Genomic DNA, 57,671 nt, shown 5'->3' on the forward strand with positions numbered 1-57,671 from the left:
ATCGACAATACCAGCATCGACAGCTTCTTTTGTTCGTTCAATTGTAACATATTTCGTAACGGCAAGGAGGGTTATATCCTCGGTTTTTCGGCCGGATTTGGCCGCTGCCGAGCTGATATCCTCCCTGATCCGTTCCAGATTTTGTTGTACAGTATTCATACTTGCTCCTCTTTCATCCCGATAAAACCGATCATCCTGCCGGTTTTTCCTTGATCTTCACGATGCGAATAAAACGCTGGGGAATCGTATGTACAGTAGGGTGCTATCAGTATATTCCCATATTCGATACCTGCTTGCTGCAAATAAAGCCGGTTGAGTTCCTGCAAATCGAGCTGGTATCGCTCCTGAGCGTGTGACTTTAGCACCTTATTGTGGAACTGCACAGGTATCTGCTGCACGATGCGATCATCGACTTCGTACCGTTGTTTGGAAATACACGGTCCGATCATCGCTTGCAGATTACCCTTGTCAGCTCCTTGTGCACAAAGCGCTCGCACCATTTTCCCTGCCATATCGGCGACGGTTCCGCGCCAGCCAGCATGCGCCATTCCAATCCATCCGCTAGTAGCGTCGAAAAAATAAAGCGGCACGCAGTCAGCAAAAAATGCCGAAAGGAGTATTCCCTTTTCCTTGGTGATCAGACCATCCACTGCCGGCAGACTGTCAGCCAAATCCCTGCTGCCCCTGCCAGCTTCCTGTTTTGTGACGACTGCTATTTCCGTACCATGGACTTGTTCCCCCAAGACCCATTGATCCAATGGAAACTGAATCGCCTCTGCAAGCAGCTCACGGTTTTGGATGACATCCTTTGGTTCATCGCCGACATGCAGTCCCATATTCAAACTATCAAAAGGTGCTTTGCTGACACCGTTGTATTTTGTTGTTATCCCGCTGACGATGCTGTCAGGAGCTGACCATCCGCCAAGCTCCATATACAGCTTATCCAGACTGGAAGCTGTTTCCTTCATATGGTACCCACTCCTCTGATTGCTTTTATAGTACCATATTTCCGTCTGTTTCTGTACAAGATTACTTACTTGCTTCCTCCGTTACCGATGCTTGTTCCGGACTTTTGATCAAAATGACATCCGTCCCGATTGTAATGATCTGATTCCACGGGACGACCAACTCTTCTTCCTTGCCGAATAGCCCCATCATTCTCCCCCGCAGTGTCACGATAATCGCCGATATGTGGCCGTTATGTTCATTGATTTCCAAATCGGATACATTCCCTACCTTTTTGCCGTTTTCCATTAAAATTATATCTTTCATCTGCAATTCGGTTAGCGTCATGATTACTTAACCCCTTTGCTGCTTTTTTCTAGTCTATGCGGCCAAGCCCGACAATTAGCATTCAAACATAAAAAAAGACACCTGAGCCAGGTGTCTTTCATTCGAACATTTGCTTATTCATCTCTTCGATTGCAGCTTTCTCCAGCCGTGATACTTGTGCTTGCGATATACCGATTTCATCTGCAACTTCCATTTGGGTCTTTCCTTGGAAGAAGCGCTTATTCAGTATCATTTTCTCCCGCTCGTTCAAACGGTGCATGCCTTCTTTTATCGATAGGTTATCCAGCCAAGATGCATCGTTCTCCGATTCGCTGCGCAGCTGGTCCAATACAAAGATCGGATCGCCCCCGTCGTTATAAATCGGCTCGAATAAAGATACTGGATCCTGGATGGCATCCATGGCAAATGTGATGTCGGATGGTTGTACGCCGAGTTCAGCAGCAATCTCTGCTGTTGTCGGATCTTTCGATGTTTTTGCGATCAGCTGCTCCCTTACTTGCAAAGCTTTGTATGCCGTATCACGCAAGGAACGGGATACACGAATCGGATTATTGTCTCTTAAGTAGCGGCGGATTTCCCCAATGATCATCGGCACTGCGTATGTAGAAAAACGCACATTATGCTTCAAATCGAAATTATCAATGGATTTCATTAGTCCGATACAGCCTACTTGAAAAAGATCGTCGACATATTCCCCTCGGTTATTGAATCGCTGGATCACGCTGAGCACGAGGCGGAGATTCCCATTGACGAGTTCTTCCCGGGCTGAAATGTCGTCTTCTTGCTGCATGCGGATGAATAGCTTTTTCATTTCCTCATTTTTGAGTACTGGCAGTTTTGAAGTATCTACCCCACATATTTCAACTTTCTGTCTCGACATGTTCCTTGACCTCCCGATTGAAGATGCGATGCAAGCACAGTATCTCCCCTCGGGAATTTTTTTATGCAAAGACAAAAAGTGCCTGACATTGTCCGAGAAGGACAAATACAGGCACCAGTAAGGTTTATAGCATTTTATTAAATTCTTTTTGCAGTCTGCGGATGATTTTCTTTTCCAGACGGGAAATATAGGATTGGGAAATGCCAAGCATATCGGCAACATCCTTTTGGGTTTTCTCTTCTTGCCCGACAAGCCCGAAACGGAGTTCCATGATTTGCTTTTCCCTGTCATTCAGCTGTTCCAATGCTTTTTTTAACAAGTTTTTGTCTACATTTTTCTCGATATCCTTCGTGATGATATCATCATCAGTTCCCAAAACATCGGACAACAACAGCTCATTGCCGTCCCAATCAATATTCAGCGGTTCATCGAAGGATATCTCCGATTTCAGCTTGCTGTTCCTGCGCAGGTACATGAGAATCTCATTTTCGATACAGCGGGAAGCATACGTCGCCAGCTTGATTTTCTTTTCAGGATTGAAAGTGTTCACTGCCTTTATCAAACCAATTGTTCCGATACTGATCAAATCTTCAATGTTGATACCGGTATTTTCAAACTTCCTTGCTATATAGACGACCAATCGCAGATTCCGTTCGATCAGCATTGCCCTAGCCGATTTGTCGCCAGTTGGCAGGAGCTGAAGCAATTTGAACTCTTCTTCTTTTGACAAAGGTGGAGGTAAAGTCTCGCTGCCGCCAATGTAATAGATTTCTTTCCGCTTGATACCTAATTTGACAAGTATCTTATACCACCATATTTTCAGCTTCCATGCTCTTTTTCCCATGTTTTTCTCCCTTCTTCTTAGCCCGCTTGCGTGCTGGCATCATGTACAAGTGACGGATGGAGCAGACAGTGATACCGAAGATCCGTTGTCAGATTTCCGAATTGAATACCGATCCATACTCGATCTGTTTCGATTATCGTTTGATCCAATTCAATCAACATACTATCCGGCTTCAAAACAAGCATAAGTGCTCCTTCTCCATTAACACCTTGATACGGAACGACAGAAAATTCATAAGGCCAATCCTTCGGCAGCAGATCCAAATCCAAATTATTATTTGCTTGGGCCAACAGTTGCCAGTCTTCTTCCGTGAACCAGTTTCTCAAAAATTGATGATCACAGATTACGACTGGTCGCTTCGTCAATGGATCAGACAGGTGATTCCCACTGTCGATGAATCCGTCTGTTTTATGTGAAATGCCATTGATGCTCACTTGAACGGTGTGCAGCTGATCATATCGGAACTGCTCAAAGCGCTGCTTGTCCATTCTGCTTTTTGTAAAATACAATGCGATCGGGAACATGATGGCTACGAACAACCAGCTGACGTGATCACCATATCCTGTACTTACCGTCAAGAAGGAGGCAGGTGTAAATGCAGCTTGAGTCTGCAGCATATAATGAATGGCGAACAGGCTCCCTCCTGCTGCAAAGGTAACGAAATAAAAAAGCAGCAGCAGTTTCAAGAAGCGAGTGATCGACCGAAAGCCGAATGCTGTCCAGATGATGAGTACCGAAAAAAGTAATTTACCCACCGGATGGGTGAGATAGCTTTCTGGAAAGAAGACAGTCACCGGAACGATTAGCGATGCAACGATGGCGCCTGCAAAAATACGAAACTTAGGTACTTGTATTTTGGCAATCACAAGCGTACAAAGCAGCAGCAGCCAGTCCAAAAACAAGTTGAGTGTCCAGACGGCATCCAGATAGATTGTCACGTCAGCTCTTCCTTTCTCCTTTAATAGATGAAGCTAGTATAACGGAGTGCTGATTCAAATACTGTCAGTTTATGCATGCTAAGCCGCACTATTTTTATGTATTTTCCGCCTAATTTGTCTAACATTTTTCAGCATAAAAAAAAGGATAGCATCATAGGATGCTATCCTTTAAGAATTATTTTCTGCGGTTGCGATTACGAAGGAATGTCGGGATATCCAACGTATCTTCTTCCTGCTTGCGCGGCTGTGGAGATGGTGTTTCCCGGCGCAATTCCTCACGCTCTCTTCTTCTTTCCGTTTGTGCAGGCTGCTGCGTACTTTGTGTTTCTTTCTGGGCCGGTCGTGCTTTCGGACGCGGTGCATTCATCGCTTGTTGAATCTGCGCTTCATCGAAACCTGTCGCAATGACAGTCACAACGATTTCGTCTTTCAAATCTTCATTGATAACTGAACCGAAGATCACGTTCACTTCCTGGTCGGCTGCACTCGTTACGATGTCGGCAGCTTCCTGTACCTCATACAGGCTCAAGTTCGCACCACCTGAAATATTCATCAAGACACCATGCGCCCCATCGATCGATGTTTCAAGCAATGGAGAGCTGATGGCTTTCTTGGCTGCTTCGGTTGCTCGGTTCTCGCCCGTTGCAATACCGATACCCATAAGGGCAGACCCTTTATCAGCCATGATTGTCTTCACGTCGGCAAAGTCGACATTGATCAGACCAGGTACGGCAATCAATTCGGAAATGCCTTGTACACCTTGACGAAGGACATTATCCGCTTCACGGAAAGCTTCAAGCATCGGTGTATTTTTATCGACGATTTCAAGCAAGCGGTCATTCGGGATGACGATTAGTGTATCGACGCTGCCTTTGAGCGCGTCTGTACCTGCTAATGCCTGAGTCTGACGCTTTCGCCCTTCGAACGAGAAAGGCCGTGTCACAATTCCGACTGTCAGAGCACCAAGCTCCTTGGCCACTTGTGCGATAACTGGAGCAGCACCTGTACCGGTTCCGCCTCCCATACCTGCTGTGACAAATACCATATCGGCACCTTGCAGCGCTTCCTGGATCTGTTCTTTGCTTTCCTCAGCGGCTTTGCGACCCACTTCTGGATTGGCACCTGCACCAAGTCCGCGTGTCAATTTTGCACCAATTTGCATCTTGACATCCGCTTTTGATAGATTTAATGCTTGTGAATCGGTGTTCACCGCAATGAATTCGACGCCTTGGACGCCATGTTCGATCATCCGGTTGACGGCGTTGCTTCCGCCCCCGCCGACGCCGATGACTTTTATCGTCGCTAATGTTTCCATATTTGTGTCAAACTCTAACATCTTAACGTCCTCCTATTTACAAACCGTCTCCCTTAAAATCCCTAGTTGACGTGTCTGTCTTAATCGAAAAAGTACTTGAACAGGTTGGCAATACCTGATTCCTTCTTTTTTTCTTCGCCTTTTTTCTTTTCTGATTTAGCAGGTTTCGCCGGTCTTCTATCCGGTTCATCGAATTCTCCCTCTGTTACAGCAGAGAAGATTTCCTTACCTTGTATTCTCGCATTCCGATAGGCAAATTGCAAGATTCCGACGGCGCTGGTGAACTGCGGTTCCCTGACTCCAAGATAATCTGGGATCGCAAGTCTCACATTCGCTTGGAAACAATCCTGCGCGAGCTCCAGCATACCAGGCATCATGGATGCCCCGCCAGTCAAGACGTATCCCCCAGGAAGTTCAGGGAAGCCCATACGCTTGATCTCACTGTCTGCGTATGCAAAGATTTCCTCTACACGAGCTTCTACAATGTCAGCGACATCCAGCTGGGAAAAAGTCTGCTTTTTATTGCTCCCAATGATGGAAGCTTCGAATGTTTCTTCCTCTCTCGCATCATCATAAAAGGCATGTCCATACCCAATCTTGATTTCTTCTGCTTGTTCCGAGGAAGTCTTTAGTCCAATCGATATATCCTTGCTGATATTGTCACCGCCAAGCGGGACGACACTCGTCGCCATCAACTGGCCATCACCAAACACAGAGACAGTCGTATTGCCTCCACCAATGTCGATCAAGCCTACACCAAGGTTCTTTTCATCTTCCGAAAGTGCGACAGCCCCTGCAGCCAAAGGCTGCAGACATATATCCATCACTTCTAGGTTGGCTCTCTCGACGCATTTCAATAGATTATGTAAGACTGTACGGGAACACGTAATGATGGTTCCTTCCATTTCTAATCGTACACCGATCATGCCGCGCGGGTCGTTGATTCCATCCAGGCCATCCACAATGAATTGCTTCGGAATGACATCGACGATTTCCCTCTCAGGCGGAATGGATACTACTTGTGCTGCATCGATGACACGTGCAACATCTTCATCGTCTATTTCCCTTGTTTCACTGGAAACAGCAACTACCCCATGACAGGATTGCAGCTGAATTTGATTGCCATTCACACCGACGACCACGCGCTCGATTTGCATGCCCACCATCCGCTCGGCTTGCTCGACAGCATTCCGGATTGATTGGACGGTCTGATCGATATCAACGATGGCGCCTTTTTTCAAACCATTTGATTTTGCCGTACCGACACCGATTATGTTAAGGGAGTCTTGGAAAACTTCCCCGATAATCACTTTAATTTTTGATGTTCCTACATCTAAGCTGACTAAAATTTCACTGTTGTTCACGTAAGGCACCTCCTAATCCTAGAGACATGTCGCCCAGCATTGTTTTTTTACATTTTCATTTTCATTAACTATTCTTATGCAGACACGCATAATTATAACAAATTTCACGGGGGAATTTGCCGAAAAAGCGACATTCTTACAGAAATTAGCCGAATATACACTTATCCGATTCGACTATACCGCATATAGCTCGTTTATTCTACATAAATTGATAAAATGCCGTGATTTTCTGCTTATTGTCCTTCTTCTGACTCTTTGTCTTCTTCTTTCTTTTCGGAAGGCTCGAAATAAGTGCCGACTCCCATGTGGAGTATACCATCGACTTCTGGATCAAGCTGTGCTGCAATGCTTGGATAGGCCTCCATGTTTGTGGCAAATGTACGGATCGTTCCTTGGACTTCCATTCCGTCATTCATGAATAACTGGATGACGTATGGATTGTCTTCGGTAGGCTTATAGTGTATCTCTGAAATGAGTCTCGTAATCGACGCAGGCAGCTGGTCAAGTTCCTCCGCCATTTCATCCAGATATTTATCATCCGAAAAACCATAGAGTATCGGGGCATCGGACTTTGGCTGGTCCCATTTCTTTTCTGAAATACTTCCATTCGTAAGCAGCGCACGATAACTGCCGTCCAGCTGCAGATAACCTACTCTCCCGAGCTCTGACACTTTGATCGTAACAGTGGCAGGAAAACCTCTGCTTATAGACACTTTCTCGACTTCCTCATTCTCTTCTATCCGCTTGATTGCTTCATCCTTGTCAATCCGCCACATATTATCCGAAGTCGTCAAGCCGCTGCTTTGGATAATCGTCTCTTTCGGAAGAAAATCATTTCCTTTTACTTCCAAACGATGAATGTTGCTAAGCGGTGATTGCAAGTAGACAATGATGGAGATAAGTACAAAGAAGATAGACAAGTAGAATATCAGCCGCCTATTCGCCTTCTTTTTCCTTGCTTGTTTTAATTTCGGAATACGGTCCTCGATGGAAACAATTTTCTTTTTTTCGCTCATTTCCTCTTCTTCCTATGCTGTACAGTCAAAAACTGCTTGTATTGTAATTATAAAATTATAACACATTCGTATAATGGAAAAAGTCTGTAACCCAACAATTTGTAAACAAATCTCCTTCAAAAAAGGTGTCTTTACCTAATTACATAAAAAGTTGCCAATCTCCTTCTTCAATGGTCAAGAAATAAAACTTCATCCATCTACTATCGTTTGATTCTGTTTCTATCAATTATGATTTTCTCTTCTGCCTTTCTCCCCTATTCTATCATGACATTCGTTTCTGCGAGCTCCGTTTTGTCGGTCAAACCTTGTTTTTTTCTCGTGGTAAATATAGCCACAGCTACTATTGAGCCGCGCTCTTTCATCGCGTATATGCCTGAACATGACAAATTTCAACAAAAAAGAAACCTCGAATCAGGAGGTTTCTTCCCACAAATCATCCGATAATCCTACAATCTGCTTTGCCAGAATGTCACGGGCTAAATTGTTAGAAGGTCCCATTACAATACCCGCTCTGGCATCACGGTAAAACCTTTCGAGCTTACCAATTTTATAACCGTAACCACCAGTGATGTCCATTGCGATTTGTGCAATCTCATTCACCGTTTCCGAAGCATGAATCTTGAATGACAGTAAATCCTGCTGAGTGGCAGGATGAAGCTTATCCAAACCGCGATTGAGCTGCTGATCAATTTCATCACGAAGCTGATTCAGCCAAGCAGTAAGGCCTTTATGTTGAATCACGGCTTTGGCAAGCAGAGCACGAATTACCTGGTAATCCCCCAAGCTTTTACCGATATCCCGGTGATGATTACGCCTGCAGTACGTTGTGATTTCTTTCACTATTCCTCCAGCCAGTCCTGTCCAAACAGAACCCAACCCGAGCAAATAAGCAATACTCCCTTCTACAATGGACCTGCCAGCCCCTTCGCCCCCGAGCAAACTTTCCTCCGGCACCTGCACGCTTTGCAATGTCAGTGACGAGCTATGATTTCCTTTTACACCGAGGGCATCCCAGCTTCCCCAGCTTAAACCCGGATCGGATCCTTCAATGATGAAGTAACTCAAATCATCAGCTGATACTTTATCTGGAGTCCCGGTTTGGATAATATAAAAATCAGCATAACCACTGCTTGTCGTAAACGATTTTTCCAGATTCAGCTCATATCCATTTGGTGTTCGTTTCGCTTGGCTTGTATTAATCCAGTACCTGCCACCGGAGGCCCTTTCGCTTGTGGAGGTTGTGCCAAACCAGCCATCTTGCACAGGTTTCAGCCACTTCTCGTGCTGTTCCTCTGTGCCGAATCGGTAAATGGCATCGGCTGCTTCTACGTGCATGGTGTACACAAGACCAGTGGATGGACAATGTGCCGCAATTTTTTCCACTATAACGGAAAATGCTTTGTAGCCTGCAGCAAGCCCCCCAAGTTCTTCCGGCAGTAAAATACCATTCAGCCCTTTCTCTGCAAGCGCCTGCATATTCGCTTTCGGAAAAATACGCTCCCTATCGGTTTGATCTGCAGAAGGAGCAATTGTTTGTTCCATTACTTCATCAATCAGGGAATGGATGGACGCTAGTTTTGTTTCCTGTTTATTATCCATGCCGTTACACCGTTTGCTTTCCTTGTTCCTGAACTACTTTCGCTAGCTGTCGTGCTGGGTGGTGTTCGGGTAGCCTGCTGCTTCCGCTTAAATTCTCACGCAGCGTATTACCTTCATAGTTCTTTCTGATTCTGCCCCGTTCCTGTAAAATCGGTACTACTTGATCAGCTAGATCTATAAATGTTCCAGGAGTCACTGCGTAGGCTATATTGAACCCATCTACGCCGGTTTGTTCCACCCAGTCCTCCATTGCATCCGCAACTTGTTCCGGTGTTCCGGCAACTACCGGACCCATTCCGCCAACACCAACGAATTCGGCCACTTCACGGACAGTCCATTTTTTATTCGGATCAATTTTCGTGAATATCTCCACTGCCGAGTGAATCGCTTCATTTTCGACAAAACGAAGCTCCTCGTCCGGATCATATGCAGAAAAATCGATGCCGGTCCAGCCTCCGAGCAATACAAGGCCCCCTTCATAGCTTGCATGCCTTCGATAATCAGCCAGTTTCTCCTGTGCTGCTTCCTCTGTCTTTGCTACAATCGGTGTAAAGAGGCTCATCACTTTTATTTCCTCTGGATCACGCCCTTGACGTTTCGTCTCTTCGCGAAGTTTATCAACATAGCTCTTTGTCACGGTGATCGTTGGCGTACTGATAAAGACACATTCCGCATGCTTAGCTGCAAATGCCCGTCCTTTCGTTGATGAACCCGCTTGGAATAACACCGGCGTCCGCTGCGGCGATGGCTCAGACAAATGGGCTCCAGGCACACTGTAATACGTACCCTCGTGATGAATATCATGTACCTTATCAGGATCAGTGTACACTTTTCGTTCCGTATCACGAACGACGGCATCCTCTTCCCAGCTGCCTTCCCATAGCTTATAGCATACCTCCACGTATTCTTCTGCAATGTTATAGCGCTCATCATGCTTGATTTGCGTATCCAAACCTAGATTTTTGGCTGCACTTTCCAAATAGGAGGTGACAATATTCCAGCCGACCCGGCCTTTTGTTAAATGGTCCAGTGTGGATACCCGGCGTGCAAAGCTGTACGGATGCTCATAGGTGACAGATGCCGTGATGCCAAACCCTAAATGCTTTGTGACTTGCGCCATCGCCGGTACGACAAGCAGCGGGTCATTGACCGGCACCTGGGCTGCCTGACGGACTGCTCCATCACGTGAGTTATGATAGACATCGTATGTGCCCAGTACATCAGCCAAAAATAATGCATCAAACTGACCGCGTTCCAATATTTGGGCCAGTTCCGTCCAATAATCCAAGTCCTTATAGCGATGGGCCTGATCCTCAGGGTGTGTCCACAGCCCAGGTGATTGGTGCCCAACGCAATTCATATCAAATGCATTCAAGTAGATCCGTTTGTTTGTCATTTGGTAATCCTCCTTTGGTTATCTGACAGCAAGCTCTTTTGCAGCATGTATTTGCGCTCTTGCAGCAGGGGCTAGAAATGGCGTCAACAGAAAACTAAGCGCATAAAGAATTGCAAATCCCCACACAACACCGATAATGCCCACATAATTGTTCAGTACCCCGACAAGCACTGGCCCAAGGAATTGACTGGCTCCCGCTCCTAAATTAAGTACGGAAATCGCTGCTCCGCGATTGGCAGGAGCAAGTGTCGGCAGGATGGCAGACAGCGGGACAAAGGCTGCAATCGCTGCACCAAAAAGAATAGCGTTCCCTATAAGCAGCGGGATGTTTGCTCCGAAGGCTACCGGAATATAGTAGTAAAGTAACGAACAGACAGCAGCTCCCACACAGCCGAACCAGCGGACTACCTTGACCCAGCCGATCCGATCGCCGAGCATGCCGAATAAGACTCCGGTCGCCATATTGCTGACTGACTGAATAGCCCAAAGCTGCAGCCATTGACTCGTTGAAATATCTAAGAAACTAGTGAAAAAGCCCGGCATGACAACAACAAAACCATACCATCCAGCTGTATTGATTGTCCGAAGCAGACCGCCGGCAGCAACACGCGGACTTTCCCAAAGGATCGTGATCCCCTTTAGTGCTTCAGCCCATTTATTTTCTTTAACCTGATCCTGAATCCTAAACCCTTGTCGATCTTTATCATCCACCAATACAACTCCCAGAATTCCACCAAGGATGATCCAGATAAGTGAGCTCCACAGCGTTGCCATCTCCCCAATGAATGGAAGCAGGATACTTGGATAATAGGAGCCGAGAAACCCTATACCACCAGCGAACATAAAGAAAAACCAGCCCATTGCCGTTGCCAGCTTTTGCTTCTCGGTGCGATAAGCAATCCATACGATGAAAGCAAAGGCAAACAGCGGATAGCCAAAACCACGCAGACCGTACATGACCACCATCATCGAAAAGCTTTCTAAGTAAAGACCCAGATACAGAAACCCGATTTCGAAAACCACCCACGTAACCAGCCCAATCAGCATTGTCTTGCGCGGACCGATGACTTCCCCAAGTACACCGGCAAGCCAGGAAGCGAATGTAAGTACAATTCCATAAGCACTGAACATGATTGCCGACTGATTGGTCGTAAAGCCAATGTCAACTACGTACTTAGACAGAAAAGCCTGTTCGATGCCATCACCTGTCATGAAAATAAGGATTGCAAGCAACCCGCCGATTACTTGAATCGGTATACCAAACAATGTTTTCTTTGCCCCCATCGCCCTTCCCACCTCACTTCACAGTGCTGGCGGCAAGGTTACGGCGGATCACATCAACAAGCTGATTTGTCTGCGTTTTGATTCTGTCAGCTGTTTCCTCATCTGCAATCGGCTGCTCTGGGTTGTCTTTGTTGATATGGTGATCACATAAATATACTCCTTGCAGCGGCTCCCCTTTTAAATTGGCGATAAGCGGCTTAAACGCATAATCTATCGCAAGAAGATGTGCCGGGCTGCCGCCTGTCATGAGTGGAAGTACCGGTATGGTTTTAAACGCATCCTGTGGAAGTAAATCGAGTAAAGCCTTCAATATGCCGCTGTACGATGCTTTATACACAGGTGAAGCGATGATCAATCCTTTCGCGTTCTGAACAGACCGGCCTGCCTCCACGATTTGCGGACTATCAAACCTTGCATAAAGCAGATCTTCCGGAGCAAAATCGGTCACCCGGATCTCCTTGACTGTATAGCCTTGCTCTTTGGCAAGATTCCCCGCGTAAGTTGCTGCCAGCTGCGATCGTGAGTGTTTGGACGGACTTCCTGATAGAATGATAATGTCTGTCATTTTGTCATTTCTCCTTTTTTTGTAGTAGAGTGACTAAACGAAAAAAAGCTCTCTTTTCCGAAGAAAAGAGAGCTTGATAGTATCGTCCGCACTCTTATCTCCCAAGATTTTAATCTTGCTGGATTTAGCACCTTTCTGACATTGTCAGAGGTTGCTGAAGCTTCATCGGGCCAGTCCCTCGGCTTCTCTTGATAAGAACTGTATGAAATTGTTTTTAATGATACGCGCACAACCCTAAAAAGTCAATGGTAATTGTGCGAATTTTTTAATTTATTGCTTTTTTCATTTGTGCGGTGCTGATAGGATAGACTGTCCTCTAGACCATCCTATTTTTCGTGTTGCCCATCGTAACTTTTAAAGTTTACTATACCTGCTGACATTCAAAAGTATTCCGACGGAACTCAACGTAAGTGTAAGCGACGATCCCCCATAGCTCAAAAACGGCAGCGTAATACCAGTGACCGGAATCAAGCCAATTACTACACTGATATTGATCATGCATTGAATTGCAATCATTCCAGTGATACCCAATGCCAGCAAGCTGCTGAAACCATCAGGGGCCCGAAGTGCAACTTGGATGCCTCGCCACAAAAACAGCAGGAAAAGCAGCATGACACCAACACCGCCTATGAAGCCGAGCTCCTCTGCTAAAATAGCAAAAATGAAATCCGTCTGCGGCTCCGGCAGGTAGAAAAACTTCTGCAGGCTATTCCCTAGTCCAAGCCCCATTAGCCCTCCTGGACCAATTGCATATAGAGATTGGATGATTTGAAAGCCTTCGCCCAAGGGGTCTTCCCACGGATCCAAAAAAGCGGTAATGCGCTGGATACGGTATGGAGCTGACAAAATCAGTGCTGCAAAAGCTGCTAAACCTATAGCACCCAAACCGACAAAGTGCGAGATCCTGGCTCCGCTGACCAGAATCATCACCATACATGTCAGCACAAGCACGACACCAGTTCCAAGATCCGGCTGTAGCATGATCATTCCGAATGCCGTAAATACGAGCAAAAGTGATGGCAGGAAGCCTTCTTTCAAGGAGGTTATATATTTCTGTTTAGCCGACAGATAGACTGCCAAATAGATGATCAAACCCAGCTTGGTGAATTCTGAAGGCTGGATACTGAACGCTCCTACCCCGATCCAGCTCCGCGCACCGCCGCGAACCATTCCGATACCGGGGATCAGGACGGCGATAAGTAAAATGAAACAAATCAGGAGAAGTACCTTTGCATATCTCCGCCAAATTTCATAATGCACCCTTGAAATGACCAGCATCGCTCCAAGTCCCACACCGGCAAACAGCAGCTGCCGTTTGGCAAAAAAGAAACTATCATCGAATTTATATTCCGCCCATATTGCAGAAGCACTGTATACCATGATGATACCGATTGTCAGCAAGCCCCCGATGGAAGAGAGCAATAGCCAGTCCGTCTTCGGAAGATTTGATTTGCGCAAAGAAAAACCCCATTTCCTTGGATTGGAATTGGGGGTCCGCATGCAGCGAAGCGGCTGAGCAGGACAAGCCCCTACTCTAATGTATGCACCGCTTCTACAAACATGTCTCCTCTTTCTTCGAATGTCCGATACTGGTCCCAGCTTGCACATGCCGGAGACAGCAGAATGACATCGCCGCTTTCGGAAATGCGATAGGCGATGGAAGCTGCCTCTTTGACATCCTTGGCATGCTCGATAAGCTCGATACCAGCCATATAGGCAGTTTCGCGCAGTTTTTCAGCTGTTTCTCCGAACACTATCAACGCCTTTACATGTTCCATAGATGGAACGAGTGTTTCAAAGGTATTGCCGCGATCCAAGCCACCTGCAAGCAGGATGGTCGGCTGATCGAATGAAGATAATGCTTTGGATGTTGCCAGGATATTGGTGGCCTTGGAATCATTATAAAAGGCTCGGCCATTGATATGTTTGATATACTGCAGACGATGTTCCACGCCTGAGAATGTCTTCAATACATGCTGGATGCCTTCATTGGTCGCCCCTGCCAGCTTGGCAGCTGCAACAGCAGCGAGTATGTTTTCCAGCTGATGGCCGCCGACAAGCAGTATGTCCTTTATGGCCGCTACCGGCTCATCTTTGAAATACACATGTGTTTCATCATACCATGCCCCGTTGTCCAGCTTTCGTGCACCGGAAAAAGGAACAAGCGTCGCTTGTGCCTCGTTGACTATCTCACGCAGCCGTTCATCTTCTGCATTATAGACAAGATAATCGCTCTTATCCTGATTACGGAAAATATTCGCTTTTGCCTGCTCATAGTTTTCAAGGGAATGGTGATAATCCAAGTGTGCTTCGAAGATATTCAGCATCACACTGATGTGCGGCCTAAACTGATCTATGCCTTGGAGCTGAAATGATGAAAGTTCCAGAACGAGCCGGTCTTCTTCCGTTGTCTTGTTGGCAACCTCAGAGGCGGCCGTTCCAATGTTACCTGCGACATACGTACTCACCTGACTTTCCTTGAGCATCTCATAAGCAAGTGTCGTCGTCGTCGTTTTTCCATTTGAACCGGTAATGCCGATCAATGTGCCTTTATGGAGCAACCCGGCCAGTTCCACCTCTGTCAGCACGGGGATATCCCTCTCCATGGCTGTTTGCACGATCACATTTTCATAGCGGATGCCTGGATTTTTGATTAAGACATCCATACCATCCAGAAGCTCCACTTCTTGTGGTCCAAGCTTCACTTCGGCACCTTTTTGCTCCAATATTTGGATCAGCTCTTCCTGGTTGGATGCACTCAAATCACTTACACGTACATTACGCCCGTGGGCGAGCAATGTACTGGCAGCAGCAAATCCGCTTTTGGCTAATCCGAGTACAAGCACATGCTGATATGGGAATTTGGTTTCGAAATCAGGCATCATAATCCCACCTTCATGTAAACGCCGATGACAGCGAATAATAGTCCCACAGCCCAGAATGTCGTGACGACACGCCATTCAGACCAGCCGGACAACTCATAATGGTGGTGAAGCGGACTCATCTTGAACACCCGTTTCCCAGTCGTCTTGAATGATATGACCTGAATCATGACGGAAAGTGTCTCAATAACGAAAACACCGCCGATGACAATCAGCAATACTTCCATCTTGGTAAGGATGGCTACCGCTGCAATTGCGCCGCCAAGTCCCAATGATCCCGTATCACCCATGAATACCTTCGCTGGATGCGCGTTGAATACAAGGAATCCAAGCAAAGCACCGACTACTGCCAAAGAAAATACAGTAATTTGTGTCTGTTGGACATCATAGTACGCCACGACAGCAAAAGCTCCAAAGGCAATCGCCGCGGTACCTGCCAGTAGACCATCCAGGCCATCAGTCAAATTAACGGCATTGGATGCGCCGACCAACATGATAAGGATCAAGAAGAAATAACCCCAGCCTAGATCCCACTGAATCGATGTTCCCGGAATTTGTATGTACGTACCGAAATCATTGTATCGAAGCAGTGCATAAAAAATAATCGCAATGATGATCTGACCGATCATCTTTTGCTTGGATGTCAATCCAAGGTTCCGTTTCATTGCTACTTTGATGAAATCATCCAGGAATCCGAGTAAGCCATATCCGACCAAGACGAATAATAGCAGCCACGTTTCCAGGCTCATTTGAATATTTCCGATTGCATGCATAATCCATGTAGACACGACAATGCTGATCATGATCATCACGCCGCCCATCGTCGGTGTACCCGACTTCTTCATATGGGATTTAGGTCCTTCCTCACGAATACTCTGACCGAATTTCAACCTGCGAAGAAATGGTATGATTATTGGAGAAATAAGGACGGTGACGATGAATGCTACCGCAATTGTCACAAGTAATAGTGCCACGTTCATTGATGTTTTCCTCCTTTAAAAAAGCACCCGTCCAGTAAATGTTGGCGCCAGTGGCGCCACTATTCTGATTACCAGCTATTAATTCTCTTCCATAACAGCGATTGTGTCAAGTATGGATTCCATCTTCAGCCCTCTTGATGCTTTCAGCAGCACAATCGTATCTTCCTGTAGTAACGGCACCAATGCCTCTGTCAAGGAATCCTTGTCGTGGAAGTGAATTGCCGTAATTGGTTCATCTTTCAATGCATCGGTGATTTCAACTGCATCCTCACCAACTGTAAATACATAGGAAGTATCCGTCGAGATTGCGTTGGCAATTTCCCGATGATAGCGTTTTGATTCTGACCCTATTTCATAAATATCCCCAAGTACGAGGATACGTCTTGCAAACGGCAGCTCCTGCACTGTCCGGATAGCTGCATTCATTGAAGTCGGGGAAGCGTTGTAAGCATCATTGATGATCTTGCTGCCATTCAACCCAGCAAGCATTTCCATTCGCATTCCCGTCATTGACGGAGCATGCAATGCATGTTGAATATGATCCCGACTTACCCCAAGCTGTTTGCCTAGAACAATTGCATAGCCCGCATTCCGTACATTATGCGCCCCGAGCAAGGAAAATGTATACTTTTCTCCGTTCACTGAAAAAACAGTCGCTGCATCAAGTGTCTGTTCGACGTGCAAGCGCTCCTTATTTTGTGCCTCGAAGCCGCAAGTGATAGTCGTCTCTTTACCATGATGATCGGACAAAAGGGCTTCATCCCCATCAATGATCAAAATGCCATCCGCAGCCAAACCAGCCGTGATCTCACTTTTCGCCTTGGCAATGCCTTCCCTTGAACCAAGGAATTCAATATGGGATTCACCGATATTCGTTATAATTGCATAATCCGGCTGTGCAATATGGGATAATAATTCGATCTCACCGAAATTGCTCATTCCCATTTCCAAAACGAGCACTTCACAAGAAGGCTGCATCGATAATACAGTAAGCGGCAAACCGATATGATTGTTCAAATTGCCTTTGGTCGCAAGCACTTCGTATTTTTCTTTCAAAACACTTGTCACCAAATCTTTTGTAGTCGTTTTACCGTTCGAACCGGTAATGCCGACAACAATCGGGGCGACTGCCACCCGGTGCGCTTTTGCAAGTTGTTGCAGTGCTTCCAGCGTATCATCGACAAGAAATAGGACAATCGCAGCAGCAGCTTCGGGTACAGGGACTGATTTGTCCCATAGGGAAGCGACTGCTCCTTGCGTGATTGCCTGTTCTATGAAAGCATGTGCATCGAATCTTTCTCCCCTGATCGGGACGAATAGACTGTCAGGCGCTTCTTTCCTGCTGTCGGTATTTACTTGTGCAATCTCAAAATCCCGCTGCTTCGTTGCATCAGGGAATAAATCATATAGGAAATCACTTGTAAATAGCATTGTCATTCTCCTAATCCCGCTCTTTTGATAGCTTCCGCTGCGACAAGACGGTCATCGAAATCAAGCACCTGCGTTCCGATGATCTGATAGGTTTCATGTCCTTTTCCTGCTATCAGCACGATATCCTCCGCTTGCGCGAGGTCGATGGCATGCTGGATTGCCTCTGCACGATCCGGAACGACGACATATTTGTCAGAATCCAATCCTCTAATCATATCTTCAAGGATGGCCCCGGGATCCTCTGTCCGCGGATTATCAGCTGTGAAAATGGCAGTATCCGAATACTGGACTGCTTTTCCTGCCATAAGCGGGCGCTTCGTCTTGTCACGGTCGCCGCCGCAGCCTACCACTGTTATTATCTTGCCCTTCACGAAGGATTTTATCGTTGTCAGCACATTCTCCAGGGAATCCGGTGTATGCGCGTAGTCGACAATCACACCAAAGGACTGCCCAGCCATGACTGGTTCGAATCGTCCTGCCACTCCAGTCGTCTCTTGCAGAGCCTGGCAAATTGTCGCAAAAGGTATATCGCTGCAAATAGCTGCACCAACAGCAGCAAGCATGTTATAGACATTGAATTTACCCATCAGCTTACTTGTGATTTTCGCTTCGCCCTTTGGTGTCTGCAGCAGGAAGCTGGTGCCATTGGAAGCAAGTTGTATATCTGTTGCGATGATATCTGCTGGTTTGTCTATTCCATACGTACAAACTGGCTGAGCAGTTGATTTAATCAAAGCCTGCGCGTAATGATCATCTGCATTGATGACTGCGTATTTCGGATGCTCTGGATCGAAAGTATTTCCTAGCTGGGAAAATAGAAGACTTTTCGCATGGAAATAATCTTCAAAGCTAGCGTGATAATCCAGATGATCCTGCGATAGATTCGTAAATACCGCAACATCGATATCCGTGCCATGCACCCGTCCTCTGTCCAACGCATGGGAGGATACCTCGATGACAGCCGTATCTACTCCTTCATCGACCATTTTCCGGAATCCTTTTTGCAGGAAAAGTGCATCCGGTGTCGTATTTTTCACCGGATACGTTTCCTCCTTGATTTTCATCTGGATCGTTCCAATTACCCCTGTCGCTTCTTTATTGGCACGGAATATACTTTCAAGCAAATAGGTCATGCTCGTCTTGCCATTCGTACCGGTAATTCCAATGACACGCATCTCTTTGGATGGATGGTTGTAAAAAACATTTGCTAATGGAGCCAGAGCTCGCAGTGTGTCCTTCACAAGGATGACAGGAATCGAAACATCGAGCGGGCGTTCGGCAAGTATCGCCGCTGCCCCTTGATCCTGTGCCTGTTTGGCAAACGCATGTCCGTCGACAACGGCACCGTCTATACAAATGAATAGATTGCCAGATTCGACTTCCCTGGAATCAATCGTCACACCAGTAATATCGATTTGTTCATGGTCCGCCTGCTGTTTATAAAAAGGCAGTGCGGATAATAAAACTGCAAGTTTCAAAATTGCCACGTCCTTCATTTATCCTTACAAGATGCAAAGTTTAGTTTGTTTAATTGATTGAAGCCTAAAAACCTTTTCCCATTATACCAGAATTTATGTCCGCAGGAATGGTTCATCCGATTTATTCAGGCGGGTTTTCCGACAAATACAGACGAACAGTGGATCCTGCCTCTATCTTTGTTCCAGCTTTTGGTTCCTGATCGATGATATATTCACCTTCACCGCTCAATTCTATATTCAGCGTTGTGTAGTACTCTGTCAGCTCTCGCTTTTTCATACCAACGAAATCCGGGGTTTCTTCCGGCGGTTCTTCCGGCCAGCTATAAGATTTCTCCGGCCCATCTTTCTGTGGTGCCACTCCCATGGAACGAAGGCTGTCCTCCAGGATGGTACCTACGATCGGCGCAGCCACTTTACCACCGAACTGGATTGTATTTTTCGGATTATCGATCGCAAGATAAACGACAATCTCCGGATCATTGGCCGGAGCGAATCCGATAAAGGAAAGAATATAGTTATTTTCCATGTAGGTGCCGTTCGCTCCTACTTTTTGCGCTGTTCCCGTTTTCCCGCCAATCCGGAAACCTTCACGGTAAGCTCCGCGACCTGTTCCTTTTGCCACTACGTTTTCAAGTGCGTAACGCACCTGCTCCGAGGTGTCCTCGGATACAACCCGTCTTTTCATGACCGAATCGGTGGCTGTCTCCGTTTTACCCGTTATCGGATCTTTCCAAGACTTGGCGATATATGGTTGATACAGATATCCGCCATTGATGGCTGCTGATACACCCATGACCTGCTGAATCGGTGTCACGGAAACACCTTGTCCAAAAGCAGTGGTGGCTGTCTCGACCTGGCCGATTTTCGCGGGATCAAACAGAATTCCTTTTCCCTCCCCTTGTAAGTCGATGCCGGTTTTCTCACCGAAACCAAAATCTTTTATATAAGAAAACAGACGGTCGGTTCCGAGTTTCTGTCCCAATGAAACAAATCCCGGGTTACAAGAGTTTTGCACGACTTCCAAATAGGTCTGATCCCCATGTCCGCCGCGTTTCCAACAATGCAATGTAGCGCCGTCGACTTTAATGGAGCCACTGTCATGAAAATGGTCATTCTCCAGATCGACTACCTTCTCTTCCAAGGCCGATGCAAGTGTAATGATTTTGAATGTACTTCCCGGCTCATACGAACTCCAAATCGGCAGGTTCCTGTTATACGTATCAGGATCGGCTTCTTTGTAATTCTCCGGATCAAAAGATGGTCTCGATGACATCGCCAGGATTTCTCCTGTATCAGGATCCACTGCCAGTGCAATGGCACCATCAGGATTATATTTCGCTTCTGCATTATCCAGTTCCCTTTCCACGATGGTCTGAATATCAGAATCTATCGTCAGCTGCAGGTCCATCCCATCAGTCGGTGCTTGATAAACATCCGCCATATCTTCCAGACGATGTCCTTTAGCGTCGGAGAAAAACGACAAGCTGCCAGCTTCTCCGCTCAACTCCTCATCGTAATATGCCTCCAGCCCCATCAATCCTTGGTTGTCGATTCCACTGAAGCCAAGTACATGAGATAAGTAATCACCGTTTGGATAGTGCCGTTTGGAATCTTTGGCGATATATACTCCTTCCATGTGGAGGGCCTGAATTGCTTCTGCCTGCTCCTCAGATATTTTCCGTCCCTCTGGATGGATCCTTTCAATTGATGCCTTTTTCGTCACATGCTGCAATGCTTTGTCCTTTTCCATTCCAAGAATCTCCGCAAGCTTCTCTGCTGTTAAGTCGGGATCCTTGATTTGACGTGGTACGACCATGACCGTCGGTGCGGAAACATTCTCTGCCAGCACTTCCCCAGTCCGGTCCAGTATCTTTCCTCTTTCTGGCTCAAATGTAATGTTTCGGCTCCAGGAATCTTCAGCCTTGTCCACCAAGTCCTTGCCAAGGACGAACTGGACATATGCTAATCGGATTCCGATGACGAGGAACACGATGAAAGCCAAAATAAAAACAGTGACCAGCCGCTTGCGCATCGTAACATTGGATACTCTTTTCAAACAAATCTCTCCCTCGTATACAAAGGTAGGCTTGTATCCATGTTATGTCCGTTCGCAAGCGGATAGACCACTGTTCGTTTCCTTATGTCGAGAATTCGACAGCAAGATAATCGTTCTTATTCAGCTTCGTTCCTTTTTTGATGCTTTGGGTCTTGGCATAGCCGGTGTCGATCGTCTCCACATCCAACTCCAAGAGCTCACCCAATTCAAGTACTTCGCGCATCGACCAGCCTTTGATATCCGGCATTGTCGGTTCATCTGTGACAATGACGGCACGTTCACCTTCAATGACCGCATCGCCGCTTTGGACATTCGTCGAGGCAACTTTATCCCCCTCGCCGACAACAACTACTTCCATGCCGGTTTCCTCCAGCGCTTTCTTCGCCGCACGAGTGGACATACCATCTATATCCGGAACATGCTTTTCTGTTACTTCTTCCTGATTATCTGTTTGATCCGGGCTGATATCCATATAATGCAGCGCGTTTTCCATCACATTCTTGAAAATGAAGGCAACTGGCTCACTGCCAGTCTCTGTCACTTTCAATTCCGGCTGTTGGACAGAAACATACATGATCAATTCTGGATCATCCGCAGGTGCCATACCAAGGAAAGAGTATAGATAGTTATTTTTTCTATCCTCCATGTAGCCGCCGCCATTAGGATTTGGAATTTGTGCGGTACCAGTTTTACCAGCCACACTATAATCATCCAATTTATACGGTTTCCCGGTGCCATGTTCAGACGTCACGACCGATTCCAGTATCTTCAATGTTTCATCAGCTGTTCCCTTTGAGATAGGTTTTCCCTGTACTTCCGTTTTCTTCTGCTCGACTACTTTTTTCGTATCGGGATCGACAATCTTATCAATGATATGAGGCGTTACCATATTTCCATCATTTGCGATGGCGCTGGCAGCTGTAATCATCTGAATTGGTGTTGCGGTTGTGCCCTGACCATAAGAGGTACTGATTTTTTCAGATTGATAGTTATATAAAATAGTACCTGGAATCTCACCAGGAAGGTCAATTCCAGTTTTCTGGTCAAAGTGGAATTTCTTTAAGTATTCCAGAAACTTATCCTCACCAATCTTGTTTGCCACAAGATTGGCTACCATTACATTGGAGGAACGCTGCATACCTTCTAAGTACGTTATCGATCCCCAGCCATTCTCATTCCAGTCACTAATTTTTGTCTTGCTATCTGGTTTGAAAGAACCAGACTGATATTTTTCATCGGGATTCCATTTCCCCTCTTCAATCGCAGACGCGACTGTAAACATCTTCATTGTAGAACCAGGCTCAACCGGATTGGAAATGGCATCATTATACCAGTTCTCCACGTTTTCCGGATTGTTTGGATCATAGCTTGGACGGTTGCTCATCGCTACAATCTCACCGGTTTTTGGATTCATGACGACTGCACTGATTTTCTTAGGATTCCACTTTTTATTCACTTGGGTGAGTGTATCCTCCAGTAAGGTCTGGATTTTCTGATCGATGGTCAGGTAGACATTATCGCCATCATGGGCTGCCTGCACTTCTTCACTGGGGTTCAGCAGCTTGTATCCATAACCATCTCGTTCATAGGATATACTTCCGTTTTTACCGGACAGCTGATCATTCAGCTGCTGCTCAATACCTGTCAGACCAGTAATGACGCCATCTTTTCGCTGAGCAAGACCGATGATCTGAGAGGCAAAAGTTCCATTTGGATAAAACCTTTCCGCTTCTTCCGTGAATTGGATACCAGGCAATTCGAGATCTTCAATTTGTTTCTTTTGATCTTGTGAAAGGCCGCTCCCTGCAGAGCCGAACTCTACTTGCCATAGGCCATCATCGATACCTTTTTGCAGACGTTCCTTTAAATCAGCGGAATCAGCATCGATGATAGCTGCTATTTCTTCCGCCGTCTTGTCCACATCTGTCACGTGGATTGGATGCTTTTTATCCGCGGAATACTTTTCGCTGACAATCGCATAAATAGAATAAGTTGGCTGATCATACGCCAACTCCATTCCATTGCGATCCAGTATCTTCCCTCTCGTTGCTTCCAATGTATACGAGTCGGTCCGCTTACTTTCCGCAAATTCCTTTAAATTTACCCCGGCAACTTCACCAGAGGCTTGTATGAACAAGAAACGTCCAGCTAAGACAAGAAAGATAACAGCAAAGAAGGATAACAGAACCATCGCCATTCTTTGTGACGTCTTGTTACTTTTCATATTAACAGTACCTTTCTCATTCAGAGACTTTATTGGCCTCTTTTACTTTTGCACTTTGCACTTTCAGGCCTGCATCACGTGCGATATCGATGATACGTTCAGGCTTGCTCAGTTCTTTTACTTCATAAGTCAGATCTTCGTTGGCAACTTTCTGATGGCTGATTTCTGAATCCAGCGCTTCTACGTCGCGGTTGATATTATACGTCGAAGCGGCGAAGGTTACGAAATAAGCTGCTGCAGCCAAGATGACCAAGCTGAAAAATGTGTAAAGAATCTTCTCTCCTGGCGTAATCCATGTTTTCTTGTGAACCTTGACTTTTACCTGCCGTTTCGGCTGCTGCTGCGGTCTTTGTGCCGGACTGCTCTGCTGCCAGCTTCTCGCTCTTTCTGCGCTCAAGCTTATTCCTCCCCTGTGTTAGAATTCGAATTTGGAACTCCACGGTTTTATCTTCTCTGCTACGCGGAGTTTAGCGGAACGGGATCTTCTGTTATCTTCCAGTTCCTCATCACTTGCAACTATCGGCTTTCTCGTAACTAGAGCAAATGGTGCCTTGCTGTCTTCCGGCAAAATCGGGATATTGCGCGGTACCGGCAGTGGCGTGCTCCATGATTTGAATGCCTGCTTACACATTCTGTCCTCCAGCGAGTGGAAGGTGATCACTGAAACCCTTCCGCCGACTGCAACTATCTCTGCTGTTTGCTGCAGCGCGTCCCGGAATGCTTGCAGTTCATCATTCACCGCAATCCGGATTGCCTGGAAAATTCGTTTGGCCGGATGGCCGCCTTTTCTTCTTGCTGGTGCTGGGATCGCTTCCTTGATCACTTCAACCAGCTCGAATGTCGTTTCAATCGGTTTCGTTTCTCGTCTATTCTCTATTTTTCTTGCAACTTGCTTGGAAAAATTCTCTTCGCCATATCGGAAGAATATCCGCACAAGCTGTTCGTAAGACCACGTATTGACCACCTCGTAGGCAGACAGCGCCTGATGCTGATTCATGCGCATATCAAGCGGCGCATCGTGCTGATAGCTGAATCCTCTTTCTGCCTGATCGAGTTGCGGAGAGGATACGCCAAGGTCGAATACAACCCCATCGACTTCCGTGACGCCTCTTGCCTCCAATTCGCTTTTCAGGTGACGGAAATTCGCCTGAATATATTCGATTCGATCGCCATACTCCGCTAATCTTGCCGATGTGGCTTCGATGGCTTGCTTGTCCTGGTCAAACGCATACAGCTTTCCTTTTTCGGATAACTGCTTCAAAATCACTTCGGAGTGACCTCCTCCGCCTAGGGTGCAATCCACATATGTACCTTCCGGCTTCACAGCGAGCCCATCAATCGTCTCCCTGTTCAGCACACTATAATGTTCAAACAAGCTTTTACATCCTTTCGGCTGCCATCAAATATCGAAATCAAGCATATTTTCAGCGATTTCAGCAAAAGATTCCTCAGATTCATCAAAATAGGAGTTCCATTCGCTCTCCGCCCAGAATTCAATCCGGCCGGACACACCAATAATGGCAACGTCTTTTTCCAGCTTCGCGTATTTCCGGAGCGGTGCAGGGATATTAATTCTCCCTTGCTTATCAAGCTCACATTCGACTGCTCCTGAAAAGAAGAAGCGAGTGAATGCACGGGCATCCTTCTTGGTCAATGGCAGCTTTTTTAGTTTTTCTTCCAGGAGTCTCCATTCCTCCATAGGGTATCCAAACAGACATTGGTCCAATCCTCGGGTCAGTACGAAACTGTCACCCAAGTCTTCTCGGAACTTGGCAGGAACGATAATACGTCCTTTTGTATCGACCGTATGCTGGAATTCCCCCATAAACATAGACTCCGCCCCCACTTTCCATTTTCATAGTACCACATCCCCCCACATTTCACCACCTCCATATGCACACTTTTTATTAGCATTTTCTCCCTTCCCTAGCGCTTTTTCGGACGTTTCTGCACAAAAAAACGCGCCTGGTCGTCGACCAGACACGCATTCTGTTCCATTATAACTTTACGATATAGTGAGAGGTTGTGAAATCATAGGTTTTCTGCGATAATTCGCGCCAAATCTCCACGCCATGGCTATTCCAGTATGAAAATACATTCCATGTCCGCTCCTGCAGCCCATTTTCCGGATGGAGCATGCATTGGATATGATCAAAATGGGATAATGCCACCCTATGCTGTTCTTTGATCCTGGCCTCCATTCGCTTCACGAGGAAATCGATATCTTCTTCCAAATGACGAAGATTCTTTTCCGCTAAACTGCCGAGATCATCGGCAATGGCCGCAGCACTATGTCGCAGCGGTGCGTGCAATTCAGCCATCGCTAGTTTCACTTGTTCCGATAATACAGCAATCGGCGGCTGCTGCTGTGCAGCAAGATAATGAATCTTCTCCGCTTCGACACCTGAAGTAATAGCTTTTTCCACACTAAGACGATAACGATCAAGCAGCTTCTCCACTTTGCTGTCAAGCATCGTGAAAGAAAGACGCGGCATCACGGGAGGCATGTTGAAACCAACAGCCTCAAAGCCCGGCTTCAAGTTCGCCCAATATTGAATCTCGCCAGGACCAGCGATGAAAGCAAGTACCGGAAGCAAATAATCCTGCATCAACGGGCGTGTAACGACATTGTTACTAAGTCTTTCGGGATTTGATTCCGCCATGAGTAACAGCTCTTCCTCTGTAAATACAGCTTCGTCCCCTTTGCCGCGCCAATTTCCTTGGTCGTCGCGGACGAGGAGTGTCCTTTCTCCTTCGATGTAACAGAACAGGTTGGCATCTTCTGTTTCTGCACCTAGTACGTCTGTGTAGCCCAACTGCTGAAGTCTCTGCGATGCACCATAGACACCATGACTTATCTCGGGCTGTTTGCTGATCAGCTCACGGAAAAAGGGGCGCTCTATTTGGCGCAGTTTTGGATCACCTGAATCCAGCAGGACCAAGCCAGTTTCTTTGTAGAGGTAATGAATGAGCTTGGCGAAGAAATCGACGAATGTTCCAGACTGATCGAGAATGTCGCTGATTATCCGGTGCATATCTTTCGTAAACGCTGTTTCCGGCAAAGAAGCAACCACTTCACGCAAGAAATCATGCATCAGTTCATTGTCGAGTTTTACATCCGAAGCAGCTATCTTTTCGGTCAGATGCTGTTTCCACTTCAGTTTCTTCATATTATTACGATTCGGGAGGAATATGTGATTGATTTCTTCCACATCATGATCCTCTCCCGCTATCCAGAAAACTGGTATGACCGGTGTGCCGAGTTTTTCACTTTGCTCCGATGCAAGCGCGATGATGGAAGTTATCTTATGCAATGTCAGTAATGGACCAGTGAAAAGCCCCGCCTGCTGGCCGCCGACGACAGCGACAGTTCGGGAGTCTGCTAATTTATCGATATTTTGAAATGTTGCTTGATCTGCTCCCCACTCTTCATTTCGTTTATGGAGAAGTTCAACCAGTGCCTCCCTCGGATAAGCGCGAGCTTGGAGCTCTTTCAGTCTGGACACATAACTATCCTGACGAAATGGAGAGAAATCGAAACTTTCCATGATGGATGGAAGCTCTGTTCGATAATCGGCCACCAATTTGTTTGGACTCCCCAGTCCCAGTGGTTGTATTACCATAATAAGTACTCCTTTTTATTCACATCTGAATATATGTATTATTGTCTGATGAATGTGATGATTACACCCGTCATTAACAGCAGGATGTAAAGCGGACCGAACAAAAGGAAGCAGATACGCAAAAAAATCCGCCACACATGCTTGAAAACGATCTCGCCTCGGTGTTTATGATGCATCAGCACGATTGTGATAAACAACACCGCAAGGAATCCAATCATATAACCGATTACTGTATGCTGTAAAATGATTTGCAACATAATCATAACAGAAAAGATATAGAATACGGCAGTAGTTTGCACGCTATGGAGAAAAGCATTCCGCCTCTTGCGGATAATACGCCGGGCAATCATATAGTATAACCAAGTTGCAAGCGGCGGGACGGTGATTGCTGCCGCCAAAAGATAAGCAATTAAGTGGGTCATGGATTAGTCCTCTCCTGCTGTTTCGTAAGTCCAAGTATACTATAGTAAACAAAGTCCGTATAAGGAATAGCTTGTTGTGCATGCTTGCGGATATAACCGGAAATGGTTTCGATTTCCGTCTTCCTGCCAGCTTGGATATCCTTATACATCGAAGATCGATTAGCTTTTGTAGCTTGTATGATCCGTCGTATGTTTTCCCATTGCTGTTTCTCCTCGAAACCAAGCGTAATGGCAGCTTCCCTGCATAACATCACTGCCACTTTTTCAAATGATGGATGTGCAAGCAATTCACCATTTTTGACTCGATAGATGCTAGTCAATGGATTGATCACCGCATTCGCAATCAGCTTTGTCCCCAGCATCTTATACCAATCCGGCTCATACAGAAAAGGAAAATCCGTTTCATGCAGCTGTTCTGCAAGTTCATCCGCATAACTGCCAGTCAGATTGGCCAATCGGATTGCGGCTTCTCCTGTATGTTCTATTGAACGGGCATCCATTCTCATGGCTCCATGCTCGACAGAACCTACAATCATCGGATACGTGACATCTTCCTCCCGGAGCAGATCGGTATGATTCATTCCATTTTGAAGAAAGACGACTGCAGTTTCCGCATGCTGCTTCAGTTCCTGCCAAACAGCTTTCAAATCGTATTGCTTCACGCAGACAATCCACACATCCGTTTCTTTCAGATCCTGAAAACAGTCAAAAGGCAATGTGTAAACCTGTGTCACGCTACCTGCGATAAAAATTCCTTCTGCTGCAATCTTACGGGACTGCTCTTGAGTTCTTGTCAGAAGCCGCACTTCATGAAACCTGCCGAGCTTGGCGGCCACCAGCAACCCAATCGCCCCTCCGCCGATCACATTGATTTTCATCCCGGTTCCCCCATTCGTCATATACCTAATTGTTTATTTTAGCAAAAGAACAGCCAAAATGGATATAAGAAATATAACGCTTGAATTTGGAAACGTTTTCATATATATTGAAAACATAAGCACGAAGCAAAATTTTTTAATACGGAGAGGGGAATCTGTATGACATTTGCTAAAGTGGAAAAGTTGCCAGTTAACTACAAAACCGCTGAAGATTTCGAACGCTTTGCAGCACAGGGGAATGCAGAGCTTTCTATGCTGGATGAATTCCGGCTCAGTCTTATCGAAAGTGATGATGACACGTTGTTTTATGGAATTTACATGGATAATGAGCTTGCTGCCAGAATGGCGCTCACTTTTGTGAACGAACAGCGCGACAACACCTTTTATCCTCCCAAGGGATATGTGGAAATATCGAAACTCGAGGTGCTGCCAGCATACCAAGGCAATAAGCTCGGTTCTTCCCTTGTTGCGTTCGTCCAGTCTTTTGCCAAGCCAGTCCGTACGAAAGCAAGGGTCAACTCGGAAGCCTTCTGGACCAAACTGCATTTTAAGGACAGCCAAAAACAAGAGAACAACTTGTCCATCATGACTTGGCAGCCGACAAAATGAAAAAAAGCCCAACTGGGCTTTTTTAATTTGTCTCCGCTTCCTCGATTACCCATCGGCAAAGCTTCTCCATTTCAATGCATGCATCTTGATAGCGTTTAATTTGATCCTTGAGCTTGGCATTTTCTGCTTGAAGTGTGCGCAATTCTTCTTGCGGTGCCTTTTTCGGTACCTGGATATTTTGTTTCACTTTCTCAAGCAGATCGATGGCTGCTTCCAAGCTGATGGACTCCTTTTCATCCTTTGGCGGAGCAGCTTCTTTATCAGATACAGGGAGCTGCTGTTTACGCTGTTGTTTGGCAATCTCGATATCTGTTTGATAATACTGCCGAAGCGATGCATTCCAGCGGAACCCGCAAGCAGCCGCTGTCCGATTGAGCTTCACCGCGACATCACGAAAGGCATCCAGCTGCGTCTTGCCTTCCTGTATATAATCCAACACCGTATTTGCAAGCATTACATCCTCTTTATCCGACCATGCATCCTGTCTCGTACTTTTCAAAATGCTTCCCCCCTCTTCTATTCTGCTATCAATGTATGCGAGAGGGGAAAATACTAGACTAGAAAACGGACGATAGAATATAAAAAAACACCTGTCGGCAATATTGCCGACAGATGTCGTCTTACTTACGCTTCAACCACTGCTTTTCCATCGTAATGTCCGCAAGATCTGCAAACGTGGTGTGGTTTTGCAAGTTCTCCACAGTTAGAGCATTCTACCATTCCAGGTACATGCAATTTTTTGTGTGTACGGCGTTGGTTTTTAACTTTTTTAGAAGTTCTTCTTTTAGGTACTGCCACGGTCCTACACCTCCTTCAATCGTTACAATGCTTATTCGTCGTCCTTTTTCAAGAGAGCTTGCAGTTTCTCGAGCCTCGGGTCGATCTTGTCCTGCTGTGCTTCCTCACTGGCAAGCTGCCAGCCTTCTCCTTCTTTCGTAGCATTATCCAATGCCTGCGGATCGTCGGAGAAAACACGGAAAGGAACATCCAATAGGATATTTTCCTCTATATACGGTTTCAAGTCAAGCAGTTCTCCCTCAACAGGATGAATCTCTGACTCGTCATCCGCGCTTGCATATGGAGACAAAGTAAACAGTTCAGTCGCTTCAATATGGAATTCATACGGTACGTCCACCAGCGTACGCGCACATGGAAGAATCATCTTACCATCTATGGCGAACTTGACAGTTATATCGTTTCCATACGATGTCGCCTGACCGCTGACCTTCACCGGATCAATCCGACGAATATCATTTTTGCCCTGGATGTCTGACACATCCACTTGCTCTGTAAATTCGAAAGGTTCAAGACCTTTGGCTTTCAGCTTTTGAACCGGAATTTTCACGTTAATTCACCTCATGGCAACAAAAGTAATTGTAAAAAAAAACAGAAGCTTTGTCAATATATTTTCTTTACACCAAGGCAATAATTAGCCTATATTCATAGTAACAGAAACGAAAAGCGAAAGAAACCGCTTAGAAACGGAGAGGTAAGCAAGAAAGCCCGAAGTGGGTGCCCTACCCCATGCAGGGATTTATTGCTTACAGCGCAGTTTCTGGTTTCTGTAGCTGGACACCAACAAAAAGCGAAAGAAACCGCTTAGAAACGGAGAGGTAAGCAAGAAAGCCCGGAGTGGGTGCCCTACCCCATGCAGGGATTTATTGCTTACAGCGCAGTTTCTGGTTTCTGTAGCTGGACATCAACGAAAAGCGAAAGAAACCGCTTAGAAACGGAGAGGTAAGCAAGAAAGCCCGAAGTGGGTGCCCTACCCCATGCAGGGATTTATTGCTTACAGCGCAGTTTCTGGTTTCTGTAGCTGGACATCAACGAAAAGCGAAAGAAACCGCTTAGAAACGGGGCAGTAATCAATAAAAACCAAGAAACACTTCAAAAAAAGAAAGGAGTCTAATTATGAATGCATGCGGCCTCATCGTTGAATACAACCCCCTACATAACGGTCATGTTTATCATATACAACAGGCGCAAAAATTAACCGGCAGTGATTGCATGATTGCGGTAATGAGCGGGAATTTTACACAACGCGGTGAACCTGCCATTTTGGATAAGTTCAGCCGGACAAGGGCGGCCCTTTCTGCCGGAATCGATTTGGTCATTGAATTGCCTTTCCTTTACGCTGTGCAGCATGCCGACTTGTTTGCCAAAGGAGCTGTTTCCATTTTGCATGCACTTCAAGCCGAGCATCTGGTATTCGGTTCTGAGGATGGATCGATTGAAGCATTTCGTCAGGCATTGGCAGGACAGCAGGCAAATCAGACGGCATTTGAGTTGGTTCTGAAACAGCAGCTGGAGCATGGCCTATCTTATCCTGAAGCAAACCGAGCAGCATATGAGGCTGTCGGCATCGATTCCTCCCTTAATCTCGGCAGTCCGAATAATATATTGGGTTTCGCATATATGAAGGCAGCTGAAAAGTTAGGCACTCCATTGCAAGTACATACAATCCGCCGTATCGAAGCAGGCTATCATGAACAGGCGATTTCCGGTCCGATTGCAAGTGCCACATCAATCCGTACCGCTTGGCTTGACAACAAAAGACAAACTGTCAAACAAGCTGTACCAGGAAGCACTTATGAATTATTGGATGATGAGAATCTTCATAGCTGGGAAGCTTATTTCCCGCTCCTTCGCTACCTCATCCTCACTCGTCCTGCAGAAATGCTGCGCCAGATTCAGGGGATGGATGAAGGATTGGAATATCGATTCAAGAAATATATTAATCAGTCATTGAACTTCAAGCAATTTCTTTCGCTGATCAAAACAAAACGATATACTTGGACAAGACTGCAGCGAGTGTGCGTCCATCTGCTTACCAATACCCAAAAACAATTTGTCAGCGAAAATCTCAAAGAACCATCATGCCCTTATATCCGTGTCCTAGGCATGACTAAAAAGGGGCAGGCATTCCTAGCATCCAGAAAAAAACGGCTTGATGCGCCGCTGCACACACAATTAAAAGATGGTATGCATCCTGTGGCTGATTTGGAGCTGCAAGCAGCAGATGCGTATTATAGTATATTACCGCCCGAAGTTGCAACTCAATCACGCAGGCAGGAAATTGCCCCGCCCATCTTCTTATAACAAAAGGATGCATCGCTGTGATGCATCCTTTTCTTTATTTGGCAGGCATTTGTTCTAAGTAATTTTTCGCATCTTCAAATGTATCGACCGGTATGATTTTCATATCCGTCCCGATGTCTTCTGCAGTTTGTTTCGCTACTTCATAATTGGAATCCGCAGCACCCTGTTCATTTGGAGCAAAGAAGATATCACAGCCTTCTTTATCAGCTGCTACAACCTTTTTGTCGATTCCGCCGATGCGCCCGACATTTCCTTCATAATCTACTTCCCCTGTTCCGCAGATCTGATAGCCCTTCGTCAGATCTTCCGCTTCCAGTTGATCATAGATTTCCAAACTGAACATCAGTCCGGCACTAGGTCCGCCGATTTGACCGCTTGAGAAAGTCACTTTCGGATCTTCGCTGACATCCCGATCGGTAACGAGTGTTATACCAATGCCAGGGATTTGGGTATCAGGAAGTGCTTGGAGCTTCAATTTTTTCTCCAGCTGTTCATCGTCTCGCTCTATTTGCAAGGTAATGGTATCGCCTATTTTTTTTGAAGTGACATAGTCAGTCAAATCAGTCGCTTCTTTCACTTCCTGCTCATCCACAGCTGTGATAAGGTCGCCCTGTTTCAGCTGACCGTCCGCGGGCAAGTCTTTTACAACAGATACAACGTATACGCCTTTATAATCGATTTGCAAGTCCGCACCAGCCGCCTCATAGGCAACGACTGTGGATGCTTCCTGGGAACTTTCCATTTGCATCAGCTGTGCTTGTGTATATTCCTCTTCGGAAATACCCTCCGGTATAACATCTTCCAATTTTTCGATTTGGTGATACGGCAGTATTTTAGCCATTACATATTGGAATGGGGTCGCCTGGCCGCCCCGAACGGTGACAAGATGCATATCACCTTCACTCTTTTCGCTGCCATCCACGGATACGATCGGATCCAGAGCATCTGCTGCGCCCGGCTTGTATACATAATAAGGCATTCTGTAAACACCGGAGAAACAAAAGACGATGAGCAGCAGCAGAATGACGAACAGGATATAACGTTTGTTCTGTTTCATCTGATTAGTTCCCCTTCTGTGCCCGCTATCTTCACTTATTCAGAAGAAGAAGCATATTTCCCTATTGAGCACGCGTATAGTTAAGATAGCCTGTACAAATCGGCTGTATTTAAGTGTACTACTTCAAATTCAAGAAGTACAGTTGTCACAAATCGGAGGGATAGTTGTGCAAAAAATGAAGTCGGTTCTGCTGGCTGGGTCTGCATTATTGTTAGCGGTCAGTCTTATCCTTTATCCTGACCCATCATTGCAAGCCAGCATTCGTGGATTGAATATGTGGTGGGAAGTCGTCTTTCCATCCCTCCTGCCTTTTTTCATAACTGCAGAACTACTGATTGCTTTTGGCATGGTTCGTTTCATTGGTGTTTTTTGCGAACCGATCATGCGGCCATTATTCAATGTCCCTGGCGTCGGCAGTTTTGTGCTGGCAATGGGCATGGCAAGCGGGTATCCGTCGGGTGCGAAACTGACAAGCCGCCTGCGACAGGAAAAACAACTTACGAAAGTCGAAGCTGAGCGTCTTGTTTCATTTACAAATGCCAGCAATCCCCTTTTCATCGTCGGTGTCATTGCCGTGAGTTTTTTCGGAGATGCAGAGCTTGGCATCCTACTTGCCATCGCGCATTACGGTGGGAATATCCTAGTAGGGATTTGCATGCGTTTCTACGGCCGCTCAGAATCACGCTCTGTTTACGTCAGGGAAAAAGGGTTGGTTAACAGAGCGTTTCGGGAGCTGCATGAAACACGGATGGCTGATAAAAGGCCATTTGGCAAAATCTTTGGGGATGCCGTCGTCAATTCCATCCAAACCCTCTTGATGATCGGCGGATTCATAATTATGTTCTCTGTTTTCAATAAGCTTTTATTCATTTTAGGAATCACGGAATCACTGGCCAATGGCCTACGGATAGTGACGGCTGTCTTCGGGGTTCCGGCTGACTTGGTCGTTCCGATGTTTTCCGGCCTATTCGAAATCACGATGGGCGGACAGATGATCGCTCACGCAGCTGGATCAGACTTCTTTTTCCCAATTGTCGTTGTCAGCTTCATTCTTGCTTTTAACGGTTTTTCTGTGCAAGCGCAAGTGGCAAGCATCCTTGCGGAAACGGATATCAGATTCGCCCCCTATTTTTTTGCACGTTTGCTGCATGGTTTCATCGCTGCAGGATTGGCGGCTATCTTATTCGAACCGCTTTACGCCAAACATCAAGAAACAAGTCTATTCACCTTCTTACAGGAAAAAACAGCTCCTGATACATCTACGGAGCTGCTTGGTGCACTAGCATCATTCGGACCTGTTTTCACCATCATCATGCTCGCTGTCGCAACACTGATCCTGATGAAACGGCGGATGATGGGTTAATATTTTTGCTTGATGGCTTCCTGTACAGGAGGCGGCACTAGCTTACTGATATCCGCCCCAAAGCTTGCCGCTTCCTTGACAATGCTTGAACTCAGGAAACTATAAGCAGAATCAGCCGTGATGAAGAGCGTCTCCAAGCCGGGTTCCAAGTGACGATTGATTCCGCTGATCTGCATCTCATTTTCAAAATCGCTCACAGCACGCAATCCGCGGATCAGAACTTTGGCATCATGTTTCCTGGCAAAATCGACGGTCAAACCCTCGGCCTTGGCAACAGATACATTCGGTAAATGTTTAACGGACTGTCTCAAAAGCTCAATTCGCTCCTCTTCATCAAAGAGCGGCTTCTTTTTGCTGTTGACTGCCACGGCAACAATCACTTTATCAAATATCACTGCCGCCCGCTGAATAATATCGACATGTCCATTTGTTACTGGATCAAAGGATCCCGGATACATTGCTATCGTCATTGTCCATCCTCCTGCACAAGTTGATAAATCGTGATGGCGGTAGTATTCCCATATACGTCACGTTTCACCGCTTTAAGGCCTGCAATGAACTCGGGCAGCTCCTTTTTGGCATCGTGTTCACAAACAATGCGTCCTTGTGCTTTTAGTATGTCAGCTGCGCTGATTTGCTCGAGCAACCCTTCATAGGACATCTTCTCATACGGTGGATCCAGAAAAATGAGATCAAACTGCTTTTCCCGTTTCGCGACTGCCTTCAGTGCGCGCAGTGCATCATTCCGATAAACTTCGGCATCATCTGTCAACCGCAAGGTGGTCAAATTATGTTTGATCGTCTCGACAGCTTTGCCTTGCTTGTCCACAAAGATACAGTGCGTCATTCCCCTGCTCAAAGCCTCGATACCCAGCCCCCCGCTTCCGGCAAATAAATCAAGGCACTCTCCTCCGTCAAAAAAAGGTCCCAACACGGAGAAAAGGCTTTCCTTTATTTTATCCGTAGTCGGTCTGGTAAGCTGGTTCGGTACAGCCTTCAACGCCCTTCCTTTATGCTCTCCTGCAATTACTCGCATTTCATTACACTCCTTCAAAAAACGATGTATATTCCTTACAGAACCGGTCCATACTGTACTATTGAAGCGGCTATCACGCTAATAGCTGCTTCATGAACACGGAGAAGACTTACGTTTCCCCATAAGCTCTTCCTCCGGTTTCTCCTCTCCCTTTGCCTGTTGTTTTCACTGGAAACAAAAGGCGCCTGCAGGGCTTTTTTCCTGCAGGCTTTTTTTATATCCCGATCTTATAATCGTATTCTTTCGCTTTATCCTGTTTTGCATTCTCGAAATCGGTACGAACGAAGGGACGGTAGCTCAAAGCTGTCCTGGAAACGAACGGCAGTCTTTGCAATGCTGCTTCCTTCTCTTCGGCTTCCTCCATATTCACATAAATCATTGCATACTTCTGCTTCTTGGATACGAAAACCAGATGTCCGTGTCGCTTCAGCTGCTTGATATTTTTCATATGCTGGAACCATACGACGATTCCCTGCCGTTTTGTCAACATAAATGATGTTCCTCGCTTTACAGCTTTTTTCTTAGTGTAGCAAAGCCTAGCCCCTTGGAGCAACACAAAAAAACCGGCAAGCAAAAAGCTTACCGGAATTTTGTCAGGATGCGCACCCGCAGGCGCCGCCGCTTCCGCAGCCGCAGCCGGAGTCCTTCCAAGCTGCACCTGCCCGAGGTGCCTTAACATTCACGCTCACGGTTGCAGCGAGCTTGGCGCTGATATCATCAAGCAGTTTTTGCAGATTCCGCTCTGCTATCTTAAAAGCCGCAACGTTGGCATCCATATCCATCTCACGCTTCTTGCTGCGGATTTCTTTCATGATGAAGCTGTAATCAGGGTGGTATCTTCCGAATCGCTGCACTTCTTCATATTGTTCCTTTATGGCTGTGAATGCGTCGATTTTAGCTTTCGTCTCACTATCCTGGTAGAGCTTGGCTTGCGCGGAGCTATATGCCGCCATAATGGCCGAATCGCGTATCATCAGACCCAATTGCTCAGATTTCTCCAGGAGTTCAACAAATTCCATAGTTGCAAACATAGAACCACCTCCCCTATTATCATACCAAATAATAGGGAAATGAAAAGTGTTTAATCCCGCATCGCTCGCGCCATCTGTATCAGCATATTCACCATGCTCAGCTGCTCCCCGAACTGTCCGATACGCTGCGGAACCGTTTTGCCGTAAAAATAATTCGCCTGTTTCTCCAAATCAGCAAATGCATTCGGATCACGCGCGAGTGTCCGGTACCATATCGGATGAAGCCTGACAAAACGGAGCAATTCTTCCCGATGCTGCAGCCTTTGATAAATTTCCTGCCGCATCATAAAACCTCCCTCTAGTCCCTATGGAAAAATGTAGGTGCTTTCTTCTTCGTTGGCAGCTGCTGTTTGACCCCTTGATATTGCCCTATCAATTGCTTGATATTCTCAAGCGCTCCATTCAATTGGTGGATATGTCCCTGCAGTTTCTGTAAATCAAATTGACTGGCCATGCCGACTACCTTATTGAACATCTCTTTTCCCATTTCCTGTGACTCTGATTCAGCCTGCTCCATTTGTTCCTTTTCTTTATATGTCTGCCAGCTTGGATCCTCCTCGCCTAACAATACCCACTTTTCATAGTAAGGCTGCCATCCTGTCTGCTTTTGCCTGACTTCTTGAATCAGTTTTGGATGCTGTTGGACGAATTGTCTGAATGCCTGGATCGAAGGGTGTAAATTCGTATCTGACATTACCATTCATCTCCTAACCACAATATAACCCTCTCTGACCACTATATGAAAACCTAGGGTTAATGACACAAATAACCGGGATTCCTTCACGGAAACCCGGTTATTGTAAGAGGAAGTTTTGTGTATAGTAATATCGATACACGCCCACTCCAAGTTCTTCATATGTTGCATCAAGCATCGTTTTGCGGTGACCTTCACTGTTCAGCCAGCCAATCATCGCTGCAGGGGCATCTGTATAGCCAGCGGCAATATTTTCCCCTGCACTTCGGAAGCTGACTTGACCATCTGTCAGCCGGTCGCCGAGTTCCTCACCACTTGGCGTCACATGAGAGAAATACTGCTGTTTTTGCATATCTTCACTATGACCGAGAGCAACGGAGGCAACTTGGTCATTCCATTCCAATGACGGAACATCGAAATGTGAACGCAAGACATTGGTTATGTCGATGATTTGCTGTTCCATTCCTTTTTGCACGTGCTGCCAGTCATCTTCGGAAAGCTGCGGCTGCTCAGGGAGCTGACCTGTATAAGTCACATCGTATGGTCGTTCCATAATCAATTGCGCATCAGTCAGTACCCGGACCGCCGTCAGTTCATCATCAAATGTATCAAAATAAAATTGGGCGAACAGTCCATCCCCAATTTGGGCAAGCGGCTGAATCTGTTGATCCTTCTCTTTCAGTTTGAATGTATACCGGTTGTTTTCAAAGCGAAAAGATACCTCTCCCTCCAGTGGGTAATCCTGTTCGACTTCTCCACGACTTTCGCCAATTTCCGCTTTGGCAAGCGATGCTTCCCCGACAGCAAAGGCAGTGATGATACGATCATCCTTCACACCATACTGGGCGTAGGCATCACCTTTATCATATATATACCAATCATATCCGTAAGAAGATTTGTCAATCCGGTCAGGTTCACCCTGATCCTTTTCCAATGTTTCAGGTTCTTGGTTGACCCACCGTTCTATGTCACCATTCGGTTTCTGAGCAGCCTCTGCTTTTTGCGTCTTCTCTGTCTCTTTTTGTTTTGCATCCTGGGCAGGACCAAGATAATCATCTTTGTTCCAAAAGAACAGTACCCCTGCTCCCGCTATGAGAAGCAATAACACGATCCGCAAACCTTTCATGTATCCTGCCCCCTTTCCATATGTTGTTCTTATTATAATACAAAACCCAATTCAGAGATAGCCGACTTCTTCGACAAGCTTCACATACCATCCGCAGGGAGCAATTGTCCATGCGTTCTGAATTGGACTAAACCATCAATCTGGCCAAGCTTTTGAAAGCCGCACCTTGTCAGGACTTGCTGCTTTTGTGCTTCATCCGGTTTGCAATAGGCATGGATTGTTTCAATGCCTTGTTTCAGGAGCCAATCGCAAATGCTCACAATTGCTTCATCTTCATATCTTTTTCCGGCCATCCCTTTGCGGATGTGAAAATACAGCCCCGCTTGGAGAGCATCATTTTCAGGTTGCTTGACAATAACGTGACCGACCATTTCCTTTTTGTATTTTGTATGTAAGACCCATGGCCCGTATCCAAAACCAGCCTGTCCGGTTTCGATATCCTCTAAATAAAAGGGCAGCTCTGCCTTCAAGGCATTGGTCGGCCAATCAGTCACATACGATATGTCCTGCTCATAAAAGAAGGTGACCGGGTAACGAACGAGCTGTTTCCCCATTTCCAGTGTCACGGCTTTCAAGTTTAAACGCGGCGTTTCCATATCCATCTTTTCCTCTCCCCGATGCACATTTATCGTTCTTATTCCCGCTATTTCCTCCTCCGTAAACACAAAAAGACACCTCCTTATGAAGGAAGTGTCCCATCTTGTAATCAGAATATCGCAGGTGTTGTAAACACAACAAGCGCGATAAAGAAGATCATCAAATAATTCAGGCTGTAAACGAACATCCATGTAGCCCATTTCAAGTCATCTTTCATGAAGAATCCAGCGATGCCGATCGCAAGCCATCCAACATTCAATACGCTGGCAATAACGACGAATACTGTTCCGAGCGTTGTTAAATAAAATGGCAGCGGGAGCAAACATGCTGTATAAACGACAATCTGACGTTTGGTTATTCCAAAACCATATACAGATGGCAGCATCGGGATATTCGCTGCTTTGTAATCTTCCGCTTTTTTCATGGCCAATGCCAAGAAATGCGGTGTCTGCCAGATAAACATGATGGCGAAGACGATCCAAGCTTCTGTGCTCAAACCTCCATCGATGGCAGCATAACCAATCAGCGGGGGAACCGCACCTGAAAAACTCCCGATCGCTGTATTGATTGTGTAGCGACGCTTGGACCACATTGTATAAAGTACTACATAAGCAAACCAGCCAAACATTCCGATTGCTGCTGCTTGCCATGTTGTCAGGAAAAGGAACCCGACACCAAGTACCGTGAAGCTGATCCCCATCGTCAGTACGACAGAAAGAGGAATGGATCCTGTTACAGTCGGACGTTTCTTCGTCCTTTGCATGATATGGTCAATATCACGATCATAATAGTTATTGATGACACAACCGCCTGCAATTACCAGTCCGCTACCGATCATCATGTAAATAAAAGTCGGGATATGGTCGACGAATTGCTCATTTGTCATATAAAGTGCGAGCCAAAAACCACCAAAAGCGGTCAATAGATTCGAATTTATAATACCTGTTTTTATAAGTGCCTTAAAGTCTGTCCAAAGACTAGTAGTAGAATCTGCCTGTTCGGCACCGTTCAACACTTGAGAAGAAGTTGATTCGATCTTATCCACACCAGCACATCCTTTCTGCTTGGTTACACATAATTCTTGTATTTTATCACACTTTCAATATTGTAACACGTCTACCTTCATTAAACGAAATCGTTTTTGACAATTTGCTGAACTAACGCTTACTCTGTTTAGCCCAATTCTAAAGAAAGGGCTGCTACAGGTCATAAAATTGACAAGAAATACTTCTGTTCTTAAAGGTTTTTCGTGTTACGATAGGCATGATGTTTTATCATTGCTTCAAGTTTGTAAACAAGAGGTGTATATACGTGAAATTATTGAAATTCTTATCTGTGACTGGTACCGTGGGTATGCTGTTCGTTTTGTTGGGCGGCGCCCTTGTTACCAAAACGGGATCCGAGGATGGCTGCGGAAAGAGCTGGCCTTTATGTGAAGGAGCTTTGACCAATGTAACACCGGAGCTTGTCATCGAGTCTGCCCATCGTTTCGTATCATCCGCAATGGGAATCGTCATTATCTTGCTTGCAATCTTCGCATGGCGCAAAATCGGTCATATCCGCGAAGTGAAATTCCTGTCGATAGTGGCAGTATTCTTTTTGATTCTCCAAGCACTCATTGGTGCTGCAGCGGTTGTTTGGCAGCAATCCGATACAGTACTGGCACTTCATTTCGGCATTTCGCTTATATCTTTCGCTTCTGTACTCCTGCTCACACTACTGGTTTTTGAAGTGGACAAGAAGTTTGATGCCCGTGCACTTGTAATCCGGAAAGGGATGCGGATTCAATTTTATCTGCATACCATTTATATTTATCTCGTCGTCTATACGGGAGCACTTGTACGCCATATGAATGCAAGTCTTGTCTGCGGAGACTTCCCGCTTTGTTCCAACTCCGATCCAGGTTTGTTTGGATTAAGTGCGGCACAGCTGGTGCAGATGCTGCACCGAGGCGCAGCTATGCTGGCGCTTGTCTGGTCCTTCATCATCATGATCCAAGTGATCCGCCATTACAAAGGACATGCAGTGATGTCCAGGGGCTGGATCATCAGTTTCTGTCTTTTGGCTGCACAAGCAATCGTCGGTGTGCTTGTCATTTTCACCGGCATGAATCTAATGGTAGCCTTACTGCATTCCTTGATCATCAGCGTCTACTTCGGAATCATGACTTACTACATCATGCTGTCCTTCCGAAGCGCGAAATATGAAAAAGAACATTAAAAAATCCACTGCCGCTATGGCAGTGGATTTTCCTTTATTCAAATTCCACAAGCAGATCCCCAACTTGGATAGGTTCCGCATCTTTTACATAGACACCTTTGATCGTTCCATCGAATGGCGCCTGCACTGTCGTTTCCATCTTCATCGCCTCTGTGACAAGCAGCTGCTGCCCTTTTTGTACTTGCTCACCAGGAGCTACCAGCGCCCTGATGACTGTACCAGGCATTGTTGCACCGATATGCTTCTTGTTCTGTTTATCCGCTTTTGGCGTTGTTTTGACTGTCGCCTGTACCTGTTCATCACGCACAAGCACTTCACGAGGCTGTCCGTTGAACTCAAAGTAGATTGTCCTCATCGCATCCGGACCCGCCTCGCCTATTGCAACCAGCTTGACGATCAAGGTTTTTCCTGGCTCGATTTCCACTTCGATTTCTTCATCCAGCTTCATGCCATAGAAGAATGTCGGAGTTGTCAGAACAGACAGGTCGCCATAAGCTTCCTTGAATGCGGTGTATGTTTCAAACACTTTCGGATAAAGGGAATATGCCACGATATCTTGCTCGGTAGCTTCATCCTCCATCTTTTCCTGAAGTTCACTGCGCAGCTGATCAAACTCTACCGGCGGAAGCAATTCACCGGGGCGAGCTGTAATCACTTCCCGATCCTTGACGATCACCTTTTGCAGCTCTTTCGGGAAACCGCCATATGGCTGACCAAGATAGCCTTGGGCGAATTCGATTACAGAGTCCGGGAAATCAAGGGAAGCTCCTCTTTCGATGACACTCTTTTCATCCAAGTCGTTTTGCACCATGAATAATGCCATATCTCCTACAACCTTGGAAGATGGAGTTACTTTGATGACGTCGCCGAATAAGTCGTTCACCCTTCTGTACATGACTTTCACTTCATCCCAGCGGTCACCTAAACCGACCGCATTAGCCTGCTGCAGCAAATTGCTGTATTGACCGCCTGGCATTTCATGCAAATAGACTTCTGCATGAGGGGCTTTCATCCCGCTTTCAAAGTCGCTATAACGATTGCGCACATCTTCCCAATAAGATCCGAGTTCATCATAATTTTCGACATCGATTGATGGTCTGCGTTCCATCCCCTGCATCGCGTGATAAAATGTGCTGGCACTTGGCTGGGAAGTGAGTCCGGCCATGGAACCCGCTGCGACATCGACCACATCGACACCAGCTTCAACAGCCTTCACGTACGTTAGGACGCCATTCCCGCTCGTGTCATGCGTATGCAAATGGATTGGAATGGATACGGTATCCTTCAAAGCGCTGACCAGGTCATACGCAGCCTGTGGTTTGAGCAGGCCTGCCATATCTTTGATGCCGATGATGTGGGCACCAGCTGTTTCCAGCTCTTTTGCCATCTTCGTATAATATGCGAGATCATATTTCGTCCGGGATGGATCCAGGATGTCGCCACTGTAGCAAAGCGCAGCTTCTGCAACTTTATTTTGTTTGCGTACGGCTTCGATTGCCGGCTTCATATTTTCAATCCAGTTCAAGCTGTCAAAGATACGATATACGTCAATACCAGCTTCTGCGCTTTCTTTGACAAACTTCTCCACGACGTTGTCTGGATAATTCTTATACCCTACTGCATTGCTTGCTCGAAGGAGCATCTGGAACAATACATTTGGCATTTTATCCCGAAGTTTAGCCAGCCGCTCCCACGGATCTTCCTTCAGGAATCGATAGGCAACATCGAAGGTTGCCCCTCCCCACATCTCGACAGAAAATAGGTTGGGCAATAGTTTGGCAGTCGGTTCAGCAATCGTCAAAAGATCTTTCGTACGTACACGTGTTGCAAGAAGTGATTGGTGTGCATCGCGGAAAGTCGTATCCGTCAGCAAGACCTCTTCTTGTTCTTTCAGCCAGTTTGCAAGCCCTTCAGGACCATGGGCGTCCAGAATCTGCTTCGTACCATGTTGATATTCGACACCTTTTGCAAGCTTCGGAATTCTTGGTATCGGAAAATCAGGCTTCTCGACTTTACCGCTGCCATCAAATCCATTGACAGTTGTATAACCGATATACTGAAGCATTTTTGTCCCTCTATCCTGACGTTTCGGAAAGACGAACAGTTCCGGTGTTTCATCAATGAAGCCAGTCGTATAGTCAGCTGCCAGGAATTTTTCATGCAGAATGACGTTTTCAAGGAATGGTATGTTGGTTTTGATGCCTCGAATCCTGAATTCGCGAAGGTTCCTTTCCATCTTGTAAGCAGCTTGTTTATAATCCGCTGCCCATGTAGATACTTTTACCAACAAAGAATCATAATAGGAGCTGATGACGGAACCTTGGAAGGCATTTCCACCGTCCAAACGGACACCGAATCCGCCGCTGGAACGATAAGCCATGATTTTACCAGTATCCGGCATAAAGTTATTAAGCGGATCCTCCGAGGTTACGCGAGCCTGGATTGCATAGCCATTCGTTTTGATTTCAGACTGGGAAGGAATGTTAAGGCGATCATCCGACAGACTGTACCCTTGTGCCAGTAATAGCTGCGTCTGAACGATATCCACTCCGGTAACCAGTTCAGTGATTGTATGCTCCACTTGGACACGTGGATTGACTTCGATGAAGTAAAATTGGTTATCTGCCACAAGGAATTCAACTGTTCCAGCATTCAAATAGGAAACATTTTTCATCAATTTCACTGCCGCATCACAAATAGCAGTACGAAGCGTTTCAGGAAGACCGACACTTGGTGCCACTTCGATCACTTTTTGATGTCTTCTCTGTATCGAACAGTCACGTTCGAACAAATGAATGACATTTCCGGCTCTGTCCCCTAGGATTTGTACCTCGATATGTTTCGGATTTTCGATTAACTTTTCTACATATACTTCATCACTGCCGAATGCAGCTTTCGCTTCGGATTTTGCTCGCTCGTATGCTTCAGCCAGCTCCTCGGCAGATCGGACAACGCGCATACCGCGGCCGCCGCCTCCTAAGGACGCTTTGATGATGATTGGGTAGCCGTTGGTTTCAGTGAATGCCTCCGCTTCATCCAGACCTTGGATCGGCCCGTCACTACCAGGTATGACCGGTATCTCTGCAAGCAGCGCCTGCTGTCTTGCCTTCACTTTATCCCCGAACATGTCAAGTTGTTCACTGCGCGGACCAATGAAGATGATTCCTTCCTCCTCACACCGTCTGGCAAAATGGATGTTTTCGGATAGGAATCCATAACCCGGATGAATAGCATCCGCACCGGAAGTTTTTGCAATTTCTAGAATATTCTCGATATCAAGATAGGCATCAATCGGCTTTTTGCCTTCACCTACCAAGTATGCTTCATCCGCTTTGAAGCGGTGACTGGAGGATTTGTCCTCTTTTGAATAAATTGCGACCGTCTGTATCCCAAGCTCGACACAAGCCCGGAATACACGAATCGCAATTTCCCCTCTGTTTGCTACCAATACTTTATTGATTCCCCTTAGTTCGTCCATCGTTCTCCTCCTCTAGTCTTTCCCCTGGTTTGTGTAGTTGTACTAGTAGTGCGGATCCTCTGTCGATTGGAGGGACGTCTTCCCCGCTTGTCCTGCGTGAAGGTACTCTCCGACACAATCAGTTCCTGTGAACGTACATACCTGGCAATATTATTCAAAATCCCCATGGAGGCGAATAGAATCATCAAGGATGTACCGCCGTAACTGACAAATGGCAGTGTCACACCTGTAATTGGCAATAGACCGGTGATTGCACCCAGGTTGATGAAAGTCTGGATCCCCACCATCGACGAAATGCCTATTGCCAATAAAGAACCGAAGCTGTCACGGCATTGCTTGGCTATATAGAAGCCGCGCAAAACGATGATCGCCAGCATAGTTAAAACAGCAGCAACACCGATGAATCCAAGCTCTTCGGCGATGACGGCCATTATGAAATCCGTGTGCGGCTCCGGTAGATAACCGAGCTTTTGAACCCCTTGTCCCAACCCATCTCCTAAAATGCCACCATTTCCGATTGCCAGATAGGATTGGACCAATTGGAATCCATCATCCTGGACGTGCTCCTCATCGAATGGCTTATAAGCTCCTGTAAAGCGGGATATACGTTCTTCATTGACCATATGTGGCAAAACTGCCAGGATCAATATAACGCCCGCCAAAATCAAGATGGCCATATGCTTGAATCGTATTCCTGCACTAAGGATGATCGAGCAAGAAATCAGGAACACAATCGAAGCAGAACCTACGTCAGGCTGAATGACGATCAAACCAAGTATGATTCCCAACACGATCAAAGGCGGCAGCACACCCTTTGAGAAGCTGTGCAGATATTTCTGCTTCTTGGCATAAACCGCAGATAGATAAATGATCATACCCACTTTTGCCAATTCTGCCGGCTGCAGGCTGAAGAATCCAAGACTGAACCAGGACCTGGAGCCATTGACCTTGTCAGTGAACAATACCGCTATAAGCATCAGGATAATGACTACCATGATAGGCTTAATCCATTTTTGGAACTTCTGATATGGCACAAAACAGAAAAAGGCAAAGACAGGTATCGCCAAACCTATCCAGATCAAGGTTCTGACAAAGAATGCAGTGGCCGACTGATCGAATTTGACAACCGCTACCGTATAGCTTGCACTATAAATCATCACTGCCCCGAAAGCCGTCAGCAGCAATGGAGTGAATAGTAAAGTAAAATCGAAATTACGCAATCTTTTTTTCATCTTAAAGCTCCCATAGTATGTATTTTACGAACGTCTTAAACCGCCAGATTCATAGAATAATAAAAAAACCCCGCCAATAAAAAATGGGCAATGGGGTTTCATCTTTCATATGGGATGCCCGTACAAACAATTGCAGACGGCTGTGTCCTGTTACGGACGCATAGACCGCTGTGCCGCTTCATGCAGCACATTCAACTGTCTTTCCAAGTTTTCAAGAAGCTCTTTTCCATCTTCTTCTTTCACAAGGTTCAATCGAATTGCAAAATCTATTTCACGTGACAAACCAAACATTTGTGTATCGAGTACTTCTTCATATAGCGGACACTGCGGCATCGTCAAATTGTCCATCTGTACTTTGATTAGTTTAAGTATTTTATCAGCATCCGCCAAAAGAAGGGCATATGCTTTCTCTTGATTACTAACGGTGATCTCAGATATCAATATTATCCCTCCGTTAAACAGACTTCTTCTTTACAATTCTAGCGGTAGTCCTGCTAAATTGCAAGACACGTCCACCTATTAATTTTGTCGAATCGTTGTCACTTGTCACATTCTTTATGTTAAGCTATATCTATAGATACTCTGGAAAAGGAAGTGTCATCATATGGTAATCACCCTGACAGGGAAAGTGGACTTCCCACTCACACTCGATCCATCCGTCTGGATTTTCGACGATCGCAAAATCCTTTTTGAAAACGCTTTTAAAGAAATCGAGCCAGTTCCCGCCGTAGAAGAAAAGCATTGGGACCGTTCTGTTTATCAGCAAAAAATGAAGCCCCCTATCAATAAGAGCCTTACGAGGGAAGAGAGAAAGCTGGCCCTGGAGAACAGCTATGTTATGCCTATTGCTGATTTTCTCTCCACAGCAGGCATACAAGACGATGCCACGCATGCAATGTTTGTGACAGAAAATGGGGAGGAAACCGTTCCCTTGGACGAGCTTAAAGCCAGTTTGTTCCTATTTGCCATTGACGGACGCAGCATCAAAGAATCCGGTCCTGCCCACTGCTACCTGCCAAGCAGGAAAGAAGATCCCATCAAAGCTATCCGCCAGATAAAAATCTGCTAAGTTATTGGTATAGGATTTTTTCCGAGCGGATATGACTGATAGAGACTTTCAGCAGCATACGCACATTGCCTGATCGTATGGTAAACTGAAAAGGTATTATACTCTCCTGAGGTGATAGCATGCGTGTGAAATGTGTACTCTGCGATGAAGTCGAAGAAATATATGATGGAAGTCCGCATGCAAAGAAATTGCGGAACCGGCGTAATACGATGCATTTATGCAGCGATTGCTCGGATCGTATCTCATTGCGGACGAAGGAACGGAAAGCGACTGGTAATTTCAATTTGTACCGGGAAAAGAAGACAGATGAACCTTTAATATGATAAATGGGGTGACACGATGTCAAAAGGATTGGCTTTACTAACTTCCATATTGGTGATTGCCTGTTTCGTAGCAGCCGGTGTGACGATCAGCTACCAGAATTACGGCTGGATGACAGCAGCCATCATTGCCGGGTTCTTCATCATGGGTGCCGGTATCTTCGCAAAACGAAAAGGACAATAAAAAAGACGGGACAACCCGTCTTTTTTATTTTAGTTCAATATATTCTTCAATCAATTCCTTGTGGATGCTGCTGTTGGCTGCCACTATCGTTGTCCGATTCAAGAAATCGACCGGCTCACCTGTTGCATCTGTCAGCTTGCCTCCCACTTCGTGCAATAGCACAAAGCCGCCAGCATAATCCCAAGGCTGCAGGCTGAAGGTCAAATAAGCATCCGTTATCCCTTCGGCAAGAAAAGCAAGCTCCAATGCCGCCGAACCATAGGCGCGTGTTCCCATTGCACGATAAATAAGCTTCTGCAGTTTTTCTTCATTTACACGTCGATTAGGACAGAGCCAGAAATGGTTCAGCTCGATGATGGACTGATCAATCGTCTTTTCCGGAAGCATCGGCAGCTTAACATCATCCTTGTATGCCCCTTCTCCGCGCTTGGCATGATAAAGCGTATCTTCCATTACATTGTAGATTACTCCGATTTCCGCAATTCCGTCGTGTACGATCCCTATCGATATGGCAAAATTGGTTTTCTGATGGACGAAATTCATCGTACCGTCTATCGGATCGATTATCCAAACCGTCCCTTTCGTCTCGGATACAGCCTCCCCGATGCCTTCCTCCCCCAACACTTTGTGTGAAGGGTAGTTTTCTCGGATTTTTTCCAAAAAGAAGGATTCCACTGCCTTATCCATCTTTGTTACAAGATCTTTCGGGCTCGACTTTGTCATGATCTCCAATGGTTCATCCATCTTCTCCTTGATAAGCCGCCCTGCTTCCAGTACCCACTGCTGTGCTTGCTTATGCAATGTATGCTTCATTGATTGCTCCATCATGCAATCCCCCATTCTTTCCACTAGCTTATCACAATTATGCTCATGATTCGAACCCGTTCAATTGTTCGCTGAGCACTTGAAGCTTCTCTTTTGTTAGCTTGACTGCATTTTCATCATCTTCCTGCATGGCATCGTACAGGGTCATAAGGTAATAATCTATTTCAAGACGTATAGCAGGAACCTTTTCTTCCGCTTCTCTTTTCCTTAAAGCTTCCATCACATCGCGCATCTTCGCTTCCTCCTATCTTATTTTTCCAAACAGTGAAGTTGTTTCTTTTTACCACTGCAGAGCGGATTGTAAACCTTTCCTCGCTTGCAATTTGCCTATTGGACAGGTATGATGAAGGAAGATTGAGTGACAATAATGACCGCATTATTCACGAAACAAGATTTCAATGTTTTTTCAATAGATGGATTGGAAGAAAGAATGGAAGAGCTCCGCAGCCGCTTGTCTCCTAAACTAGAGATGCTCGCTTCCGAGCTTGCGCCTTATGCAGAGCAAGTGACAGATCATGATATGTATGTCCACGTAGCAAAGCACGCGCGCCGCACAAAGAATCCACCGAACGACACATGGTCCGCCCTTGCTTCAAGCAAACGCGGATATAAGAAGCTGCCTCATTTCCAGATTGGACTGTGGGGAACGCATGTATTCGTCCAATTTGCGCTTATTTACGAAAGTCCTTTAAAGGAAACCGTCGGACACAAAATGACAGAAGCGAAAGAGCAGATATTGGATTCTATCCCGTCCCATTATGTCTGGTCAATGGACCATATGAAGCCGGATGCATCCCCTATCTCCGACGATCTGTTCGACAAGATCGCAGACCGACTGCAGCATATCAAAAAAGCGGAACTTGTCTGCGGCGTCCATTTGCAGCCTGATGACCCAGCGCTAGCTTCGAAGGAAACATTCCTTAACGTATGTCAGGACGTCCTGAAACATACAGCCATTTTGTATGAGCAGGCCGCTTTTGAACCTGCATGATACATGAAATCCCCTTCCTGCAATAGGAGGGGATTTTTTTACATGGTGATTTTTTCACCCGATGCAGCTGCTCTTGCTTTTTTGACTGCTCTATAGCTGGAATAACCGGAATCTTTTTCAAATTTTGCGTCCAGCTGCTTTTCTTCCGATTTGGAAGGTACAATCTGCTTGAAACGTTCATATGCCAGCAGCAGGTCTTCACGCAATATGCCTTCCTCATACGTACGCTCCACCAAAGAGAAGAAATTCACTACATCAATGATTTCTTCTTTCGTCCAAGTTTCATCTATCGGATAGCTGTAATTCATCCTATCCCTCCTTTTCCCTGGATAATAGTGTAACACGAAAATAACTTTTCATGCGATGCTAGTAATCAGGATACAGTTTTGCTATAATTCTTTTGTTTTTAACATGTAAAGAGGTGTCAGCTAAGATGTTTTCACAAGAACAAGCACCACTGTTCGATGGTCTGCGCAAACATGCCGCGAACAAACCATTACAGTTCCATATTCCAGGACATAAAACCGGCAAAGGAATGGATCGGGAATTCTCTGCATTCATCGGCGAAAATGCCCTATCCATCGATTTGATAAATATAGAACCTCTGGACGACTTGCATCACCCGCACGGCATGATCCAAGAAGCTCAGCAGCTTGCAGCCACTGCCTTTGGTGCGGATTACACCTTTTTTTCCGTCCAGGGTACAAGCACTCCGATCATGGCCATGGTCATGAGTGTATGCAAACCGGGAGATAAGATCATCGTACCGCGGAACGTCCATAAATCCGTGACAAGTGCACTCATCTTTTCCGGTGCAATCCCTGTTTTTGTGCATCCTCAACTGGATGATAAACTCGGCATATCACACGGTATCACACCAGAGGCTGTCGAGAAGGCTTTGGAAGCGAATCCCGATGCAAAAGCTGTGCTTGTCATCAATCCGACCTATTTCGGCGTGGCAGCGGATTTAACCCGTATTGTAGATATTTCACACCGTTTTGAAATACCTGTCCTGGTTGATGAAGCACATGGCGTCCATATTCATTTCCATGACGACATGCCGGTTTCGGCGATGGCTGCAGGCGCAGATCTTGCTGCTACCAGCGTGCATAAGCTTGGAGGTTCTCTGACGCAGAGCTCGATTTTGAATTTGCGGGAGGGTTTGGTGCGGCATGAACAAGTACAGACCGTGCTTTCCATGCTCACATCGACGAGCACTTCCTATATCCTGCTTGCATCACTCGATGCTGCGCGTCGCCAGCTCGCCACCAAAGGGCAGGAAATGAACACCCATGCCATCAGACTGGCAAATGACGCACGCCAGCGAATAAACGATATTGTTGGACTGTATTGCGCCGGTGAAGAAATTCTTGGCTCAGAGGCTGCTTTTAGCATGGATCCAACCAAACTGCTCGTATCGGTAAAGCAGCTTGGTATATCAGGCAGTGAAGCAGAACGCTGGCTTCGGAAAGAAAAAAATATCGAAGTCGAGCTATCTGACTTGTATAACCTATTGTTTTTGATTACGCCCGCGGATACAGAAGAAGATCTCCAACAACTCTTGGATGCATTGACGGATTTAGCAGACCTTCACCAAGCAGCTATTTCTTTTTCGGAAATGGAAGTATCTGTACCTGAAATACCTGTCTTGTCTTTAAGCCCGCGCGAAGCTTTTTATGCAGATACCGAAACTATTCCGCTTGAAGAAGCAGAAGGTCGGATCAGCGCTGAATCCATCATGGTCTATCCGCCCGGCATTCCGATTTTCATACCAGGTGAAATTATCAGTGTCGAAAATATCAGCTATATCAACCGAAATCTTGAAGCTGGCCTGCCAGTGCAAGGATTGATGGATGAATCGATTGAATACATCCGGGTAATCAAAGAACATCATGCATTTCGTTAAAAAACTCCCCATTTGGGGAGTTTTTTTTATAATGGACGTTCTATTTCAGAAGGGTCGACAAGTTGATACCCCTTATCTCTTAGTCCATTTACAATGGCAGGAACGGCACCTGCTGTCCATTCCCGATCATGCATAAGTAAATTGGCACCATTTCCCAACAGTTCCGTATTGACCATAATATCAGCCAAAGCACCACTGTCTTGGTATTGGCTTTCCCAGTCATAACCATACGTCCAGTTCATCACTGTCATTCCTTCATCTTCAGCCAGCTGTCTGCTGTAATCCGTGTTTTCGCCGAATGGAGCTCGGAAAAATTCCGGCTTTTCCCCTGTGATTTCCTCTACTTGCTCATTTACTTTTAGAATCTCCTCTTTCACTTCTTCGTCCGTCAAGTCATTTAAATTGGCATGACTGTAGGTATGGTTTCCGATTGCAAACCCCATGTCATGAATTTTTTTCAATGTTTGTTTCTCTTCATCCGTCGTCAGAAAATGACCGTTCACAAAAAAGATCGCCGGTGCGTCAGCTTCCTTCAATGATTCGGCTATCTCAAGTGCATGCTTGTCCGGTGCATCATCAAAAGTCAGGAGCGCGACCTGCGATTCAGCATCATCAAGCGGAACAATGGAAGAGACTTCCGACACTTTGTATCGAGGTTCCTGCCTTTCTTCTTGTTTTGCTTCTTGTTCTTGTTCTGCCGGTTCTCCTCCATCTTCTCCCTGCTCATCTCCAGAAGCAGAAGTGCTCGCCGTGGTTTCGGTCTGTTCCGTATCTTCACTCGATTGTCCTGAACTGGCACAACCACTGATCAAGACACCGGATAAGCATAAGAGCATGGGAAATACTAAAAATCTCTTCACTGTAAAACCCTCCATTTTGACATAATACTGCCATTATAGTGGAAAGTTTTGGACTTGTAATGCGAAAAGGTCAATTCATGTCGAGTTTAGGAGAAAGGAACCGGTCATGGTTTACTAATTTGTCGAGACGGGTAGGAAGGTGAAGTAGAGATTGTTATAATAGTAATTTGTGCAACGTTATACAAACTTTAAAGCAGAAAGGATTTACTTATGAAGAAAACGACAAGTGTATTTTGGTGGGGAATTGGTATTGTGGTTGCTTTTCTTATTTGGGGAAGTATTCCAGAATCCATCCTGCCAAACGGTAATGTCAATAATGTAACAACTGTCATACAGAGCTTCCTAGTCGATCGTTTTGGCTGGTTTTATTTACTGACCGCTACGTTACTATTAGGTTTCGCTTTTTTCTTGATTTTTTCGAAGTATGGAAAAATCACGCTGGGAAAACCAGATGACAAACCGGAATATAGTTATATGTCTTGGTTTGCGATGCTATTTAGTGCCGGTATGGGGATTGGCCTAGTATTCTGGGGAGCATCAGAACCTCTCAACCACTTTAATTCCCCTCCATCTGTGGTCGACGAAGCCAGAACAGCCGAAGCAGGTACGACCGCCATCTCTTATAGCTTTTTCCACTGGGGACTGCACCCTTGGGCTATTTACGCTACCTTAGCGTTGGCAATTGCCTACTTTACCTTCCGTAAACAATCCAGCGGCGGAGTGATAAGCGCCATTTTGGAACCAGTATTCGGGGAACGGATTCACGGCCCACTGGGAAAAGTCATCGATATCATTGCTGTTTTTGCGACTATTTTTGGTGTAGCTACATCGCTGGGCCTTGGTGCAATTCAAATCAGCGGGGGAATTTCTTATTTATTTGAGGGAATCGAACCGACCTTCACGACAGAACTGCTGATTATTATTGTCGTTACAGTACTTTTCATCGGATCGGCATTGAGCGGCCTGGACAAAGGAATTAAAATTCTCAGTAACGCCAACATAATATTTGCTGTGTTGCTAATGCTTGCCGTACTTTTGCTTGGTCCGACCAATTTTATTCTTGATTCCCTTGTTACATCATTGGGACAATACGTCCAGCATCTTCCAGAATGGAGCATGCGTCTGACGCCTTATGATACAGACAACTCCTGGATTGGAGATTGGACATTGTTTTATTGGGCTTGGTGGATCGCATGGGCACCTTTTGTCGCGACATTCATCGCCAGAGTATCACGCGGCCGCACGATAAGAGAATTTGTAACTGGTGTACTGCTGGTACCAACAATCTTTGGTGCAATCTGGTTCGCTGTATTTGGAGCTACAGGCATCAACATGGAGTATTTCCAAAACATCGACCTGTTCAGTGATATTTCATCACTAGGCGAGGAAGTAGGTTTGTTTGCTATGATGACGCAGCTTCCTGGAGGAATGATTCTCTCCGTTTTGGCTTTGCTGCTTATCGCGACATTCTTCATCACATCTGCGGATTCAGCTACATTCGTACTAGGAATGCAAACGACTAATGGAGATTTGAACCCCTCCAAGACAGTCAAATTGATTTGGGGATTGGTCCAGTCAGCAACTGCAGCAATTTTGTTGTGGGTTGGTGGGGAAGATGGTCTCGGTGCACTGCAGACAGCTTCGATCATAGCAGCCTTCCCATTTGCAATCATCATGATTCTTGTCGTAGTTTCACTCATCAAGACTTTAGGCAAGGAAGCAAAACGTCTAAATTTGATAGATAAAAAAACGAAACAGGGACAAAAGACGGACGATTAAATTAAACTAATCTAACCAAATGGACATAATAATACCCTTCAAATGACATGTGTTCATTTGGAGGGTATTTTTTTGGGAGAAATGCGGCATAAAGACTGTATGTCAGAGTCAATATGAAGTATTATAAGCAGGAGCGTATCCAAAAAATTCAGCTGCTACGCACCATAAAAACTGGTAGCATGGCAGCCTGATCATGTCATTTATTTGTATCTCATACCGCTTATATCATTGTACAGGCACTAAAAATTCACAAATCTTGTCAAAAGCTCCAAGCGTTAATTTCTCCTTTTATTAGAGGTATTCATGTTTTCCCAAAAATCATTCACTGCCTGCGTTGTATCTTGGATAACACAAATTGCGTACTTTCCTCCTCCGAATACACCATGATTAACCAATGAATCATCAGTAAAATACCGTTTAGTTGGGAGCATGACGTCATACCTGCACTCTTTATGTAATTTCTGGGTTATCTTGCGCAATACTATATATTTGTTGTTTATGGATTAAATCGTTATTTTGATCCACCGCTTAAAAATCCTCATCATCTGAAAACTTTCTTAGCTTCCATACGGATCTACTGTTCTAAAATATACGACTTTACATTTTGGTATATCTTCTATTGTTATCATCATAGCCGTACCTCATAGTTCCATTTAAACTATTATTCAAGTTAATTTTAAAATTAGATAGGAAGGCCATTTTGATTCAGTAACAGCGCCAACTTCTTCCTAAGTTATTTTCTATCCGCAAACGCTATGTTATCACAGGGGTGTTCCAACACTTCAAATTTAGCGAGGATTAATCCTCAAAAGGAGTGATTATATGGATGAAATGAAAGCTGACATCATCCAATTTAGAGGCAGTGCTTACGAAATAGGAAGGAATACGGCAGCTGTTTATTCCAAAAATCCAGTTCTCAAACAATTTAACCAGCTTTCCGACATGCAAACTGATTATACAGAGATTCAAGATTTGTTTTCTGCTCATGCTCCTCATTTGCTGGATGAGCTGCATGGTTTGGCTGATGGATTAGGTATTGCTCTACCGGATGCTGCTGTATTATACAGTGGCTACAATCTATTGAGACCGCAAGCTCTTGGCTGTACAGCTTATGTCGATAAAAATCATTATGTACGTAACTACGACTTTGATCCTTCTCTTTATGATCATTGTCTTAGCTTTATTGCACCAAATGAAGCGTTTGGATCAATCGGCTACAATCTTCAACTGATCGGAAGACATGATGGCGTCAATGAGAAAGGTCTGGCAATCGGCCTGCATTTTGTGAGTAATACAAAATACCGAAAAGGTGTATCTGCCTGGACTGCCCTTCGGATAGCACTGGACACTTGTGAAACAGTCGAACAGGTTATTGACTTATTTGAACACCTTCCACATGCAGCCTGCTATAACTTCTCTCTCGGGGATGCCAACGGTACATATGCTGTCATAGAAGCAACCCCTGAAAAAATTTCCGTGAGATCCTCGCCTTCAGGATTAAATTGTGTCAATCACTTTATGAAAGCTGAACTAGAAGCGTTTAATCGTCAAGATATGACGAGTTCTGCGAAGCGAGATGGCTTTCTTTCAAGGATGGACTTATCAAATATGACCCAAGAGGAATTACATTCACTTTTCTCAAATCCGGCTTCTCCACTTTTCTTTGAAGACTATGACCAGTTGTTCGGTACTTTACACACGATTGCTTATTCTTTTCATACAAAACGGCTGATGACAGCCCTGGCCCGGGGTAAAAGATTAGATGTGGATGTTGCGGATTGGTTTGCAGGCAATGATTTGAAGCTCAAGAGCATCTATGGAACACTAAAAAAAGAGCCTATCCGCTAGGGATAGGCTCTTTTCCAATTATTTTACGATATGGATCGGTGTGCCGATTGCAACTTCAGCAGCTTCCATCGTGATCTCACCAAGAGATGGGTGAGCATGGATTGTAAGTGCAATATCTTCAGCTGTGATTCCGGATTCAACCGCAAGGCCAAGCTCAGCAATCATATCGCTCGCGTTAGGACCAGCGATTTGAGCACCAAGGATGACACCGTCTTCTTCACGAGTGATAAGTTTCATGAAACCATCACTATCATTAAGAGACAGCGCGCGACCGTTTGCAGCAAATGGGAATTTAGCAGCTTTGACTTTGTAGCCAGCATCTTTAGCAGACTGCTCTGTGTGACCTACAGAAGCAAGTTCAGGCTCAGAGAAGACTACCATCGGAATACCATTGTAATCGATAGCAGATGGCTTACCGCTGATTGCTTCCGCAGCAATCTTACCTTCGTAAGAAGCTTTGTGTGCAAGTGGCGGGCCTTCCACGATATCACCGATTGCATAGATATTCTCGATGTTTGTACGGCATTGCTCATCGATTTCGATAAGACCGCGATCAGTCATCTTGATACCGACTCCTTCCAAACCAAGTTCGGAAGTATTCGGACGACGACCAACTGTAACAAGTACATAATCAGCATCGATAGTTTCTTCTTTACCTTTTGCTTCATAAGTTACTTTTACGCCGTCAGCAGTTTCTTCTACGCCTTTAGCCATAGCTTCTGTAACGATGTTAACGCCTTTTTTCTTAAGTTTACGGGAAACAAGTGATGTCATTTGTTTCTCGAAACCACCAAGGATATCTTTCAATCCTTCAAGGACAGTAACTTCCGTACCGAAGTTAGCATAAGCAGTACCAAGCTCGATTCCTACGTAACCGCCGCCGATAACGACTAGTTTCTTAGGAATTTCTTTAAGGTTAAGAGCACCTGTAGAATCCAGAACACGATCCGTGTACTTGAAGCTAGGAAGCTCGATAGGTGTAGAACCTGTCGCGATGATACAGTTGTTGAAAGTGTAAGTCTGAGAGCTTTTCTCATCCATTACTTTAACAGTGTTTTTGTCTACGAAGTAAACTTCACCGCTGACAACATCTACTTTGTTACCTTTCAATAGACCGCCAACACCAGAAGTAAGCTTGTTTACAACACTAGCTTTCCATTCTTGTACTTTAGAGAAGTCTACTTTTGCACCTTCAGTAGAAATACCTAGATCAGCATCACCATGAGCATATTCCGCTTTGTGACCAGCTTGGATCAATGCTTTGGAAGGAATACAGCCGACGTTCAAGCAAACACCGCCAAGGTTTCCTTTTTCTACTACTGTTACTTTTTGCCCTTCTTGTGCAGCGCGGATGGCAGCTACATAGCCGCCAGGTCCCGCACCTACAACAAGTGTATCTAATTCGATTGGGAAGTCTCCTACTACCATTTCTTATCCCTCCATCATGATTAGTTGTGGATCAGCCAATAGACGTTTCAAGTGGTTCATCGCTGTTTGAGCAGTTGCACCGTCAACGATTCTGTGGTCGAAGCTTAGAGAAAGTGCTAGTACTGGAGCTGCAACGATCTCGCCGTCTTTAACAATCGCTTTTTCAGCGATACGTCCAACACCTAGGATAGCTGCTTCAGGGTAGTTGATTACCGGAGTGAACCACTGACCGCCAGCAGAACCGATGTTAGAAATTGTGCTTGAAGCACCTTTCATTTCATTCGGAGCAAGTTTTCCATCACGTGCTTTAACAGCCAGCTCGTTGATTTCCTGGGAAATAGTGAAGATGGATTTGCTATCCGCATTTTTTACAACTGGTACAAGAAGACCTTTTTCAGTATCAGCTGCGATACCGATGTTGTAATAATGTTTTGTAACGATCTCGTCTGTC

59 protein-coding genes and 1 riboswitch (2 of these 60 only partly in view) are annotated in these 57,671 nt (G+C 45.7%); of the genes, 11 read left to right on the forward strand and 48 right to left on the reverse strand.

The window, feature by feature from the left end:
* The 26 genes from BLQ53_RS07525 to BLQ53_RS07650 all read right to left on the reverse strand — a co-directional run.
* Nucleotides 1-159, reverse strand: the beginning of a protein-coding gene (locus BLQ53_RS07525) for a YggS family pyridoxal phosphate-dependent enzyme (RefSeq protein ID WP_093726680.1). The gene continues 519 nt to the left of window position 1, outside the view; the window shows 159 of its 678 coding nt (coding positions 1-159); the start codon lies at nt 157-159; the stop codon falls past the left edge of the window.
* Complete coding sequence (gene pgeF / locus BLQ53_RS07530; protein ID WP_244499283.1) at nt 156-968, reverse strand: peptidoglycan editing factor PgeF; 813 nt, start codon at nt 966-968, stop codon at nt 156-158. Before pgeF ends, BLQ53_RS07525 begins: the two co-directional genes overlap by 4 nt.
* 61 nt (nt 969-1,029) lie before the next feature.
* The gene (locus tag BLQ53_RS07535) at nt 1,030-1,293 is read right to left on the reverse strand and encodes a YlmC/YmxH family sporulation protein (RefSeq protein WP_093726681.1); all 264 of its coding nucleotides are present in this window, start codon (nt 1,291-1,293) and stop codon (nt 1,030-1,032) included.
* Nucleotides 1,294-1,390: 97 nt separating this feature from the next.
* Nucleotides 1,391-2,173: an RNA polymerase sporulation sigma factor SigG gene (gene sigG / locus BLQ53_RS07540; protein WP_093726682.1), complete on the reverse strand. Its 783-nt coding sequence runs from the start codon at nt 2,171-2,173 to the stop codon at nt 1,391-1,393.
* 124 nt (nt 2,174-2,297) lie between these two features.
* Complete coding sequence (gene sigE / locus BLQ53_RS07545) at nt 2,298-3,017, reverse strand: RNA polymerase sporulation sigma factor SigE (RefSeq protein ID WP_093726683.1); 720 nt, start codon at nt 3,015-3,017, stop codon at nt 2,298-2,300.
* 17 nt (nt 3,018-3,034) lie between these two features.
* A complete protein-coding gene (spoIIGA, locus tag BLQ53_RS07550; protein WP_093726684.1) occupies nt 3,035-3,955 on the reverse strand; it encodes a sigma-E processing peptidase SpoIIGA in 921 nt (306 codons plus the stop codon).
* A 175-nt stretch (nt 3,956-4,130) separates the two neighbouring features.
* Nucleotides 4,131-5,291 carry a cell division protein FtsZ gene (gene ftsZ, locus BLQ53_RS07555; RefSeq protein WP_093726685.1) on the reverse strand — a complete coding sequence of 387 codons (1,161 nt, stop codon included), beginning with the start codon at nt 5,289-5,291 and terminating at the stop codon, nt 4,131-4,133.
* A 59-nt stretch (nt 5,292-5,350) separates the two neighbouring features.
* Nucleotides 5,351-6,634: a cell division protein FtsA gene (gene ftsA, locus BLQ53_RS07560; protein WP_093726686.1), complete on the reverse strand. Its 1,284-nt coding sequence runs from the start codon at nt 6,632-6,634 to the stop codon at nt 5,351-5,353.
* Between the two features lie 233 nt (nt 6,635-6,867).
* Nucleotides 6,868-7,650 carry a cell division protein FtsQ/DivIB gene (locus BLQ53_RS07565; protein ID WP_093726687.1) on the reverse strand — a complete coding sequence of 261 codons (783 nt, stop codon included), beginning with the start codon at nt 7,648-7,650 and terminating at the stop codon, nt 6,868-6,870.
* Nucleotides 7,651-8,061: 411 nt separating this feature from the next.
* Nucleotides 8,062-9,249 (reverse strand): acyl-CoA dehydrogenase family protein, encoded by a 1,188-nt coding sequence (locus BLQ53_RS07570; protein WP_093726688.1) that lies wholly within the window; start codon nt 9,247-9,249, stop codon nt 8,062-8,064.
* Between the two features lie 4 nt (nt 9,250-9,253).
* On the reverse strand, nt 9,254-10,645 hold the full coding sequence (locus BLQ53_RS07575) for an LLM class flavin-dependent oxidoreductase (protein WP_093726689.1): 1,392 nt from the start codon (nt 10,643-10,645) through the stop codon (nt 9,254-9,256).
* An 18-nt stretch (nt 10,646-10,663) separates the two neighbouring features.
* The gene (locus BLQ53_RS07580; protein WP_212733359.1) at nt 10,664-11,929 is read right to left on the reverse strand and encodes an MFS transporter; all 1,266 of its coding nucleotides are present in this window, start codon (nt 11,927-11,929) and stop codon (nt 10,664-10,666) included.
* Nucleotides 11,930-11,942: 13 nt separating this feature from the next.
* Nucleotides 11,943-12,494, reverse strand: coding sequence for an NADPH-dependent FMN reductase (gene ssuE, locus BLQ53_RS07585; RefSeq protein ID WP_093726690.1), 552 nt, complete (start codon nt 12,492-12,494; stop codon nt 11,943-11,945).
* Between the two features lie 91 nt (nt 12,495-12,585).
* A riboswitch (SAM riboswitch) is annotated at nt 12,586-12,692 on the reverse strand.
* 156 nt (nt 12,693-12,848) lie between these two features.
* Nucleotides 12,849-13,952 (reverse strand): stage V sporulation protein E, encoded by a 1,104-nt coding sequence (gene spoVE / locus BLQ53_RS07590; RefSeq protein WP_280137061.1) that lies wholly within the window; start codon nt 13,950-13,952, stop codon nt 12,849-12,851.
* Nucleotides 13,953-14,023: 71 nt separating this feature from the next.
* Nucleotides 14,024-15,376 (reverse strand): UDP-N-acetylmuramoyl-L-alanine--D-glutamate ligase, encoded by a 1,353-nt coding sequence (murD, locus tag BLQ53_RS07595; protein WP_093726692.1) that lies wholly within the window; start codon nt 15,374-15,376, stop codon nt 14,024-14,026.
* Entirely contained in the window at nt 15,376-16,356 is a 981-nt protein-coding gene (gene mraY, locus BLQ53_RS07600) for a phospho-N-acetylmuramoyl-pentapeptide-transferase (RefSeq protein WP_093726693.1), read from the reverse strand. The genes murD and mraY overlap by 1 nt, the downstream gene beginning before the upstream one ends.
* A 78-nt stretch (nt 16,357-16,434) precedes the next feature.
* Nucleotides 16,435-17,787, reverse strand: coding sequence for a UDP-N-acetylmuramoyl-tripeptide--D-alanyl-D-alanine ligase (locus tag BLQ53_RS07605; protein ID WP_093726694.1), 1,353 nt, complete (start codon nt 17,785-17,787; stop codon nt 16,435-16,437).
* A 2-nt stretch (nt 17,788-17,789) separates the two neighbouring features.
* The gene (locus BLQ53_RS07610) at nt 17,790-19,265 is read right to left on the reverse strand and encodes a UDP-N-acetylmuramoyl-L-alanyl-D-glutamate--2,6-diaminopimelate ligase (RefSeq protein WP_425288288.1); all 1,476 of its coding nucleotides are present in this window, start codon (nt 19,263-19,265) and stop codon (nt 17,790-17,792) included.
* A 121-nt stretch (nt 19,266-19,386) separates the two neighbouring features.
* Nucleotides 19,387-21,321 carry a stage V sporulation protein D gene (locus BLQ53_RS07615; RefSeq protein WP_093726696.1) on the reverse strand — a complete coding sequence of 645 codons (1,935 nt, stop codon included), beginning with the start codon at nt 21,319-21,321 and terminating at the stop codon, nt 19,387-19,389.
* A gap of 82 nt (nt 21,322-21,403) precedes the next feature.
* A complete protein-coding gene (locus tag BLQ53_RS07620) occupies nt 21,404-23,545 on the reverse strand; it encodes a penicillin-binding transpeptidase domain-containing protein (protein ID WP_093726697.1) in 2,142 nt (713 codons plus the stop codon).
* Nucleotides 23,546-23,561: 16 nt separating this feature from the next.
* Nucleotides 23,562-23,942: a cell division protein FtsL gene (ftsL, locus tag BLQ53_RS07625; protein WP_093726698.1), complete on the reverse strand. Its 381-nt coding sequence runs from the start codon at nt 23,940-23,942 to the stop codon at nt 23,562-23,564.
* An 18-nt stretch (nt 23,943-23,960) separates the two neighbouring features.
* Nucleotides 23,961-24,920 carry a 16S rRNA (cytosine(1402)-N(4))-methyltransferase RsmH gene (rsmH, locus tag BLQ53_RS07630; protein ID WP_093726699.1) on the reverse strand — a complete coding sequence of 320 codons (960 nt, stop codon included), beginning with the start codon at nt 24,918-24,920 and terminating at the stop codon, nt 23,961-23,963.
* A 24-nt stretch (nt 24,921-24,944) separates the two neighbouring features.
* Entirely contained in the window at nt 24,945-25,376 is a 432-nt protein-coding gene (mraZ, locus tag BLQ53_RS07635; RefSeq protein ID WP_093726700.1) for a division/cell wall cluster transcriptional repressor MraZ, read from the reverse strand.
* Nucleotides 25,377-25,542: 166 nt separating this feature from the next.
* Nucleotides 25,543-27,168, reverse strand: a complete 1,626-nt coding sequence (bshC, locus tag BLQ53_RS07640; protein ID WP_093726701.1) for a bacillithiol biosynthesis cysteine-adding enzyme BshC — start codon at nt 27,166-27,168, stop codon at nt 25,543-25,545.
* Between the two features lie 38 nt (nt 27,169-27,206).
* On the reverse strand, nt 27,207-27,590 hold the full coding sequence (locus BLQ53_RS07645) for a DUF3397 family protein (RefSeq protein WP_093726702.1): 384 nt from the start codon (nt 27,588-27,590) through the stop codon (nt 27,207-27,209).
* On the reverse strand, nt 27,587-28,468 hold the full coding sequence (locus BLQ53_RS07650) for a 2-dehydropantoate 2-reductase (RefSeq protein WP_170829608.1): 882 nt from the start codon (nt 28,466-28,468) through the stop codon (nt 27,587-27,589). The genes BLQ53_RS07645 and BLQ53_RS07650 overlap by 4 nt, the downstream gene beginning before the upstream one ends.
* Nucleotides 28,469-28,627: 159 nt before the next feature.
* Here BLQ53_RS07650 and BLQ53_RS07655 point away from each other — a divergent pair, with 159 nt between their 5' ends.
* Entirely contained in the window at nt 28,628-29,077 is a 450-nt protein-coding gene (locus BLQ53_RS07655; RefSeq protein ID WP_093726704.1) for a GNAT family N-acetyltransferase, read from the forward strand.
* Nucleotides 29,078-29,099: 22 nt separating this feature from the next.
* Here the strand turns inward: BLQ53_RS07655 and BLQ53_RS07660 are convergent, their stop codons facing one another.
* The 3 genes from BLQ53_RS07660 to BLQ53_RS07670 all read right to left on the reverse strand — a co-directional run bounded on the left by BLQ53_RS07660 (nt 29,100) and on the right by BLQ53_RS07670 (nt 30,422).
* Entirely contained in the window at nt 29,100-29,576 is a 477-nt protein-coding gene (locus BLQ53_RS07660) for an RsfA family transcriptional regulator (RefSeq protein ID WP_093726705.1), read from the reverse strand.
* A gap of 125 nt (nt 29,577-29,701) precedes the next feature.
* Nucleotides 29,702-29,875: a 50S ribosomal protein L32 gene (rpmF, locus tag BLQ53_RS07665; protein WP_077309792.1), complete on the reverse strand. Its 174-nt coding sequence runs from the start codon at nt 29,873-29,875 to the stop codon at nt 29,702-29,704.
* A 31-nt stretch (nt 29,876-29,906) separates the two neighbouring features.
* Nucleotides 29,907-30,422 (reverse strand): YceD family protein, encoded by a 516-nt coding sequence (locus BLQ53_RS07670; protein WP_093726706.1) that lies wholly within the window; start codon nt 30,420-30,422, stop codon nt 29,907-29,909.
* 566 nt (nt 30,423-30,988) lie between these two features.
* Here BLQ53_RS07670 and BLQ53_RS07675 point away from each other — a divergent pair.
* Nucleotides 30,989-32,176, forward strand: a complete 1,188-nt coding sequence (locus tag BLQ53_RS07675) for a nucleotidyltransferase (protein WP_093726707.1) — start codon at nt 30,989-30,991, stop codon at nt 32,174-32,176.
* A gap of 34 nt (nt 32,177-32,210) precedes the next feature.
* On the opposite strand, the gene BLQ53_RS07680 is transcribed toward BLQ53_RS07675, so the two are convergent.
* Nucleotides 32,211-33,233: a SepM family pheromone-processing serine protease gene (locus BLQ53_RS07680; protein ID WP_093726708.1), complete on the reverse strand. Its 1,023-nt coding sequence runs from the start codon at nt 33,231-33,233 to the stop codon at nt 32,211-32,213.
* Nucleotides 33,234-33,408: 175 nt separating this feature from the next.
* Between BLQ53_RS07680 and ylbJ the strand changes: the two genes are divergently transcribed.
* Nucleotides 33,409-34,596: a sporulation integral membrane protein YlbJ gene (gene ylbJ, locus BLQ53_RS07685; protein WP_170829618.1), complete on the forward strand. Its 1,188-nt coding sequence runs from the start codon at nt 33,409-33,411 to the stop codon at nt 34,594-34,596.
* Here ylbJ and coaD read toward each other — a convergent pair.
* The 9 genes from coaD to cyoE all read right to left on the reverse strand — a co-directional run bounded on the left by coaD (nt 34,593) and on the right by cyoE (nt 40,125).
* Entirely contained in the window at nt 34,593-35,066 is a 474-nt protein-coding gene (coaD, locus tag BLQ53_RS07690) for a pantetheine-phosphate adenylyltransferase (protein WP_093726709.1), read from the reverse strand. The genes ylbJ and coaD overlap by 4 nt on opposite strands.
* Nucleotides 35,063-35,650 carry a 16S rRNA (guanine(966)-N(2))-methyltransferase RsmD gene (gene rsmD / locus BLQ53_RS07695; protein WP_280137062.1) on the reverse strand — a complete coding sequence of 196 codons (588 nt, stop codon included), beginning with the start codon at nt 35,648-35,650 and terminating at the stop codon, nt 35,063-35,065. Before rsmD ends, coaD begins: the two co-directional genes overlap by 4 nt.
* Before the next feature lie 196 nt (nt 35,651-35,846).
* Nucleotides 35,847-36,122, reverse strand: a complete 276-nt coding sequence (locus BLQ53_RS07700) for a YlbG family protein (protein WP_093726711.1) — start codon at nt 36,120-36,122, stop codon at nt 35,847-35,849.
* A 103-nt stretch (nt 36,123-36,225) separates the two neighbouring features.
* Nucleotides 36,226-36,663 carry a YlbF/YmcA family competence regulator gene (locus BLQ53_RS07705; RefSeq protein ID WP_093726712.1) on the reverse strand — a complete coding sequence of 146 codons (438 nt, stop codon included), beginning with the start codon at nt 36,661-36,663 and terminating at the stop codon, nt 36,226-36,228.
* Nucleotides 36,664-36,713: 50 nt separating this feature from the next.
* Entirely contained in the window at nt 36,714-36,947 is a 234-nt protein-coding gene (locus BLQ53_RS07710; protein ID WP_093726713.1) for a YlbE-like family protein, read from the reverse strand.
* A gap of 14 nt (nt 36,948-36,961) precedes the next feature.
* Nucleotides 36,962-37,357: a YlbD family protein gene (ylbD, locus tag BLQ53_RS07715; protein WP_170829609.1), complete on the reverse strand. Its 396-nt coding sequence runs from the start codon at nt 37,355-37,357 to the stop codon at nt 36,962-36,964.
* Between the two features lie 100 nt (nt 37,358-37,457).
* Nucleotides 37,458-38,483, reverse strand: a complete 1,026-nt coding sequence (locus BLQ53_RS07720; RefSeq protein WP_093726715.1) for a CAP domain-containing protein — start codon at nt 38,481-38,483, stop codon at nt 37,458-37,460.
* An 80-nt stretch (nt 38,484-38,563) separates the two neighbouring features.
* Nucleotides 38,564-39,148, reverse strand: a complete 585-nt coding sequence (locus tag BLQ53_RS07725; RefSeq protein ID WP_170829610.1) for a GNAT family N-acetyltransferase — start codon at nt 39,146-39,148, stop codon at nt 38,564-38,566.
* 41 nt (nt 39,149-39,189) lie between these two features.
* The gene (gene cyoE, locus BLQ53_RS07730; protein WP_093726717.1) at nt 39,190-40,125 is read right to left on the reverse strand and encodes a heme o synthase; all 936 of its coding nucleotides are present in this window, start codon (nt 40,123-40,125) and stop codon (nt 39,190-39,192) included.
* A 266-nt stretch (nt 40,126-40,391) separates the two neighbouring features.
* Here cyoE and BLQ53_RS07735 point away from each other — a divergent pair, with 266 nt between their 5' ends.
* Nucleotides 40,392-41,300 (forward strand): COX15/CtaA family protein, encoded by a 909-nt coding sequence (locus BLQ53_RS07735; protein WP_280137063.1) that lies wholly within the window; start codon nt 40,392-40,394, stop codon nt 41,298-41,300.
* Nucleotides 41,301-41,334: 34 nt separating this feature from the next.
* On the opposite strand, the gene pyc is transcribed toward BLQ53_RS07735, so the two are convergent.
* From pyc to BLQ53_RS07750, 3 genes are all read right to left on the reverse strand, one after another.
* Nucleotides 41,335-44,778: a pyruvate carboxylase gene (gene pyc, locus BLQ53_RS07740; protein ID WP_093726719.1), complete on the reverse strand. Its 3,444-nt coding sequence runs from the start codon at nt 44,776-44,778 to the stop codon at nt 41,335-41,337.
* Nucleotides 44,766-46,010, reverse strand: a complete 1,245-nt coding sequence (gene ftsW, locus BLQ53_RS07745; RefSeq protein ID WP_093726720.1) for a putative lipid II flippase FtsW — start codon at nt 46,008-46,010, stop codon at nt 44,766-44,768. Before ftsW ends, pyc begins: the two co-directional genes overlap by 13 nt.
* A gap of 150 nt (nt 46,011-46,160) precedes the next feature.
* Entirely contained in the window at nt 46,161-46,451 is a 291-nt protein-coding gene (locus BLQ53_RS07750) for an Fpa/YlaN family protein (RefSeq protein WP_038559874.1), read from the reverse strand.
* Nucleotides 46,452-46,614: 163 nt separating this feature from the next.
* Here BLQ53_RS07750 and BLQ53_RS07755 point away from each other — a divergent pair, with 163 nt between their 5' ends.
* From BLQ53_RS07755 to BLQ53_RS18900, 3 genes are all read left to right on the forward strand, one after another.
* Nucleotides 46,615-47,079: a molybdopterin-binding protein gene (locus BLQ53_RS07755; RefSeq protein ID WP_093726721.1), complete on the forward strand. Its 465-nt coding sequence runs from the start codon at nt 46,615-46,617 to the stop codon at nt 47,077-47,079.
* 119 nt (nt 47,080-47,198) lie between these two features.
* The gene (locus tag BLQ53_RS07760; protein WP_093726722.1) at nt 47,199-47,402 is read left to right on the forward strand and encodes a YlaI family protein; all 204 of its coding nucleotides are present in this window, start codon (nt 47,199-47,201) and stop codon (nt 47,400-47,402) included.
* A gap of 16 nt (nt 47,403-47,418) precedes the next feature.
* Complete coding sequence (locus BLQ53_RS18900) at nt 47,419-47,583, forward strand: DUF5325 family protein (RefSeq protein WP_170829611.1); 165 nt, start codon at nt 47,419-47,421, stop codon at nt 47,581-47,583.
* Between the two features lie 24 nt (nt 47,584-47,607).
* Here the strand turns inward: BLQ53_RS18900 and BLQ53_RS07765 are convergent, their stop codons facing one another.
* Together BLQ53_RS07765 and BLQ53_RS07770 are read right to left on the reverse strand one after the other, a co-directional pair.
* Nucleotides 47,608-48,408, reverse strand: a complete 801-nt coding sequence (locus BLQ53_RS07765) for an inositol monophosphatase family protein (protein ID WP_093726723.1) — start codon at nt 48,406-48,408, stop codon at nt 47,608-47,610.
* 43 nt (nt 48,409-48,451) lie between these two features.
* Entirely contained in the window at nt 48,452-48,640 is a 189-nt protein-coding gene (locus tag BLQ53_RS07770; RefSeq protein WP_093726724.1) for a hypothetical protein, read from the reverse strand.
* 135 nt (nt 48,641-48,775) lie between these two features.
* Here BLQ53_RS07770 and BLQ53_RS07775 point away from each other — a divergent pair, with 135 nt between their 5' ends.
* On the forward strand, nt 48,776-49,399 hold the full coding sequence (locus tag BLQ53_RS07775) for a YktB family protein (protein ID WP_093726725.1): 624 nt from the start codon (nt 48,776-48,778) through the stop codon (nt 49,397-49,399).
* Between the two features lie 38 nt (nt 49,400-49,437).
* Here the strand turns inward: BLQ53_RS07775 and BLQ53_RS07780 are convergent, their stop codons facing one another.
* Complete coding sequence (locus BLQ53_RS07780) at nt 49,438-49,707, reverse strand: UPF0223 family protein (RefSeq protein ID WP_093726726.1); 270 nt, start codon at nt 49,705-49,707, stop codon at nt 49,438-49,440.
* Nucleotides 49,708-49,832: 125 nt separating this feature from the next.
* On the opposite strand from BLQ53_RS07780, the gene BLQ53_RS07785 reads away from it, so the two are divergent.
* A complete protein-coding gene (locus BLQ53_RS07785; RefSeq protein WP_093726727.1) occupies nt 49,833-51,305 on the forward strand; it encodes an aminotransferase class I/II-fold pyridoxal phosphate-dependent enzyme in 1,473 nt (490 codons plus the stop codon).
* 26 nt (nt 51,306-51,331) lie between these two features.
* Here the strand turns inward: BLQ53_RS07785 and BLQ53_RS07790 are convergent, their stop codons facing one another.
* Nucleotides 51,332-52,165 carry a polysaccharide deacetylase family protein gene (locus tag BLQ53_RS07790; RefSeq protein ID WP_244499285.1) on the reverse strand — a complete coding sequence of 278 codons (834 nt, stop codon included), beginning with the start codon at nt 52,163-52,165 and terminating at the stop codon, nt 51,332-51,334.
* Between the two features lie 210 nt (nt 52,166-52,375).
* Here BLQ53_RS07790 and BLQ53_RS07795 point away from each other — a divergent pair, with 210 nt between their 5' ends.
* Nucleotides 52,376-53,944 carry a glycine betaine uptake BCCT transporter gene (locus BLQ53_RS07795; RefSeq protein WP_093726728.1) on the forward strand — a complete coding sequence of 523 codons (1,569 nt, stop codon included), beginning with the start codon at nt 52,376-52,378 and terminating at the stop codon, nt 53,942-53,944.
* A gap of 822 nt (nt 53,945-54,766) precedes the next feature.
* The gene (locus tag BLQ53_RS07800; RefSeq protein WP_093726729.1) at nt 54,767-55,792 is read left to right on the forward strand and encodes a C45 family autoproteolytic acyltransferase/hydrolase; all 1,026 of its coding nucleotides are present in this window, start codon (nt 54,767-54,769) and stop codon (nt 55,790-55,792) included.
* A gap of 18 nt (nt 55,793-55,810) precedes the next feature.
* On the opposite strand, the gene lpdA is transcribed toward BLQ53_RS07800, so the two are convergent.
* Nucleotides 55,811-57,220 (reverse strand): dihydrolipoyl dehydrogenase, encoded by a 1,410-nt coding sequence (gene lpdA, locus BLQ53_RS07805; protein WP_093726730.1) that lies wholly within the window; start codon nt 57,218-57,220, stop codon nt 55,811-55,813.
* Nucleotides 57,221-57,223: 3 nt separating this feature from the next.
* Nucleotides 57,224-57,671, reverse strand: partial view of a dihydrolipoamide acetyltransferase family protein gene (locus tag BLQ53_RS07810; protein WP_093726731.1) — the end only. It continues 839 nt past the right edge of the window; the window shows 448 of its 1,287 coding nt (coding positions 840-1,287); the start codon falls outside the window, past its right edge; its stop codon occupies nt 57,224-57,226.

Origin of the sequence: Terribacillus halophilus, assembly GCF_900101385.1 — a bacterium.
GTDB classification, from domain to species: Bacteria; Bacillota; Bacilli; order Bacillales; family Amphibacillaceae; genus Terribacillus; species Terribacillus halophilus.

What these genes read in the sequence shown, in the direction of transcription:
- pgeF (WP_244499283.1), bottom strand. Translation starts at nt 968, where the DNA reads ATGAAGGAAACAGCTTCCAGTCTGGATAAGCTGTATATGGAGCTTGGC.
- BLQ53_RS07535 (WP_093726681.1), bottom strand. Translation starts at nt 1,293, where the DNA reads ATGACGCTAACCGAATTGCAGATGAAAGATATAATTTTAATGGAAAAC.
- sigG (WP_093726682.1), bottom strand. Translation starts at nt 2,173, where the DNA reads ATGTCGAGACAGAAAGTTGAAATATGTGGGGTAGATACTTCAAAACTG.
- sigE (WP_093726683.1), bottom strand. Translation starts at nt 3,017, where the DNA reads ATGGGAAAAAGAGCATGGAAGCTGAAAATATGGTGGTATAAGATACTT.
- ftsZ (WP_093726685.1), bottom strand. Translation starts at nt 5,291, where the DNA reads ATGTTAGAGTTTGACACAAATATGGAAACATTAGCGACGATAAAAGTC.
- BLQ53_RS07565 (WP_093726687.1), bottom strand. Translation starts at nt 7,650, where the DNA reads ATGAGCGAAAAAAAGAAAATTGTTTCCATCGAGGACCGTATTCCGAAA.
- BLQ53_RS07570 (WP_093726688.1), bottom strand. Translation starts at nt 9,249, where the DNA reads ATGGATAATAAACAGGAAACAAAACTAGCGTCCATCCATTCCCTGATT.
- BLQ53_RS07575 (WP_093726689.1), bottom strand. Translation starts at nt 10,645, where the DNA reads ATGACAAACAAACGGATCTACTTGAATGCATTTGATATGAATTGCGTT.
- BLQ53_RS07580 (WP_212733359.1), bottom strand. Translation starts at nt 11,929, where the DNA reads ATGGGGGCAAAGAAAACATTGTTTGGTATACCGATTCAAGTAATCGGC.
- ssuE (WP_093726690.1), bottom strand. Translation starts at nt 12,494, where the DNA reads ATGACAGACATTATCATTCTATCAGGAAGTCCGTCCAAACACTCACGA.
- murD (WP_093726692.1), bottom strand. Translation starts at nt 15,376, where the DNA reads ATGCCTGATTTCGAAACCAAATTCCCATATCAGCATGTGCTTGTACTC.
- mraY (WP_093726693.1), bottom strand. Translation starts at nt 16,356, where the DNA reads ATGAACGTGGCACTATTACTTGTGACAATTGCGGTAGCATTCATCGTC.
- BLQ53_RS07605 (WP_093726694.1), bottom strand. Translation starts at nt 17,787, where the DNA reads ATGCTATTTACAAGTGATTTCCTATATGATTTATTCCCTGATGCAACG.
- BLQ53_RS07620 (WP_093726697.1), bottom strand. Translation starts at nt 23,545, where the DNA reads ATGAAAAGTAACAAGACGTCACAAAGAATGGCGATGGTTCTGTTATCC.
- mraZ (WP_093726700.1), bottom strand. Translation starts at nt 25,376, where the DNA reads ATGTTTATGGGGGAATTCCAGCATACGGTCGATACAAAAGGACGTATT.
- bshC (WP_093726701.1), bottom strand. Translation starts at nt 27,168, where the DNA reads ATGGTAATACAACCACTGGGACTGGGGAGTCCAAACAAATTGGTGGCC.
- BLQ53_RS07645 (WP_093726702.1), bottom strand. Translation starts at nt 27,590, where the DNA reads ATGACCCACTTAATTGCTTATCTTTTGGCGGCAGCAATCACCGTCCCG.
- BLQ53_RS07650 (WP_170829608.1), bottom strand. Translation starts at nt 28,468, where the DNA reads ATGAAAATCAATGTGATCGGCGGAGGGGCGATTGGGTTGCTGGTGGCC.
- BLQ53_RS07655 (WP_093726704.1), top strand. Translation starts at nt 28,628, where the DNA reads ATGACATTTGCTAAAGTGGAAAAGTTGCCAGTTAACTACAAAACCGCT.
- BLQ53_RS07675 (WP_093726707.1), top strand. Translation starts at nt 30,989, where the DNA reads ATGAATGCATGCGGCCTCATCGTTGAATACAACCCCCTACATAACGGT.
- BLQ53_RS07680 (WP_093726708.1), bottom strand. Translation starts at nt 33,233, where the DNA reads ATGAAACAGAACAAACGTTATATCCTGTTCGTCATTCTGCTGCTGCTC.
- ylbJ (WP_170829618.1), top strand. Translation starts at nt 33,409, where the DNA reads ATGAAGTCGGTTCTGCTGGCTGGGTCTGCATTATTGTTAGCGGTCAGT.
- coaD (WP_093726709.1), bottom strand. Translation starts at nt 35,066, where the DNA reads ATGACGATAGCAATGTATCCGGGATCCTTTGATCCAGTAACAAATGGA.
- BLQ53_RS07700 (WP_093726711.1), bottom strand. Translation starts at nt 36,122, where the DNA reads ATGTTGACAAAACGGCAGGGAATCGTCGTATGGTTCCAGCATATGAAA.
- BLQ53_RS07705 (WP_093726712.1), bottom strand. Translation starts at nt 36,663, where the DNA reads ATGTTTGCAACTATGGAATTTGTTGAACTCCTGGAGAAATCTGAGCAA.
- BLQ53_RS07710 (WP_093726713.1), bottom strand. Translation starts at nt 36,947, where the DNA reads ATGCGGCAGGAAATTTATCAAAGGCTGCAGCATCGGGAAGAATTGCTC.
- ylbD (WP_170829609.1), bottom strand. Translation starts at nt 37,357, where the DNA reads ATGTCAGATACGAATTTACACCCTTCGATCCAGGCATTCAGACAATTC.
- BLQ53_RS07720 (WP_093726715.1), bottom strand. Translation starts at nt 38,483, where the DNA reads ATGAAAGGTTTGCGGATCGTGTTATTGCTTCTCATAGCGGGAGCAGGG.
- pyc (WP_093726719.1), bottom strand. Translation starts at nt 44,778, where the DNA reads ATGGACGAACTAAGGGGAATCAATAAAGTATTGGTAGCAAACAGAGGG.
- ftsW (WP_093726720.1), bottom strand. Translation starts at nt 46,010, where the DNA reads ATGAAAAAAAGATTGCGTAATTTCGATTTTACTTTACTATTCACTCCA.
- BLQ53_RS07755 (WP_093726721.1), top strand. Translation starts at nt 46,615, where the DNA reads ATGGTAATCACCCTGACAGGGAAAGTGGACTTCCCACTCACACTCGAT.
- BLQ53_RS07760 (WP_093726722.1), top strand. Translation starts at nt 47,199, where the DNA reads ATGCGTGTGAAATGTGTACTCTGCGATGAAGTCGAAGAAATATATGAT.
- BLQ53_RS18900 (WP_170829611.1), top strand. Translation starts at nt 47,419, where the DNA reads ATGTCAAAAGGATTGGCTTTACTAACTTCCATATTGGTGATTGCCTGT.
- BLQ53_RS07765 (WP_093726723.1), bottom strand. Translation starts at nt 48,408, where the DNA reads ATGGAGCAATCAATGAAGCATACATTGCATAAGCAAGCACAGCAGTGG.
- BLQ53_RS07770 (WP_093726724.1), bottom strand. Translation starts at nt 48,640, where the DNA reads ATGCGCGATGTGATGGAAGCTTTAAGGAAAAGAGAAGCGGAAGAAAAG.
- BLQ53_RS07775 (WP_093726725.1), top strand. Translation starts at nt 48,776, where the DNA reads ATGACCGCATTATTCACGAAACAAGATTTCAATGTTTTTTCAATAGAT.
- BLQ53_RS07780 (WP_093726726.1), bottom strand. Translation starts at nt 49,707, where the DNA reads ATGAATTACAGCTATCCGATAGATGAAACTTGGACGAAAGAAGAAATC.
- BLQ53_RS07785 (WP_093726727.1), top strand. Translation starts at nt 49,833, where the DNA reads ATGTTTTCACAAGAACAAGCACCACTGTTCGATGGTCTGCGCAAACAT.
- BLQ53_RS07795 (WP_093726728.1), top strand. Translation starts at nt 52,376, where the DNA reads ATGAAGAAAACGACAAGTGTATTTTGGTGGGGAATTGGTATTGTGGTT.
- BLQ53_RS07800 (WP_093726729.1), top strand. Translation starts at nt 54,767, where the DNA reads ATGGATGAAATGAAAGCTGACATCATCCAATTTAGAGGCAGTGCTTAC.
- lpdA (WP_093726730.1), bottom strand. Translation starts at nt 57,220, where the DNA reads ATGGTAGTAGGAGACTTCCCAATCGAATTAGATACACTTGTTGTAGGT.